Genomic DNA, 55,085 nt, shown 5'->3' with positions numbered 1-55,085 from the left:
CGCCTCGATCTGAAGCCGCGCGGCATCGACGTCACCGGCCTGCATGTCGGCTACGTCGACACCGACATGGCCGCGCACGTGGACGCGCCGAAGTCGTCGCCCGAGAGCGTCGCGGCCCAGGCCCTCGACGGCATCCAGTCCGGTGCCTTCGAGGTGCTGGCCGACGACCTCTCCCGGCACGTCAAGGCCCAGCTGTCCGAGGACCTGGGCGCGATGTACCCGCAGTTGGTCGCGTAGGGGAGAAGGGGGAGGCGCGGAGACGGGGCGATGGGGCGATGGGGAGATCGCTCCCGTCACCCGGTGGTCAGACCGGCAGCAGGCGGCCGATCAGCTCGCTGAGCTGTCGTACGTTGCGGCACTCGTGCATCTCGACGAGCCCGGCGTACTCGGGCGCCGCCGAGTCGCCCGTGCCCCACTGGGAGAGCGGCTCGGGGTTCAGCCAGTAGACGCGGCGGGCCCGTTCGGACAACCGCCGGACGGCCGGCAGATTCGGGTCCCCCATGTTCGTACGGGCGTCGCCGAGGACGAACACGGTCGAGCGCGGCCCCACCGCGTCGACATACCGCTCGGCGAACTCGCCGAACGCGGCGCCGTAGTCGCTGCTGTCGTGCCAGCCCGTCAGCGTCGCCTCCGAGCGGATCCGGGCACCCAGCCCCTCCGGATCGGCCGCACCGTGCACGAGCAGCCCGGTCACCTCGTCGATCCGGTTGACGAAGGCGAACACCCGTACCTTGCTGAACTGGTCGTGCAGCGCCTGCACCAACAACATCGTGAAGTCGGAGAAGCCCGCCACCGAGCCCGACACATCGCACAGCAGCACCAGTTCGGGCCGGACAGGGCGGCGCCTGCGCAGCACCGGCCGCATCGGCACCCCGCCCGTGGACAGCGAACCGCGCAGGGTCCGCCGCAGGTCGATGGTGCCGCGCGCGGCCCGGCGACGGCGTGCGGCGATCCGGGTGGCCAGCTTGCGCGCGAGCGGTTGAGCCGTCCTGCGCAGCTCGGCGAGCCGGTCCCGCCCGGCGAACAGGAAGTCGACCCGGTCGGCGGTCGGGGCCACCGCCCGCCGCGCCAACTCGTCCCGGCCGCGCCGCTCGGCGACCCGGCGCCGCGCCTCCGTGGCGACCAGCGCGCGGAACATCTCGATGCGCCGCCGGATCTCGTCCTCCAGCAACCGGTCGGCGAACCCCGCCGCTCCGTCCTGCCGCGCCCGGACGCTGTCACGGACGCGCGCCATCAGCGTCTGCGGGCGGAGCCGGTCGAGTGTCTGGTAGGACGACCAGCCGTCCGACGCCGGCGAGGAGCCGTAGCCCCCGAAGCCGTCCACCGCCTCGATCGCCAGCCGCTCCAGCATCTCCCGGTCGCCCGCGGCGAGCGCGGCCGCGAGCCGGTCGCGCAGCTCCTCCCGGTCGGCGGCGGGAGCGTCGCTCTCCCGCCCGTCGGACCTCGGCGACCCGACGAGACGCGGGAAGTACAGGTCGAAGACGGGGTCGAACACCCGGCGCTGCCCCGTGCTGTGCAGCAGCGTGGCGGCGAGGCCCTCGCGCAGCCGTTCCCGGTCGGCCAGGCCGAGCGTCTCCACCGCCTGCGCGGCGTCCACCGTCTCACCGGTGCCGATCCGCACGCCGTGCGCCCGCAACGCGCCGACCAGTCCCGTCAGCCGCTCGGCGACGCCCGTCGGCGCGTTCACATGGCGTCCAGGTCGAGCTTGGCGGCCGCCTTGAGGATGTCGTCCTGGTGCTTGAGGAGCACACCGAGGCTGTCGCGCACGACGGCCGCGTCGAGGGTGTCGGCCCCGAGCGCGAGCAGGGTGCGGGCCCAGTCGATCGTCTCGGCGACGGAGGGGACCTTCCGCAGGTCCATCTCGCGCAGCGCGCCGACCACCCGCACCACCGACGCCGTCAGCGCCGCGTCCAGACCCGGCACCTTCAGCCGTACGATGCGACGCTCCAACTCCTCCTCCGGGAAACCGATGTGGAGGAAGAGGCAGCGGCGGCGCAGCGCCTCGGACAGCTCACGGCTCGCGTTGGAGGTGAGGACCACGAACGGGCGGCTGGTCGCGGTGATCGTGCCGAGCTCCGGGACGGTGACCTGGAAGTCGCTCAGCACTCCCAGCAACAGCCCCTCCACCTCGACGTCGGCCTTGTCGGTCTCGTCGATCAGCAGCACCTTGGGATCGTCGCCGCGGATGGCGGTCAACAGGGGGCGCGGCAGCAGGAACTCCTCGCTGAAGATGTCCGTGCGCGCCTCGTCCCACGTCTCGTCGCGGCCCGCGCTGATGCGCAGCAGCTGCTTGGCGTGGTTCCACTCGTAGAGCGCCCGGGACTCGTCCACGCCCTCGTAGCACTGCAGGCGGACCAGTCGCGCCCCGGCCACCTGGGCGACGGCCTTGGCGAGTTCGGTCTTGCCGACCCCGGCGGGGCCCTCCACCAGCAGCGGCTTGCCCAGGCGGTCGGCCAGGAAGACCGTGGTCGCGACCGCGGGCGAGGCCAGATAGCCGGTCTCGGCGAGACGCGCGGAGACATCGTCGACGGATGTGAACAGCAACGGGGCCTCCAACGCGGCACGGCGGGGTGGGACACACGGTCCGAACGTCACTTTCCAAGCGCTTGTTCAGTCGCTGTGTCACGTGTGATTGCGCCCACGCGGCCTGGGGAGACCGATCGGTTTCCTTGTTTCGTCCCGCGCGGTAACCTGCCCTCATGGCCACTACAGACAAGGCGTCCACGAGGGACCGGCTGCTGGACGCGGCGGCCGACCTCGTCTACCACGAGGGCGTATCCGTCGGCATCGAGGCGCTGTGCCGGTCGGCCGGTGTCTCGAAGCGGTCGATGTACCAGCTCTTCGAGAGCAAGGACGAGGTCATCGCGGCGAGCCTGGAACGGCGGATTCCGCTGTACGAGAAGCAGCTCGCGCCGGATCCGGAGGATGCCGGGACGCCGCGCGAGCGCATCCTGGGCATCTTCGAGCGGATGGAGGCGGCCTCGGTCCGGCCCGAGTACCGCGGCTGTCTGTTCCTCGCCGCGCTCGTCGAACTCAAGGACCCCGGGCACCCGGCGTCGGTGGTCGCGGGCGGCGCGAAGGACCGTATGAAAGAGGTGTTCCGTGTGCAGGCCGAGCTGGGTGGTGCACGTGATCCCGAGTTTCTCGCCCGGCAGTTGATGCTGGTCTTCGACGGCGCGAGCGCCCGGGCCGGTGCCGGGATCGAGACGCTGGAAGGGCTGACCACGACGACGGTGACGGCGCTGCTGGATGCGGGCGGGGTGAAGTAGGGCCTGTCCGGCGGATCAAGTCGCAGGAAACAGGCGGCGCCTCAACGCCGCAGATGGGCGTGCCAAGCCCCGCGTCTGCGGCATGATCCGCCGGACAGGCCCTAGGCGGGACCCTCCGGGCGTCGGCTTCAGGCGCTGGGCGCGGTACCGGGGAACGGCTGGCGGAGCCTGTGGACGACGTGGCCCATGAAGGCGGCGTTCGCGAGGGCGGCGAGGGCGATCCCCACGAGGTAGAGCGCGGTGAACAGGCCGGTGCTCGTGCCGGAGAGGGCGCCGTCGGGCAGGAGGGTGTACAGCAGGCTCAGCGGGGAGGCCAGCAGCCAGGGCACCACGGCGGCCATGGAGGCGTCGGGGTGGTCGACGAAGAGCGCGTCGAAGAGGAAGTAGCCGGTCGCGCCGGTGACGGCGGCCAGGTAGACACGGGAGAGCCAGTTGTCCGTGGCCCGGATGAGCGCGGTACGTATGCGGCGAGAGATGTTCATGATGTCCTCCGTCGGATGAAGCCGGTGGTGCGGTCCCCCTCTCCGCGAGGCTGCCGGAGGGGCGTTGACATCACGATGGCGGCTGTGTCCGCGCGCGGGCATGAGTACGACTACTCATTCGATACGACTGATCCACTCAGGCGGCATACGGGGTCACGGCTGCCGCCGGTTCTGACAGGGTACCGGCGAGGGAGCCGGGACCGCGGTCGGCCGGCGTGCGGCGGGGACCGGAAGGGGTCGGTGGACCGGCACCGCGGCCGGCCAGGACAGGGCGATGGAACCCCAGGTCAGGCCACCGCCGAAGGCGGTGAGCAGGCTGCGCTCGCCAGGTCGTACGAGGTCACGTGCGGCGGTGTCCGCGAGGGCGAGGGGGATGGAGGCGGCGGCGGTGTTGCCGACCTCCGCGATGTTCCCGAAGCGGTGCGGGGTGCCGATGCCCAGCCGGTCACCCACGGCGTCGAGGATCCGCTGGTTGGCCTGGTGACCGACGAAGGCACGCACCGACTGGGGCGACCAGCCGGCCCGCTCCAGCACGAGCCGCGAGGAGGCGGTCATCCGGTGCACCGCGTGCCGGTACACCGTACGGCCCTGCATCCGGAAGTACCGTTGCGAGCGCGGGAGTTCGCCGTCGGCACGAGGGTGACGGGAGCCGCCCGCGGCCACCGTGATCAACTCGCCGCCCGAGCCGTCACTGCCGAGGTCGACGGCGCGCAGTGCTCCCGGCTCCGTGGCCCCGCCCTCGCGCAGCACGACCGCCCCGGCCCCGTCGCCGAAGATCACGGCGGTGTCCCGGTCCAGCGGGTCGATGATCGACGTGTACACCTCGGCACCGATCACGAGCGGGCGGGCGCAGGTCCCGGACGCCATCAGGGATCTCGCCACCGCGACCGCGTACACGAATCCCGAGCACACCGCCGAGACGTCCATCGCCGGTACCTCGCCGAGCCCCAGGCGGTGTGCCACCTCGGGCGCGGTCGCCGGACAGGGGCGGTCCGGGGTCGTCGTCGCCAGCAGCACGAAGTCGGCGCCGTGCCCCGCGGAGTCCAGCGCGGCCCGGCCGGCGGCCACCGCGAGATCGCCTGTGCTGGTGCCCGGCTCCACGATCCGTCGCCGCGCGACGCCGGTTCGGGAACGGATCCAGAGGTCCGAGGTGTCCAGCCGGGCCGCCAGGTCGTCATTGCCGACGACACGCTCCGGCAGACACGTGCCGATCCCACAGACCACAGCAGCTGACATCACAACCACCTCTCCACGCGTCAACTGCCGGTCAGCAGCATGGTGTTCACCTAACCGGTTGTGGATCAACAAGGACAAGTGCGCTCAGGGGGCGTGCGCTTCAGTGAAGAAGCACTCCGTCGTCGTGCCGCGCATCCGATGGACGAAGTGCGGAACGCCTCCCTCCGGGCGCCCTTCGCACACCACACGTGCCCACCGGACGAGGTGTTTGCCGGGGGTGCACGGCGACCGCCGGGCGATGTCAGTGCCTCGGTCCATACTCGGTCCCGCGGAGCACCTGGGCTGCGCGCCGACGGAGGAGGCCGACATGGCTGAAGTACTGCTGTTCCATCACGCGCAGGGACTGACGTCCGGCGTGCACGCGTTCGCCGAGTCACTCAGGGAAGCGGGGCACGCCGTCCATGTCCCGGATCTGTACGAAGGGCGGGTCTTCGAGAACCTGGAAGAGGGCGCCGCGCACGCACAGGGCGTCGGGTTCGGCACCCTCGTCGAGCGCGGACGGGCCGCCGCGGCCGAGCTGCCCGCCGAACTCGTGTACGCCGGGTTCTCGCTGGGCGTCCTGCCGGCGCAGCACCTCGCCCAGACCCGGGCCGGCGCGAAGGGCGCGCTGTTCTTCCACTCATGCGTCCCGACCTCGGAGTTTGGCGGCGGCTGGCCGCAGGAGGTGCCGGTCCAGATCCACGGCATGGACGCGGACGAGTACTTCGTCGACGAGGGCGACCTCGAGGCGGCCCGCGCCCTCGTCGAGTCGGCCCCCGACACCGCCGAACTGTTCCTCTACCCCGGCAAGCAGCACCTGTTCGCCGACAACAGCCTGCCGTCGTACGACGAACACGCCGCCACCCTGCTCACCCGGCGCGTGCTCGGCTTCCTCGACGGCATCGAGTAGGGGCCGCCCGGCCCGCCCATGGCGGCGGCACAGCTCGGTCCACGGCTCGGCGTCCCCCGGACCGCGTCTGCGCGCGCGGACGCGGTGGCCCTCGGGGACGGCGAGCCCGAAGATCCCGAGCTTCTTCATCCGCTCGGTCAGCAGGGGAGGCGTGGGGCCGGGGATTCAGACGACGCCGTCGGCCCGGAGGGCGTCGATGTCGGCCGCGCTGTGTCCCAGTGCGGCCAGGATCGCGTCGGTGTGCTCGCCCACGGCGGGAACGGCGTCCATACGGGGAGTGACCCCGGCCAGGTCGACGGGCGGCAGCAGCGCGGGCACGGGCCCCGCGCCGCCGGGCAGCCGTACGTCCTGCCAGCGGTCGCGCTGCTCGAGCACGGGGTGGGTGAGGAACTCCTCGACGGTGTTGACGCCGGAGTTGGCGATGCCCGCCGCGTCCAGCAGTTTCATCGCCTCCTGGCTGTCCAGCACGCGAAACCGCTCGGCCACGATCGCGTTCAGCTCCTCCCGGTGGGCCACGCGGTCCGAGCCGATGGCGAAACGCGGGTCGTCGACGAGGTCCGGGCGCTCCAGGAACCGCTCGCACAGTGCGGCCCATTCGCGCTCGTTCTGGATGGAGAAGAGCACGTCCTTGCCGTCGGCCGCGGGGTAGGCACCGTAGGGGGCGATGGTGGCGTGCTGGGTGCCGAGCCGCGGCGGCTGGGTGCCGCCGTGGCGCGTGTAGTACGCGGGCTGGCCCATCCACTCCGCCAGCGCCTCGAACAGCGACACCTCCACCGCGCGGGCGACTCCCGTGGTGGCGCGCGTGAACAGGGCGGTGAGGACGCCCGAGTAGGCGTACATCCCGGCCGCGATGTCGGCGACCGACACCCCGGCCCGGGCGGACCCGTGCTCGTTCCCCGTCAGGGAGACCAGTCCCGTCTGGCACTGCACGAGCAGGTCGTACGCCTTGCGGTCGGCCCAGGGCCCGCTGGTCCCGTATCCGGAGACGGTGCAGGGGATCAGGGTCGGATACCGCCCCTGCAGCGCCGGGGCGTCCAGCCCGAGCCGGGTGGCCGCTCCCGGCGCCAGGTTCTGTACGAAGACGTCGGCACCGGCGAGCAGTTGCTCCAGGATGTTCCGGCCCCGGGCCGACTTCAGGTCCAGGGTCAGGGACTCCTTGGAGCGGTTGAGCCACACGAAGTAGCTGGACTCGCCGTGCACGGTGGTGTCGTAGCGACGGGCGAAGTCGCCGCCTCCCGGGCGTTCCACCTTGATCACCCGGGCGCCGAGGTCGGCCAGCTGACGGGTGGCGTAGGGCGCCGCCACCGCCTGCTCGACACTGACGACGGTGATGCCGGAGAGCGGAAGCACTTCGGAGAGCTCGGTCATGGGGCGACCTCCAGAGGCTGGCCGGGAGGCCGCGGCGACGCGGCCGTGATGCCATCATGGTCGCTCATGGAGACCTCGGCGGGCCTCCTGGAGAGCGCGACCCGACCTGCTCGGAGCCTGCTGTCCGCCCTCGCCCGCGACCGGCCCGGCATCGAACCGCGCCTGATGACCGCGTACTCCGGACATCCGCGACAGTGGCTCCACGACGGCGACCTGGACCTGAGCCTGCGCTACAACCCGGCCGCCACCCCGTCGCCGAACGCCCGTCTCCTCGTCCGCGAGCGTGGTGCACGGCGCCTCTTCGTCGCCGGGTATCCCGATCAGGGTGTGGTTGGCCCTCGCGGGGGAGCCCAATACTCGGCGCATGGACGGAAAACGACAGCTGGGTGAGTTTCTGCGGGCGCGCCGCTCGCAGGTGCGGCCCGAAGACCTCGGCGTGGTGACGTACGGGGAACGCCGTCGCGTGCCGGGGCTGCGGCGCGAGGAACTGGCCCGGCTCGCCGGGGTCAGCGAGTCGTACTACGCGCGGCTGGAGCAGGGGTAGTCCCAGGCCTCCCCGGACGTCCTGGACGCGATCGCCCAAGCACTGCGGCTGAGCGAGGCCGAAGGGCGCCACCTGCGGGAGCTGTCCGCCGGCGCCCGGCGCCGGACCCGCTCGCGCCGCCCGGCGCCGGAACGCCTCTCACCGGCGATCGCCCAACTCCTGGGCATGCTCACGGAGGTGCCCGTGGTGGTGACGGGCCGGTACGGCGACGTACTGGCGTGGAACCGCGCCGGCCACGCGCTGTACGCCGGACACTTCGACCCGGACGCCCCGGACCGGCCGGGCGAACGACCCAACATGACCCGGCTGGTGTTCCTCGACGCCCACACACGCGATCTGTACGCGGACTGGCCGGCCAAGGCCAGAGCCGTCGTGGGCACGTTGCGCCTGGCGTCCGGCCAGTACCCCGACGATCCGGGACTCGCCTCGCTCGTCGGTGAACTGACCGTCAACAGCGCGGAGTTCGCGGCGATGTGGGCCGACCACCGGGTCAAGACCAGCGACGTCGCGGTCCACAAGATGCGGCATCCGCTGGTGGGCGCCATGCACGTCACCCAGCAGACGCTGCACACCGAACAGGGGCAGAACGTCGTCGTCGCGACCACCGAGGCCGACTCACCGTCGCGGGCCGCCATGACCCTCCTCACCCACAGCACGGCGGCGCCCGGACTGTCCGCCGGGCGCCCGAAAACCATCGCGAAGCAAACAGTGAAGGAAACGGCGAAGGAAACATGAGAGAGAAACTGACCGCACTTGCCTACACAGTCACGGCCGCCGCAATGACGGCCGTGACCGCGCTCACCGCGTCCCCCGTGGTGGCGGCCACCGGGCCGCTCGCGAAGCCCCGTATCGCCGCTCACTTCGACCTGGCCCGGGGGCAGATGCCGGAGAACATCGCGCTGGAGCCCGACGGGACGGCCGACGTCACCTTCGCGGCCGCCCGACAGGTGGCCTCCGTCAGCACGGCGGGCGTGACCCGCGTCCTGGCGACCCTGCTGGCGCCCGCCGACGGCGGGGTGCACACCCCGGTCCTCGGCTTCGCCCTGACCACCGGCATAGCCCGGGCCCACGACGGCACGCTGTACTTCCTCTACGCCACCGGCACTTCGGACCTGACCGGCCTGTGGCGGCTGCGCCCGGGCGGCACCCCGCAGCGCGTCGCCGCCCTGCCCGCGGACGGCCTGCCCAACGGACTGGTGCTGGACGAACACCGCGGCAGGCTCTACATCGCCGACTCCGTACTGGGAAAGATCTACACCGTCTCCACGAAGGCTTCCACCGGCAGCGAACCGGCCACCTGGTCCGCCGCCCCCGACCTCTCCTCGACCGGCTTCCTCGGCGTCAACGGTCTGAAGATCCACGACAACGCGCTGTGGGCGACCAACCTCGACCGGGGCACCGTGCTGCGCATCCCGTTCGGCCCCGACGGCGGGCCCGTGCCCGTCCGGATCCGGGCGACGGGTCTCACCGGCATAGACGACTTCGCCTTCACCGGCCGCGGCGACGAGATCCTGGCCGCGCTCAACGGCCCCGACACGGTCGTACGCATCCGGCGAGACGGTACCTCGACGACGGTACTCACCGCCGCCGACGGCCTGCAGAACCCGACCTCCCTCGCGTTGCGCCGAGGCACGCTCTACGTCCTTAGCGCCGCCTACACCACGGCCACCGACCCCAACCTCCTGCTGGCCCCCGCGTCGATCGGAAGGAGTCGGAGGTAGCCCGTCCGGTTCACCGGTCAACGCGCCCGCGCCCCGGGATCTCTGAGGGGCGCGGGCGCGTTGACCAGCCCCCACGCACCCGCACCCGACAGACCGACTACCGCTCGTCGTCGAAGGTCACGACGACCTTCTCCGCCGCACCCGGCGTCAACGCGAGCTCGAACGCGTGCTTGGCGTCACCGAAGGGAACACGGTGGCTGATGAGCTTGGCGAAGCGCTCGTGGTGCTCGATGAGTTCGGGGGTGACCTCGAAGATCTCGGTGGGGTAGCCCTGCGAGGCGATGAGGGTCAGCTCACTGCGGAGCATCCCGCCGAGATCGATCGCGTCGGACTTCTTCTGTACGGCCACCATGACCAGCCTGGCCCCCCACTTCGCCGACTCGACCGCGGTGTTGATGACGGCGGCGACACCGGCCGCGTCGATGTAGATGTCGGTGTCGGGACGGGGCTGGCCGAGTGCGTTCGCGGCCTGCCCGTGCAACTCGGTCAGCCGCTCGGTCACATTCTCCTCGGCGGAGTCGATGACGGCGTCGGCACCGATGGCGAGGGCGGTCTCCAAGCGCTCGGGGATGACGTCGGCGACCGTGACGTGCCGCACGCCCCGCAGCTTCAGCCAGATCGCCGCGCCGAGCCCGATCGGCCCGGCGCCGAAGATCACGACCTTGTCGGTGGGCTTGGCCTCGGACCGGTTGACGCAGTGGCGGGCGACGGCCATGGGCTCGTTGAGGGCGGCGACGTCGAAGGGAACGGACCCGGGGAAGACGGCGACGCTCTTGCCGGCCTCGGCGTTCTCGATGAGGAGGTACTCGCTGAGCCCGCCGAACCTGCCGCCGCAGCCGATGATGCCGGAGGGGGCGTCCTGGGGGTTGACCACCACACGGTCACCCACCTTCAGGCCCTCGACCTCGGCGCCGACCTCGACGATCTCACCCGCGGGCTCGTGCCCGAGGGGGATGGAGACCATGGAGCCGTCGGGGCCGAAAGGAGCGCCGCCGAGGTGGAGGAAGAAGGTGTCGGTTCCACAGATGCCGCAGGCACGGATGCGCATGAGGACGTCCTTGGGACCGGGGACGGGGCGCTCGACCTCGACGACGTCGATGGCGTCGACGGGGCCGGTCTGTACGGACTTCATGGTGGCCATGGAGGGATTCACTTTCTCAAGACGCTGCGGCGGTTGCTTGCTTCTGGCTCGGACGAGCCGTGGATGACGCCGCGCCCTTCAGGGCCGGTGCCGCTCAAGCCGTGCTCCTTCGCTCGGTACGCGCGGTGGACGCCGACCTCGGTGGACAGGGGAGAGATGACGCGGGTCGGTGCCCTCGGGCCCGGCGGCGGACGGGGGAGTGAACCGGCCGCCGGGCCCGGGACCGCGCCGTCCCCCGTCCCCACGGGTTCGGCGTGGCGAGGCCGCCTCCGCTCGAGGAGGCCCCGGTCTGCGTGCCGGCTACTGGCTTACTTGAGTCAGGCAAGCATATGTGAAGTACTTGAGTCAAGCAAGTGGTTGCTAAGTTACTTGACTCAGGCAATTAGATGCTAGACTTGGGCCATGCCCACACCGCCGCCCGCAGAGGTTCCCGTCTCGGCCGCCATGCAGGAGATCGAGCGCGCCCTGAGCCGCGTCACCTACCTGGCCAGAGGGATCCGCCAGCACGATCGGCTGATGGCGCTGGCCGGGGTGGCGCTGGACCGTGCCGCCACGGCGCTGCTGCGGCAGATCGCCGACTCCGAGCCCATGCGCCCCGGTGAGCTCGCGGCCCGGCTGGCCGTGGAGGCTTCTCATGTCACCCGCCAGGTGCAGCAGTTGCAGAAGGCCGGTCTCGTGACCCGGGTGCCGGACCCCGACGACCGCCGTGCGCAGCGCATCCAGATCACCCCGGCGGGCGAGGAGGCGGTCAACCGCATTCGCGAGGCGAGCACGCGGGGTATGCAGATGGCTCTGGCGGACTGGTCGCCGCAGGAACTGCAGCAGCTCGCCACCCTGTTCCACCGGATGGTGGACGACTTCCTCTCCTACGCCATCGAGGACGAGGAGGCCCCCCGCCAGCCGGCCGGGGCTGCCCACTCGGCCTGATCCAGCGGTGGGTCCGGTGTGGAACGGAGGGCTCCCCGGTCCGGGCGAAGGGGAGTCGCCTGCGCGGCTCGGCCAGGCTGACGCCCGCCGGGCCGGAGGTGAGGAGGGGTGCGGCCGGTCTGACCGAACGAACGGAAGGTCGCACCGGGGGCACCCCGAGCCGACCGCCGTGGGCTGCGACGCCGGAGGGGAGGAGGCGGCGGCCGAGCGCAAGGCCTCGAAGAAGGCCGGCGCCGTCGAGGTGGTGGCGCCCGCGGACGTCGAGGTGCTCGCGAACCTCACCGGATGCAAGGTCACGATCCGCATCGAGGCGAGGGAACTCCGCGAGGGTGCCTGCCACACGGAGACCGGCGACTACCTCATCACGACGTTCCCCGAAGAGCGGTACAAACTGACCTGGCTGGACAGCGCCGCCTACGGCGGGACGTTTCTCGTCGGCCCGCGCTGGGCGATCAGCGCACAGCCGGAGGTCCTGGAACCGTTGCGTGCGAAGGTCGGCGGAACCGTCCGGCGCCTGCGGGACCCGAACGCCACGACCGGATCCTGACGAGGACTCGCCCCGTGACGTCCCGCGGGATCAGGCGGGCTGAGGGGTGAAGCGGTGCAGTCCCTTGCGGTCGTAGTAGCGGGTCATGGCGTGGCCGAAGAGGAGGGCGAGGGCGGAGCCGACGGCGATCATGATCCAGGCGCGGGTGAGACCGGCGTCGCCGCGGGCGTCGAAGAAGAGGATGGCCCGGACACCGACGCTGAGTTGGCGCATCGGTTCGAAGACGCTCAGGAAACGGTAGAAGCCGGGTACGGCTTCGAGGGGGACGGTGGATCCGGAGGACGGCAGGCCCAGGACGATGAACACGAACATCGAGACGAGCTGGCCGATGCCCCCGAAGGCGGCGTTGATGGCCTGTACGCCGAGGCCGATGGCGAGTGACGCGCAGTAGGAGTAGACCCACAACAGCGGCAGGTGCGAGGCGTCCATGCCGAGGATGCCGACGGTCGCGATCATGACCAGCGTGGTGGTGAGGACGGTGATGCCCGCGGTCATGGCCATCTTCAGCAGCAGTGTCTGGGTACGGCTGATGGGCACGGTGGGACGGCGGGTGTGCCAGGGGCCGATCTCGTTGTCGGCGTAGCCGAGGGCGGTGTCGACGCCGTTGTTGATGACGTTGCCGCCGAGGAATCCGGCGAGGACGAGGAGCAGGGTGTAGTAGAAGGCGCTCAGACCCAGGCCGCTGTGGTCACCGATGGGGTGGCCGACCTGGGTGGTGACGGCGACGGGGTCGGCCAGCACGAGTCGGGTGGTGGCGTCGGCCTGTGCGGTGGCGGGGGAATCCATCAGCTGCTTGCCGACGGCCAGGGAGGCCTGCTCGGCGGCCTGTTGGGTGATCCGGCCGGCGAGCGAGGAGCCGAGGCTGCCCATGCCGGGGTTGGTGAGCACCATCAGGGTGGGCCGGGTGGTGGCGTTCGCGGTGGTGAGGGCGGCGGTGGTGGTGGTGAAGTCGGCGGGGACGACCAGGGCGCCGTAGATCTTGCCGGAGGCCAGTTTCTCCTGGGTCTGGGCGCGGGTGAGGGGTTGCCAGTCGGCCTTGCCGGAGGTGTCGGCGATGACGGAGCGGGTGATCTGTGTGCCGAGGTTCGTGGTCTGCCCGGGCAGGGGTCTGCCCTGGTCGGCGTTGACGATGCCGATGGGCAGGTGGTGCAGCTCCCCGTTCGGGTTGACGATGCCGCCCATGTAGAGCAGCGACAGCAGGAACGCCAGCAGCGCGCACAGCACGGTCGGCACCAGCCACAGCCTGGGGCGACGCAGGAGCGCGGCGGCGCGTGCCCGGACGGGGGTGTCGTCGGCGGTGGACGTGCTGTCGGCGGCCATGGTTCTCCGTGGGTGGGGTGGCGGCGCGGGACCTGCGTGGGCGGGTACGGGCGCCCGCACCAGGCCAGGATGCGGGCTGCGACGATACGACGGTCAGCGACGCGCCGCGCGTGGAGCGCCACGGAGCGCCGCGCCCACGAGGACGCCCACGACGCCGACCCGCACCGCCGGGTGTGCGGCGAGCGGCACCGCGCCGCCCGGGAACGCCGGGAGAACGAGTCGGCACGGGGCGGTCGCCGCTGACCGCCTGCCCGAAGGCGAACTCGGCCCCGAAGGGGCTACTTCCCCGGTTGCTCGGAGGTCGTGTCGTCCCCCTGGGTCGGCCCGGAGTCCGCACTGGGATGGGGTGCGGGCGGCAACAGGTCGTGCAGTGCCTCGTACCGCTGCGCGCAGGCCGTCTGCGCGATGGCCTGCGAGACGGCTTCGGCCAGCGGCCCCGTGGACTCGCGCAGCAGCCGCCGCGCCTTGTCCGTGAGGGCCACCTCGATACCGCGCCGGTCGCCGCACGCCGAGCGCCGTGTGATCAGTCCCGCGTGCTGCAGACAGGCCACCTGATAGGTCAGCCGTGTCTTGGGGCGGCCCAGCAGTTCCGCGATCTGGGTCATCCGCAGGCTGGACCCGGGCTGGTCGGCCAGCAGGCACAGCACCAGGAACTCGTCGTGCGAGACGTCGAGGGTGTCCTTGACGCGGGCACGCAGCTGCTGCTCGATCGCCCCGGCCGCCGCCAGCAGACGCATCCAGGCCCGCAGTGGGGTGGGCAGCAGCTCACCGTCGCCCGACGGCTCATGTTCGGGCAGGTCAGTGGGGGCGGAAGGGTCGGCCATAGTGTCCAAGTCTACCGGTTGTCCAAATTTGAAGAACCGGCTAGCGTGGAGTCATCCAAATTTGGATAACCACGTTGTCCCCACAGTCCCCGTGCGCCGCGCGCCCCTGTGCGTCGCGCACCCCTGCGCACTGCCCGTAACCGTCTGGAGAACTCACATGACCGTCGCCGTCGAAACCGGCCTCTGGCAGCTCGACCCCGCCCGTACCGTCGTCGCCATCCAGCACAAGACGATGTGGGGCATGGTCAACGTGAAGGGCACCTTCACCGGAGTCACCGGAGAGGGTGAGGTACAGCCCGACGGGACCGCCCGCGGCACCATCACCCTGGACGTCGCGTCCCTGGACACCAAGAACGCCAAGCGGGACAAGCACCTCCGCTCCGCCGACCTCTTCGACGCCGACCGCCACCCCGCGATCACCTTCGCCGTCCGCGACGCCACCCTCGGTCAGGACGACACGGTGGAGATCAATGGGCAGCTGACCGTGCGCGGCATCAGCCGGCCGCAGCCCGTCACCGGCCGGGTGACCGGGGCGAGCGCCGACACCGTCACGCTCACCGCGGAGTTCACCGTGGACCGCGACCAGTTCGACATGGGCTGGAACCAGATGGGCATGATCCGCGGTCTGACGACGGTCACCAGCACGCTCGTCTTCACCCGCGCCAAGGCCTGAGCCGACGCGGCGCCGGGGCCCTGCGGCCCTACCGGCCCCGGCGGCCTTGGCGTACGCGCTCAGCGCACCTTGCCGTGAAAGGCCGGGTGGGCGTCGAGCCGATGTACGTAATCCCGGAGTCGACCGTACCCAGAGAGGGATTCCGTCGGGCCGAGCTGGGTCAGGGCCACCCAGAGGTCGACGTCCGCGGCCGTCAGCTCGTCGCCCAACGCGTAGGCGCTCGCCGCGAGTTGGCGGTCCAGCGCCTCGAGTGCCGTCGTGCGCGCCTGCGGTGGTGCGGTGGGGGTGACGTCCCGGTCGAGGAGTTCGCGCAAGACGTCGATGTCCGCGACGAGGGCCGGTGGGTGCAGCCGGGGGAGGCGGGCGTCGTCCCGGCAGGTCGGCAGCCCGGCGAGGTCGCGCAGGATGTCGGGCGTGTGGTTGCTCACGATCCTTCCGCTCCAACGGTCACACAGTGCGGGCGCGATGAGCGGACCGTCGTAGTGGTGCCAGGTGGCCTCGTACGCGCCGCGCAGTGCGGCGAACGCACCGGGTGTCTCGGCGGGAAGAGTCAGCAGCGTGATGGCGACCGAGTCGTGGAGACCGAGCAGCTCCAGGGTGATCGAGATGCGCAGCGAACGCGGACAGCCCTCGCAGAGGTACAGCTGATAGCGGTGCGGCGCCGGGTAGAAACCGCCGGCCAGGCCCACGCCGATGCGGCTGTTGATGCGGTGGGGGCGAGGGGCCCCGAGCGAAACTGTCTTGGGCATGACTCTCCAGGGAACGTCGAAGCCCCGCAGCCGACAGGGCGGCGGTGGCGGAACGGAGTGACTGCGCTGACGTACGGACCGGTCCGGATCGTGGGACATGCCGGACTCGACGGACGGACCGTGTGACTAGTAGGCGCTGGAGACCCGCTGCAGATCGATGTGCAGGCGCCTGGTCAGACCGCTGGTGCTCCTCCTGGCCATTCCCATCGCTCCCGTGTCCGGGGCTCGCGAGAGGCGAGACCACGCTTGTCCCGCCGCTCCGGCGGGACCCGGTCGTCACCCGGGGCACCCCGTCGCGGTGGAAGGGTTGCCTGTCAGCGGGCCGGGGCCGATAACCGCGTCGAACGGGAGAACCCCGCACGACGGGCGCTGACAATCGTGACCGTCCCTGTCAGTCTCGGTGTGGTCCGCGGAGCCGTCAAGAAGGCATATGCGCGGTCTCACGACGTGGTCATTCCGGCCGGTGCGCGTTGACATTCGTTTGGGGCCGTGTCTAACTTACGCCGCATCGGGCCGGATCGATTCCGGTACGTGTGAGGCCCAACGAGGCGGAATGGTGACGGTGAACGCGATGTACGCAGCTGACGGGACGACCGCTCCGCGGCGCCACGGCTGCTCCGCCGCCGCACTGTGTTGTACCGCCCGTGGCGCCCGCTGTCTCTGTCAGGGCTGACCGCTTCCGCCTTTTGCGGCGTTGAACGTCCGCACGGCTCAACCTCCCTCGCCCGCCGCCCTGTCGGCGCTCCGTCGGTGAGCCTCCCCCTCCGTCCCCCCTGACATCCGTCTGTCCCCGCGCGCACCGCCGTCGTACGGGCCGCGGCGGCGGTGTGTCCGCATTCGTTGGAGCCCTCCATGAGTGAATCCCTGGGCTCCGCCGTGCCGTTGAGCACGACGGAGCCCCGCCTCACCACGACCCAGCGCGTACTGCCCCTGCGCCACCCCGGCCGCTGGATCGCCTCGGCGATCGTGCTCGTCGTGGTCGCCCAGATCGTCCACGGGCTGGCGACCAACCCGTTCTTCCAGTGGGACCGGTTCCAGTACTGGTTCCTGCGTCCCACGATCCTCGACGGTCTGCTCATCACCCTCGAAGTGACCCTCTACAGCGCCGCGTTGGGCCTGCTCGGCGGCATCCTGCTCGCACTGGCCAGACTCTCCAGGAGCCCCGTACTGCGCGCGGTGAGCTGGGTCTACATCTGGCTGTTCCGCTCGGTGCCGCTCATCGTCGTCCTGCTCTTCCTCTACAACTTCAGCGCGCTCTACAAGACGCTGAGCCTCGGCGTCCCCTTCGGCCCCGCCTTCCTCACCTTCGACGAGTCCCGGCTCGCCACCGACATGGTCGTCGCGGTTGTCGGACTGAGCCTCAACGAGGCGGCGTACGCGGCGGAAGTGGTCCGCGGCGGCATCCTCTCCGTCGACCAGGGCCAGCACGAAGCGGCCTCCGCACTCGGTCTGCCCAAGGGCTACCAGTTCACGAGGATCGTGTTCCCGCAGGCACTGCGCTCCATCACCCCCAACTACGTCAACCAGCTGATCGGCCTGATCAAGGGAACCTCGCTGGTCTTCTACGTCTCGCTGCTCGACCTCTTCGGCTCGGTGCAGAGCATGGGCTCCACCTACCCCGGCGACATCGTGCCGCTGCTGCTTGTCGCCACCGCCTGGTATCTGATCCTCACGAGCGTCGTGTCCGTCATCCAGTTCTATGTCGAGCGGTACTACTCGCGGGGCGCGCTGCGCTCCCTCCCGCCTACCCCGTTGCAGAAGGTCCGCACCGGTCTGCGTGACCTGCGGGCGCGGGTCCGCAAGGAGGCGGCGATATGACCGACGAGACGCTCGCGATCCGGCCGGCCGCCGTCGAGGTGCGTGATGTGCACAAGTGGTACGGCACCCAACGCGTTCTGAACGGGGTGGAGTTGACCGTACCGCCGGGTGAGGTCACCGTGATCCTCGGCCCGTCCGGCTCCGGCAAGTCCACCCTCCTCAGGGTGATCAACCACCTGGAGAAGCCCGAGATCGGCCATGTCAGCCTGAACGGCGAGCTCATCGGCGTACGCAGGCACGGCGAGCGAAGCGAGATGGGGGTCCCCCCGGCCGAAGGCTGGGGGAGGCTCAAGGAGCTGACCGAGCGGGCGATCCTGGCCCAGCGCGGCCGGATCGGGTTCGTCTTCCAGAACTTCAACCTGTTCCCGCATCTGACGGTGCTGGACAACGTGGCGGCCGCTCCGGTGGCGACCCGACGGCTGAAGAGGCCCGAGGCCCGGGAACTCGCGCGCACCCTCCTCCACCGAGTGGGTCTGGCCGACAAGGCCGACGCCTATCCACGGCAGTTGTCGGGCGGCCAGCAGCAGCGGGTCGCCATCGCCCGTGCCCTCGCGCTGCGGCCCGGCGTCATCCTCTTCGACGAACCCACCTCAGCCCTCGACCCCGAGCTGGTCGGCGAGGTGCTGGCCGTCATCAAGGACCTGGCGACCAGCGGCACCACCCTGGTCATCGTGACCCACGAGATCGGCTTCGCCCGTGAGGTGGCCGACCGGATCGTCTTCCTCGACGAGGGCCGGGTGGTGGAACAGGGTTCGCCCACCGAGGTGCTGGACCACCCCGTACACGAGCGGACCAGGGACTTCCTGAGCAAGGTCCTCTGAACCTCCTTCATCCTCCGCGCCTTCGTCCCGCGCGCCTTCACCCACCTCACCTTCACCCACCTCACCTTCACCCACCTCACCTTCACCCACCTCACCTTCACTCACGAACATCGGACAAGGACAGCCATGCGCACCCTCACCCTCCGCAGCAGACTCCTCCGTGGCCTCACCGCCTCCACCGCCGTCGCCACCCTCGCCGCCGGTCTCGCCGCGTGCGGGGGAGAGAGCGACGCGGCCACCACCTCCGGCAGCGCGGCCTCCGGCACCGTCACCGTCGGCGCGCTCTCCAACGGCGCCGCACGGCAGACCGACCTCAAGGTGTCCGAGGTCAAGTCCATCAGCGCCGAACTGCCCAAGTCGGTCGCCAAGAGGGGCAAGCTGGTCATCGGCGTCGGCGCGCTGCCCGCCGGGTTCCCGCCGCTGGCGTACGTGGGCCAGGACCAGAAGACCCTCACCGGTGCCGAACCCGACCTCGGCCGACTGGTCGCCGCCGTCCTCGGACTGAAGCCGGAGGTGAAGAACTCGACCTGGGAGAACCTGTTCGTCGGTATCGACAGCGGCAAGGTCGACGTCGCCTTCACGAACGTCACGGACACCGAGGAACGCAAGAAGAAGTACGAGTTCGCCTCCTACCGGCAGGACAACCTCGCCTTCGAGGTGCCGACGAAGAGCACCTGGAACTTCGCCGGCGACTACGAGAACCTGGCCGGCCGGACCGTCTCCGTGGGCGCCGGAACCAACCAGGAGAAGCTCCTGCTGGAGTGGAAGGCGAAGCTCGCGAAGGAGGGCAAGAAGCTCACCGTCAAGTACTTCCAGGACAACAACAGCGTCTATCTGGCGCTGTCCAGCGGGAAGATCGACGCCTACTTCGGACCCAACCCCGGTATCTCGTACCACATCACCCAGACGGCGAAGACGCCCAACCCGACCCGCAACGCGGGCAAGTTCTCCGGCGCGGGCGCGACGCTCCAGGGGCTGATCGCGGCCACCGCGAAGAAGGACAGCGGGCTGGCCAAGCCGGTCGCCGACGCGATCAACCACCTCATCAAGAACGGTCAGTACGCCAAGTGGCTCGCCGCCTGGAACCTCTCCAACGAGGCCGTCAGCACCTCGCAGATCAACCCGCCCGGCCTGCCGCTCGACAACTCCTGACCGCGCCCAGGAGGTCCGACACCACCATGTCCACCGTTGCCCGACCTGCCCCGCCGCAGAGCCCTGCGGCGCCCCACATCCTGGACAACGCCGCCTGGGCCGCGCTGACCGGCCCGCACGCCCACCTCGCCGAGCGCGTCGGCCGCGCCGCCCGCTACCCCCTGGACGTCTCCCCGTTCACCGCCCTCGCCGACCCGGCCGACCCACGCGCCTGGGACGACCTCGCCGCACTCGTCGGCCCCGGCACCGTCACCCCCGTGACCGGGGCGAAGTCGGTGCCCGAGGGCTGGGAGACGGTGCAGCACGGCCAGGGCGTACAACTGGTCGACACCGCGCTGCGCGCCGAGCCCGCCCCCGAAGCGGTGCGGCTCGGGCCGGACGACGTGCCCGAGATCCTGGACCTGATCGCCCTGACCGAGCCGGGGCCCTTCCTGCCCCGCACGGTCGAACTCGGCACCTACCTCGGCATCCGGCACCGCGGCCGGCTCATCGCCCTGGCCGGCGAGCGAAGCGAGATGGGGGTCCCCCGGCCGGAGGCTGGGGGAGGCTGCGCCCGCCCGGCTGGACCGAGATCAGCGCGGTCTGCACCGCCCCGGACCACCGCGGCAAGGGCCTGGCCACGCGACTGGTCCGCGCCGTCGCCGCAGGCATCAGGGAGCGCGGAGACACGCCCTTCCTGCACGCCTCCGCGACCAACACCGGCGCGATCCGGCTCTACGAGTCGATCGGCTTCACCCTGCGCCGCCGCTCGGAGTTCCTCCTCGTCCGAACTCCGGGCGCCCAGCAGGAACAGACGGCGTAGGCGGGCCGTTGTGTTGAAGGGATGCACGATGTCGGCGCGGCCACGAGCCCGCCGGGACGCAAGGGCGGAGGTGAGCGACGTGCGAGTCGGGTCCGGTCTCCGCGTCATGGTGCTCACCCCGCGCCGCCGTGTACGTCTTTACTCCCGGCCGCACATCGATCTGCAGCGCGTGGCCGGCGCGCTCTGTCGTCCCTGACCTGTCACCCCGCCGCCCCGCCCTCCGCGTAGAGGGCCGCGCTCTCGTACGGTCGACCAGGAAGGCAACCCCTCCGTGTCCGCATCATCTTCGCTGCCCGATTCCTCCCCCTCGTCCCCCCTTCTTCACCTCGCCGTCGCGCTCGACGGCGCCGGCTGGCACCCGGCCGCCTGGCGCGAGCCGGTGGCCCGCCCTCATGAGCTGCTCACCGCCGGGTACTGGACGGACCTGGTCACCGAGGCCGAGCGCGGTCTCCTCGACTTCGTGACCATCGAGGACGCCCTCGGGCTCCAGTCCTCGCACCTCACCGAGCCCGACGACCGCACCGACCAGGTCCGCGGGCGTCTGGACGCCGTCCTGATCGCCGCCCGCGTCGCCCCGCTCACCAGCCACATAGGACTGGTCCCGACAGCCGTGGTCACCCACACCGAGCCCTTCCACCTCTCCAAGGCGATCGCCACGCTCGACTACGTGAGCACGGGCCGTGCGGGCGTACGGGTGCAGGTGTCGGCCCGCACCCACGAGGCCGCGCACTTCGGCCGCCGTACGTTCCCGCCGCTGCGCATCGAGGACTTCGACAGCCCGGCCGTGCGGGAGCTGACGACCGACCTCTTCGACGAGGCCGCGGACTACGTGGAAGCGGTGCGCCGGCTCTGGGACAGCTGGGAGGACGACGCGGAGATCCGTGACGTCGCCACCGGCCGTTTCCTCGACCGCGACAAACTGCACTACATCGACTTCGAGGGCAAGCACTTCAGCGTCAAGGGCCCCTCGATCACCCCCCGCCCACCGCAGGGCCAGCCGATCGTCAGCGCCCTGGCCCACGCGACCGTCCCCTACCGGCTGGTGGCCCAGGCCGCCGACCTCGGTTACGTGACCCCGCATGACACCGACCAGGCCCGTGCCATAGTCGAGGAGATCCGTGCCGAGCGGACGGCGGCCGGCCGCACCGACGAACCCCTGCACCTCTTCGGCGACCTCGTGGTGTTCCTGGACGACGACCCGGCCGCCGCCGCGGCCCGCCGCGAGCGCCTCGACGCCCTCGCCGGCCACGCCTACACCAGCGACGCGCGGATCTTCACCGGCACACCCGCACAACTGGCCGATCTGCTCCAGGAGTTGGGGGATGCAGGGCTGTCCGGTTTCCGGCTGCGTCCCGCCGTCGTCGGCCACGACCTGCCCGCGATCACCCGGGGCCTCGTGCCCGAACTCCAGCGCCGGGGCGTCTTCCGGCAGTCCTACGAGGCCGACACCCTGCGCGGGCTGCTCGGGCTCTCCCGCCCCGCCAACCGCTACGCCGCCACCGCCTGAGCCGGAGGGACCCACGCATGAGCAGCACGTCACAGGACAAGCCCCGCAAGCAGATCCACCTCGCGGCGCACTTCCCCGGCGTCAACAACACCACCGTGTGGAGCGACCCCGAGGCCGGCAGCCACATCGAGTTCAGCTCCTTCGCCCACTTCGCGCGCACCGCCGAGCGCGCCAAGTTCGACTTCCTGTTCCTCGCCGAGGGACTGCGACTTCGCGAACAGGGCGGCAAGATCTACGACTTGGACGTCGTCGGCCGCCCCGACACCTTCACGATCCTCACCGCGCTCGCTGCCGTCACCGAACACCTCGGCCTGACCGGCACCATCAACTCCACCTTCAACGAGCCCTACGAAGTGGCCCGTCAGTTCGCCAGCCTCGACCACCTCTCCGACGGCCGCGCCGCCTGGAACGTGGTCACCTCCTGGGACGCCTTCACCGGCGAGAACTTCCGCCGCGGCGGCTTCCTCCCGCAGGAGGAGCGCTACACCCGGGCCAAGGAGTTCCTGACCACGGCGAACGAGCTCTTCGACTCCTGGCACGGGGACGAGATCGTCGCCGATCAGCGGACCGGCACCTTCCTGCGCGACGCGAAGGCCGGAGCCTTCGTGCACCAGGGCCAACACTTCGACATCCAGGGGCAGTTCAACGTCCCGCGCAGCCCGCAGGGACGCCCGGTCGTCTTCCAGGCCGGAGACTCCGAGGAGGGGCGCGAGTTCGCCGCCTCCGGCGCCGACGCGATCTTCAGCCGGTACGCCACCCTCAAGGAGGGCCAGGCGTTCTACAAGGACGTCAAGGGACGCCTCGCCCGCTACGGCCGTACGCGCGACCAACTGCTGATCCTGCCCGCCGCGACCTTCGTCCTCGGCGACACGGACGCCGAGGCGGAGGAGATCTCCCGCGAGGTGCGCCGCCAGCAGGTCAGCGGCGCCACCGCGATCAAGCACCTGGAGTTCGTCTGGAACCGCGACCTGTCCGCGTACGACCCGGACGGCCCGCTGCCCGACATCGACCCGGACCTCGGCGAGCACACCATCGCCCGGGGCCGCGCCCAGGTACGGATGTACCGTGACCCGCTGGCCACCGCCCGGGAGTGGCGCGAGCTCGCGGCCGCCAACAAGTGGTCCATCCGCGATCTGGTCATCGAGACCGGCAACCGGCAGACCTTCGTCGGCTCCCCGGCCACCGTCGCCGACACCATCGACTCCTTCGTGCAGGCCGACGCCAGTGACGGCTTCATCCTCGTCCCGCACATCACCCCCGGCGGCCTCGACACCTTCGCCGACACGGTGGTCCCGCTGCTCCAGGAGCGCGGGGTGTACCGCACGGAGTACGAGGGCACGACCCTGCGCGACCACCTCGGCCTCGCCCACCCGGACACCGTGCGCGACGAACGAGCGGCGTCATGAAATTCCTGGCCATCACCCTGATCGTGCACCGGCCCGACCCGATCACCGGCGTACGGAAGCCCACGCACGACCGCTTCCGCGAGGTCCTCGACAACGCGCTGCTCGCCGAGGAACTGGGCTTCGACGGCTTCGGCGTGGGGGAGCGGCACGAGCGGCCGTTCATCTCCTCCTCACCGCCCGTCGTGCTCAGCCACGTCGCCGCGCTCACCAAGCGCATCCGCCTGTTCACGGCCGTGACGACGCTCAGCCTTCTCGACCCGGTACGCGCGTACGAGGACTACGCGACCCTCGACCACCTCTCCGACGGTCGCCTGGACCTGATCATCGGCAAGGGCAACGGGGTAGCCCAGCGCGACCTCTTCGACGTCACCCCCGAGGACCAGTGGGACCGCAACGCCGAGAGCTACGAGGTGTTCCGGACGATCTGGCGCCAGGACAAGGTGACCGCCGAGACCCGCTTCCGCCCGGGACTCAAGGACGCGGAGGTGTGGCCCCGGCCGTACCAGCAGCCGATCCGGGTCTGGCACGGCAGCGCGACCAGCAAGGAGTCGGTCGACCTGGCCGCCCGCTACGGCGACCCCCTCTTCTCCGCCAACGTCACCAACCCCATAGAGCCCTACGCCGAGTTGATCCGCTACTACCGCGAGCGCTGGGAGCACTACGGCCACGACCCGGCCGACATCGCGGTGGGCGCGGGCACGGCGGGCCTCTACGTGGCCCGTACGTCGCAGGAGGCACTGACCGCGTACCGCCCGGTGTTCGAGGGGAACCTGGCCTTCCAGAAGAGCCTCGGCCTGGAGCCCGTCTTCCCCACCCTGGAGGACTTCGTCGAGCGCAGCTCGGCCCTCATCGGCAGCCCCCAGCAGATCATCGACAAGGTGCACCGCTACCACGAGCGGTTCGGGCACACGGTGCTGCATCTGCACGCGGACGCGAGCGGTCTCGGCGACGCCCAGCACCGCGACTCCCTTGAGCGTTTCCAGTCGGAGGTCGCACCGGTGCTGCGCCGCGAGATCCCCGATCCACCGTTTTCGTGGGGCCCGGTCCGCGCGGAGCCCGCGTCCGTCCCCGCCGACCGCTGAGGAGCCCCGCCCCATGTCCGACATCCCCCTGGGTGTCCTCGACCTCGTCCCGATCTCCTCCGGCTCCACCGCGACCGAGGCCCTGCGCAACTCCGTCGACCTGGCCCGGCAGGCGGAGCGGTTCGGGTACGCCCGCTACTGGTTCGCCGAGCACCACCTCAACCCGGGAGTCGCCGGCACCTCTCCCGCGGTGGTCCTCGCCCTGACCGCCTCCGCCACCTCCACCATCAGGCTCGGTTCGGGCGCCGTACAGCTCGGGCACCGCACCGCGCTGTCCACGGTCGAGGAGTTCGGTCTGCTCGACGCCCTGCACCCCGGCCGCCTCGACCTGGGCCTCGGCCGCTCCGGCGGGCGCCCGCCGGGAGGGCCCACCGCCTCGCTGCCGACCGCGACCCCCGTGGTCGACGGCCGCGCCCCGGGCGGTCTGCGCATCCCGCCCCGGTTCTCCTTCGAGTATCTGCTCGGCTCACCCCGCGTCGCCCTCCAGCGCACGCTGCTCCAACAGCCGCACGCCCGGTCGCAGGACTACGGCGAGCAGATCGACGACATCCTCGCGCTGCTCGCGGGGACGTACCGGTCGGCGGACGGTGTCGAGGCGCATGTCGTCCCGGGTGAGGGCGCGGACGTACAGGTGTGGATCCTGGGCAGCAGCGGCGGTCAGAGCGCCACGGTCGCCGGCCGCAACGGGCTGCGGTTCGCGGCGAACTACCACGTCAGTCCGGCCACGGTGCTGGAGGCGGCGGAGGGCTACCGCGCCGCCTTCCAGCCGTCCGACGTCCTCGACAAGCCGTACCTCAGCGTGTCCGCGGACGTGGTCGTCGCCGAGGACGACGACACCGCGCGCGAACTCGCCACCGGCTACGGCCTCTGGGTCCGCAGCATCCGCACCGCCGAGGGCGCCATCGAGTTCCCGACCCCGAAGGAGGCCCGCGCCCACGTGTGGAGCGACGAGGACCGGGCGCTGGTCGCGGATCGCGTCGAGACCCAGTTCGTGGGCTCCCCGGGACACGTCGCCGACCAGTTGGAACAGCTCCAGGAGGCCACCGGGGCCGACGAGTTGTTGATCACGACCATCACCCACAGGCATGCGGACCGGGTGCGCTCGTACGAACTGCTGGCCGAGGAGTGGCGACGCAGGTGACCGCATCCGGGTGACGGGGGTGTCGCAGCCGCCCGAGCCCACCGGCGGCTGCGTGGGCTCGACATGGCCGATGCGTGGGCAATGCGTGGGCAGTGCCCGGATTCAGTTCACGGTGAAGTAGTAGTAATAGGGCGACAGTTGGATGCCGGAGCTGGTCGTCGCGTAGACCTGGAGCTCGTTGGAGCCGTCCGAGGTCGGGGTCCAGTCGACGCTCGCGGTGTCGTGGGCTCCCGCGGCGACCGTGACCTCCGGGTCCCCGTTGAAGGAGTAGGTGTAGCTCGCGATGCCCTTCACCTTCGGCGTGAACGTGAAGGTGCCCGGGACGCCCACGCCGCCGCCGGAATCGTTCTCGGGGTAGACGTCGGAAGCGACGGTGGGGGTGGTGTCGTAGTAGATGTCCCACGACGCCGCGTCACTGAGCCAGCCGTTCGCGCTCTTGCTGGTCACCTGGAGATGCTCGCCGTCGATGCCGTCCATCGTGAGCTCTGTCGTCGCCGTGCCGTCCGCCGCCGCCGCGACGTCGACGGTCTTGTCGCCGTGCGGACCGCCGAAGGTATGCACGGAGTAGCTGACGACCGGGCTCTTCGACTGGAGCGTGGCGTCGGGCCGGAACGTGAACGTGGTCGTGTCGCCGAACTCGGGTGCCGGGTCCGCCGGGGTGACGGTGGGCGGCGTGGGACTGACGTGGAACTGGTAGCTGGTGGTTTCCGACGGGTGGAAGGCCCGGTCGAGGCTGCGCACCCACAGGGTCATGAAACCGCCGCCGTACGGCGGAATCAGGTTGACCGTGGCCGAACCGCCGGGGGCGTCGGCGCGCGTGAAGTGTCCCGGGTCCGCGTACGGGTCGTTGGGCTGCGGGATGCCGTGGTCGCCGATGTGCGCGAGAACGATGGTCTCGAGGGACCCTGTCCAGGAATACTGGAACCCGGCGACATCGTCGGCGCCGTTGGCGTTCAACGTGATCGTGACCGGGTCGCCGCCCTGGTTCCACCGGTCCGGCGGGTAGTTCGGCGACGAGATGGTGGGCACGCTCGCCGGGAAGGTGTCGTCGATCGTGACGTAACAGGGGACGGACCAGTCCGAGGCCGCGTCCCCGGCCACCGTCTGGGCCCGCCAGGCGTAGGTCTGCCCGTCGACGAGCATGTCGTTGGGCAGGAGGCTGGTGGCCTCGAACCCGGGGGTGGCGCGGTCGTGGGTGACCGTCGTGGTCTGCGACGGGTCGGTGACCGGCCAGACCTGATACCGCGCGGTGAGCGGGGAGTTGTCGGTCGTGTCGGTGGTCCCGGGGATGCCCTCGACGACAACGTTGCTACGGGACGGCAGATACGTGGGCCGGTCCGCGTCGGTCGAGCAGTTCCGGTAGCCGTTGAAGAGCTGGGTGGGCGTGATGGGCGTTCCCCCGGCCGCACTCGCGGGCGACACGGCGGCGGCCAGTAACAGGCCGAGGGTTCCCAGAGAAGCGAGGACGGCACGCGGGCGCGCGCCGAAGGACATGGTCAAGTGGTCCCTCCCGGTTGGATGCCCGCACACGGTGCCCGGATACGCACTGGTGTACGAGCGGCGAGGGGATCGTATGGGGTGACGCAGGCCGAACGCATGAGAATTAAGGAGAGTTGAGCGAACCGTGCGCTTTGCCGGCCGGACAGGGGATCGCCAGTGTCGGCGTCGGCGCTACCGGTCGTCGTTCGAGCCGGCGGGGGGCCGTGAGCGGAAAGTTCGGCGATAGGTGTCCGGAGGCACGCCGACCGTGCGGTTGAAGTGTCGGCGCAGCGTCGTGGCGGTGCCCATGCCGGTGGCTGTCGCGATGACTTCGACAACGTCGTCGGTGGTCTCCAGCAACTCCTGGGCGCGGCGGATCCGTTGTGTCAGCAGCCACTGCAGTGGAGTGGTACCGGTTACCGCCCTGAAGTGGCGGCCCAGATTGCGCGAGCTCATGCGTGCCTGGTGTGCCAGGTCCTCCACGGTGAGCGGGTGGTCGAGGCGTTCGATCACCCAGGGGAGCAGCGCGGCGAGCGGGTGGTCGTCCCGGGTGGGCACCGGGGCGGCGACGAACTGGGCCTGGCCACCGGCTCGGTGCGGCGGCACCACCAGGCGGCGGGCGACGGCGTTGGCGACGGACGAGCCGTGGTCGAGACGGACGAGGTGCAGGCACAGGTCCATCGCGGCGGCCTTGCCCGCGGAGGTGAGCACGCTGCCGTTGTCCACGTAGAGCACATCCGGATCGACCTCCACGCGCGGGTAGCGGGTGGTCAGCACCTCGGTGTGCGCCCAGTGCGTGGTCGCGCGCTTGCCGTCCAGCAGGCCGGCGGCGGCCAGCACGAACGCGCCCGTGCACAGGGAGGCCACGCGCGCCCCCGCCTCGTGGGCCGCGCGCACCGCGCCGACGAGATCGGCGGGCGGGTCCACGTCGATGTCCGCCCAGCCGGGGACGATCACGGTGTCGGCATGCCGGAGGCGGTCGAGCCCATGGTCGGGCTCCAGCCGGAACCGCCCGACCCGCACGGCGTCCGACCCGCAGACCTCGACGTCGTACCAGGGGACGGCCACGTCGACCGGAGCGGCGCCGAACACCTCGTACGCCATGGACAGTTCGAAGTGCAGCATCCCGTCGGTGACGGCCAGCGCGACAGTACCCATGTCCGAAACTGTACGGGGTACGTCGTTCCGGACACTCACGGCAGAGCGCCCACCCTCGCCAGGATGTTCTCAGCGGATCATTCGGGCACAGGGGAGAACTCATGGGATCAGTAGAGACGGTGACGGTGTTCGGCGCTTACGGGCACACCGGACGCTTTGTGGTGGCAGAGCTGCGAGATCGCGGGTTCGTCCCGGTGCTCTCCGGCCGCGACGCAGGCAAGCTGCGCGCGCTGGCGGCATCCGCCCCCGGACTCGAGGTCCGGCCGGCGTCGGTCGACGACCCTGCCTCGCTCGACCGCGCCCTGGACGGTGCGAACGCGGTGATCAACTGCGCCGGGCCCTTCGCCATGACCGCGGCTCCTGTGATCGAGGCGGCACTGCGCGCCGGGATCCCGTACATCGATGTGGCGGCCGAGATCGAGGCCAACCTCGACACGTTCACGCACTTCGCGGACCGCGCCCGCGCGGCGGGAGCCGTGATCGTCCCCGCGATGGCCTTCTACGGAGGCCTCGGCGACCTGCTGGCCACCGCCGCGATGGGGGACTGGACGGTCGCCGACGAAGTGAACATCGCCTACGGACTGAGCAGTTGGCGCCCCACCTCCGGGACACGCACTGCGGGCACGGTCTCCCAGGAGCGGCGAGGCGGCCGGCGCGTCCGCTACACGAACGGGCGGTTGGAGTACCACGACGACAAGCCGACGCTCCTGAAGTGGCCCTTCCCCGACCCGATGGGCACCAGGGAGGTCGTCGGGGAGTTCACGATGACCGACGTGGTCACCCTTCCCAGCCACCTCTCCATCCCCGAGGTACGCACCCATATGACGATCGAAGCGGCCAGGGACCTCTCGGCCCCGGACACACCGGCCCCGACCGCGGCCGACGAGAACGGGCGGTCGGACCAGACCTTCGTCGTCGACGCCGTCGTACGCTCCGGCGGCACCGAACGGCGTGCTGTGGCAAGCGGCCGGGACATCTACGCCGTCAGCGCGCCGCTCGCGGTGGAAGCGGTCCACCGCGTCCTCACCGGCCGGACCCGCATGGTCGGAGTCGCCTCCGCCGGTGAAATCTTCGACGCGCCCGACTTCCTCCGCGCGCTGTCCCCGCACATCTCCTTCGAACTGCTCCGGCAGCGGACGGCCTCCTGACCGTCGGAGTGGGCGTTGCGGCCAACGCCCACGCACGCGCTGTCCTCGCTCCAAGGGTGAGGCCCGTGACACGGGCCGCCGCCCAGCTCATCGGGGAGCCGAGTCGTGGCCGTGCGGGCTTCCGGGTCTCCCCCCATGCTGGAAGTGAGGGGGTGAGGCCACGGAGGAGGTGGTGAGGATGCAGACCGTTGTGGATCTCACGCGCTGCCAGGGTTATGCGCAGTGCGTGTTCCTCGCGCCGGAGGTGTTCGAGCTGCACGGCGAGGAGGGGCTGCTGTACGCCACCGCCGTCCCGGACGACCAGGTCGAGCGCGTGCGTCAGGCCGCGGCGGCATGCCCGGTCCAGGCCATCCTCCTCGGCGCGGAGGTGAGCGCCGGTGCCCGGTGATCTGCGCGACGGCCGCATCGTGATCGTCGGCGCGTCGCTGGCCGGGCTGAGGGCCGCGGAGACGCTGCGCGAGCAGGGCTTCACCGGCTCACTCACCGTAGTGGGGGACGAGCCTCATCCGCCCTACGACCGCCCACCCCTGTCCAAGCAGGTACTGCTCGGCAAGACCCCGGCGGATACCACGGCGCTGCCGATGCGCCGGGACCCGGACGCCGACTGGCGGCTGGGTGTGGCCGCCACCGGTCTGGACCCCCTGGAGAAACGGGTGACGCTGGCCGACGGTGAGTCGCTGCCGTTCGACCGGCTGCTGATCGCCACCGGGACCCGGGCGCGCCCCTGGCCCAACCCGGACGAGGCCTCCCTGGACGGGGTGTTCACCCTGCGCACCAGTGACGAGGCCGGGGAGTTGGCCGAGCGGCTGGGCGCCGGGCCGGGGCGGGTGCTGGTGATCGGTGCCGGTTTCACCGGTTCGGAGATCGCCTCGGCCTGCCGGGAGCGCGGAATCGAGGTCACGGTCGCGGAACGCGGCCCCGCACCCCTGGTGGGCGCGCTGGGCGGCACCCTGTCGCAACTGGCGGCCGCCATGCACCGCAATCACGGCGTGGACCTGCGCTGCGGGGTGACGGTCACCGCTCTGCGCGGGGACGGGAACGGCCGGTTCATTGGTGCGGACCTGTCCGACGGCAGTCGTGTCGACGCGGATGTGTGCGTCGTGGCGTTGGGGGCGGTCCGCAACGTCGAGTGGTTGGCGGAGTCCGGGCTGGCGGCGGGTCCGCGCGGAATCGCGTGCGACGCCGGGTGCCGGGCCTTCGACATGTACGGGATCGTCACCGACGACGTCTTCGTGGCCGGTGACGTCTCCCGGTTCCCGCACCCGCTGTTCGGGTACCAGATGCTCTCGCTGGAGCACTGGGGCAACGCGGTCGCGCAGGCCGAGGTGGCGGCCCACAACATGGTCAGTCCGGGGCCGCTGCGGCGTCCGCACCTCGCCGTCCCGTCGTTCTGGTCGACCCAGTTCGGGCTCAACATCAAGTCGGTGGGCGTGCCCACCTACTCCGACCATGTGGTCATCGCCCAAGGTTCTCTGGAGGCCCGCCGTCTGGCCGTGGTCTACGGCTACCAGGGACGGGTCACCGCCGCGGTCACCGTCGACATGGCCAAGTCGCTCGACTACTACAAGCACTTGATCGAGACGGCTGCTCCGTTCCCGCCCCCGCCCGGCGCGGCGGACCGTGCGGTCGCGGCCGACCTCACGATTCCGTCCGACGTGCCGGACCCGAGCGGGCTGTCGCACGGCCCCACCGTGGCGCTCACCGGTTATATGCCCGATCGACGACTGACGCTGGTGCAGCCCACCGGCTGACTCACGTTCCGCCCAACCACGAGGAGCCACCATGGACTCCGAGACCTTGCTGGCACGGATCTCCGACTACGCGAACCGTCCCGACCCCTACCCGCTGTACGCGGAACTCCGCGAGGCCGGTCCCGTGGTGTGGCAGGCGGACGGCAGTTGTCTGATCGGCACCTACCACGAAATCGCCGCTCTGCTCCATGACCCGCGGATGAGCGCCGATCCGCGCAGCCGCACCGGCTCGGCGCCGTCCGAGGAGCCGGGGCGGCTGCCGTTCCTGCGGCTCGACGACCCCGAGCACCACAGACTGCGCACCCTGACCATGCGGCCGTTCGGGCCGCCGCACAGCCCGGGCCGGGTCGACGCCATGCGCGGCGAGATCACCCGCATCACCGACGACCTGATCGAGGCGCTCCGGGACCGCGAGCAGATCGACGTCGTCGACGACTTCGCCTACCCCCTGCCCATCACCGTCATCTGCCGGTTGATGGGCGTCCCGCGCGAGGACGAGTCGCTGTTCCAGGGATGGACCGACGCGATCGTCGCGTCCGCCGACATCGGGCCCGAGGAAGACACCACCGAACGGGACAAGGCGGGCCTGCAGGGCCAGCAGGAAATGGGCCGGTACCTGATCAACCTCGCCGAACAGCGTCGCGGCCGTCCCACCGGCGACATGCTCTCCGACCTCATCAACGAACCGGACCCCGCCCTGCGGCTCTCCGTCGAGGAACTGGCGCAAACCACCATCCTGTTGTTCATCGCCGGACACGAGACCACGGTCAACCTGATCACCAACGGCGTCCTCACCCTGCTGCGCCGGCCCGACGAGCTGGACCGGCTGCGCCGCGACCCCGGCCTGCTGCCGCGCGCGGTGGAGGAACTGCTGCGCTACGAACCCCCGGTCCACATGCGCGAGAGGTTCCCTCTCGCCGACATCGACGTCGCCGGCACCACGATCCCCCAGGGCACGTCCGTCGTACTGGCGCTGGCCTCGGGCAGCCGCGACCCCAAGCGGTTCCACGAGCCCGACCGCTTCGACCCCACCCGCCCCGACAACGAACACTTCGGCTTCGGCAGCGGTATCCACCTCTGCTACGGCGCGCCACTCGCCCGCATCGAAGCGGAGACCGCGCTCGGCGCGCTGCTCCCCCGCCTCGCCACGGCCCGCCTGGTCCAGGACCCGCCCCCCTATCGGCAGAACGCCATGCTCCGCGGACCCCGCCATCTGTCCGTCCAACTGCCGACGGGGTAGATGAGGTCAGCTGACGTCGAGGTAGTCCCGTAGGGCCTGGGAGCGGGAGGGGTGGCGCAGCTTGGACATCGTCTTGGACTCGATCTGGCGGATGCGCTCGCGTGTCACCCCGTACACCTGCCCGATCTCCTCCAGGGTCCTGGTCTGCCCGTCGATCAGGCCGTAGCGCAGCGAGATGATCCCGGCCTCGCGTGCGGTCATGTTCGCGAGGACGGCCTGGATGGCGTCCTTGAGGAGGAGGAAGGTGACCATGTCCGAGGGGGAGATGGTCTCGCTGTCTTCCAGGATGTCACCGAGTTCCGTGCCACCGTCCTCGCCCAGCGGGGTGTGGAGCGAGACGGGCTGTTTGCTGTAGCCCTCGATCTCGGTGATCTTCTCCACGGGGACGTCCAGCTTGTTCGCGAGTTGTTCCGGTGTGGGCTCGGCGCCGGTGTCCTGGAGTATTTCCCGGCGGACCTTGGCCATACGGTTGATGATCTCGACCATGTGGACGGGGATGCGTATGGTGCGGCTCTGGTCGGCCAGAGCCCGTGAGATCGCCTGCCGGATCCACCAGGTCGCATAGGTCGAGAACTTGAACCCTTTGGTGTAGTCGAATTTCTCCACCGCGCGGATCAGTCCCGTGTTTCCCTCCTGGATCAGGTCCAGGAACAACATTCCGCGCCTGCTGTACCGCTTGGCGATGGAGACGACCAGCCGCAGGTTCGCCTCGACGAGATGGGATTTCGCCACGTGCCCGTCCGCGGCGAGGATCTCCAGTTCCCGCCGGAACTCCGGGCCGAGGTGCGGCTCCTCCGTGAGCCGCCGCTCAGCGAACAGACCCGCTTCTATCCGCTTCGCCAGCTCCACCTCCTTCTCGGCGTCGAGGAGGGAGACCCGGGCGATCTGCTTGAGGTAGTCACGTACTTGGTCGACCGAGGCGCCGCCGGAGGTGAGCCGGGGGCTGGGCGCGTCGTCGTCCTCTTCCATGGCGGCAACGGGCGGCTCCGCATCCCACGCCTGGGCATCCGTCTCCATGGCGCTCAACTCCTCTCCAGAAGCGGTCGGAGGAACTGCCCGGTGTGGGAAGGGTTCTACCTTTGGTGCGTTTCTGCAGTTCGGAGGCGAGCTTGACGCGTTGTGCCTCGCCGCCGGAGAGCGTCGTGGCGGGCCGGCCGAGTTTCACATGGCCCAGAACGCCGACGATGGACCTGTCCTTGAAGTGTACGTCCAGGGTCTCCCGGTTGTACTGCGCTCCGTGACAGACCTCACACGGCACGTAGACGTCAGGGCCGCCCGGCGTCGTGCGCGGTGAAGTGCTCGGCGCCGCTGGTGTCCGTCCACGGCGCGACGGCGCCCTCGGACAGCGACTTCTCCTCGTCCGGCACGCCGAGTTCGGCGTCGACCTCCATCCGCGAGCCCAGGCCGGTGCACTCGGGGCAGGTCATCCGCTCCGGGGGCCGCACCTCACGTTCCGGGCCAAAGGCGTCGAGAACCACGGAGTCGACGCAGACGGAATGCGATTCGGCGTAACACCGCCGGCCTGTGCGGTTGCCGAGTCGGCATCAACTGTTCCTCGTCGGGCGCACCTGGGTCGAGCGGTATGCGGGGACCTCGTGCCGGGCGGGACCACCGGCGGGAACCCGCATGGGCGACGGGCACGGGCGACGGGCACGGGCGACGGGCACGGGCGACGGGCTGACGTGTCGGCGTCGCCGCCGCGGCATCACGCTTCGACGAGCTCGCGGACGCTGTCCTGCGCGCACGCCTGCGCCGGCTCCGGGGCCTGCTCCTGCACGGGGTGGCGGTGGCGGTACAGCCAGGTGATGTCACGGCCGAACGACCAGACCAGCGAGGCGAGCGCGAGGAGCACCGCGGCGGCGTTGCCCTCCAGGGGCATGATCCCGGCGCCCGCGACGAGCAGCACGATTCCCTGCAGGGCCGCCACGGTCTTGCGCGCCATGCTGTGCGGCAGCGCGGCGTTCAGCCAGGGCAGCACCCGGGCCGCCGCCACGAACGCGTACCGCATGGTGCCGATCAGCAGTACCCACGGGCCGAGCGACATCGAGACGTACACGCTCAGCACCAGGATCAGGAACGCGTCGACCTCCATGTCGAAGCGGGCGCCCAGCGCGGTCGAGGTGCCGGTGCGGCGGGCGACCTTGCCGTCCACCCCGTCGAGGATCAGGGCGACCGCCGTGAGACCGACGAGCAGGCTGACCGGGGGCGAGCTCTCGAAGGAGTCCGCGACGAGGGCGGTGACCCCGCCGACCAGGATGGCCCGGCCGAGCGTCACCCGATTGGCCGGTCCGAAGGAACGGGGCCGTGAGCGGCGCAGGGCACGGGTCAGAACCGCCCAGGTGACGATCGCGAAGGCCAGACCGGTCAGCCAGCCCGCGGGCCCCAAACCGATCGCCGTGCCCAGCAGAGCCAGCACCAGGAGCTGCAGACCAGCTCCCACCGTGGTCTCCTGCGCCAAGAGCCTCGCGTCGTACGTGTTGTTCAGGGCCACCGCACATCCTCCGGCCGTATGACAGAGTCGATCAACGCCGCGTACAGTGCGCGGCTTGTCACCGGTCCGTACGTGAAGATCTGCTGAATCGTTCAGGGGGATGCTCATGGAACTCACAGCTCGCGCCTTTTGGCTGAGCTCGCCCGGCCACGCCGAGATACGCGAGGTGGCCCTCCCTGCGCCGGCCGAGGGGGAGGTGCTGGTGCGCACGCTCTACTCGGGGGTGAGCCGGGGCACCGAGACCCTCGTCTTCCGTGGCGGCGTACCGGAAAGCCAGCATGCCTCGATGCGTGCACCGTTCCAGGACGGGGATTTCCCCGCGCCGGTGAAATACGGCTATTTGAGCGTCGGCCAGGTAGAGGAAGGCCCAGCGGGTCTGCGCGGCCGGACCGTCTTCTGCCTGTATCCGCACCAGACGCGGTACGTCGTCCCGGTGAGCGCCGTGACCGTCGTACCGGACTCCGTCCCCGCCCCGCGCGCCGTGCTCGCCGGGACCGTGGAGACCGCGGTGAACGCACTGTGGGACGCGGCCCCGCTGGTCGGTGACCGGATCGCCGTGGTGGGCGGCGGCATGGTCGGCTGCTCCGTCGCCGCGCTCCTCGCCCGCTTCCCGGGCGTACGCGTCCAGCTCGTCGACGCCGACCCCGCGCGCGCCGACATCGCCCGCGCCCTGGGCGTCGATTTCGCACTTCCCGCGGACGCCGCCGACGAGTGCGACCTCGTCGTGCACGCCAGCGCCACCGAGGCCGGGCTCACCCGGTCGCTGGAGCTGCTCGCCCACGAGGGCACCGTCCTGGAGATGAGCTGGTACGGCGACCGGCGGGTCAGCCTGCCGCTGGGCGAGGCCTTCCACTCCCGGCGCCTGGTCGTGCGCAGCAGCCAGGTCGGTTCCGTTTCTCCGGCGCGGCGCGCCAGTCGGACGTACGCCGATCGGCTGGCGCTCGCCCTGGAACTGCTCGCCGAGCCCGCCTTCGACGCGCTCGTGACCGGTGAGTGCGGCTTCGACGAACTGCCCGACGTGATGCCGAAGTTGGCCTCCGGATCGATACCCGGCATGTGCCATCGCGTTGTCTACGAAGGCGTTTGAGCACTGAACAACCTGTCTGACCTCCAAAGACTGCAAAGAAAGGGGAACGGGCGGCTGAACAAGGAGAACGGGGCAGCCGTACTACACGGCATGGTCCCGGCAGGGGACCAGACGTGCCGCACCTGGAGGGTCGTCCGTTGTTCAGCATCACCGTCCGCGATCACCTGATGATCGCCCACAGCTTCCGTGGCGAGGTCTTCGGGCCCGCGCAACGTCTGCACGGGGCGACGTTCCTGGTGGACGCCACGTTTCGCCGGGCCGAGCTGGACGACGACAACATCGTCGTCGACATCGGTCTGGCCACGCAGGAACTCGGCGCCGTCGTGAGCGCGCTGAACTACCGCAACCTCGACAACGAGCCGGACTTCAAGAACACCAACACCTCGACGGAGTTCCTGGCCAAGGTCATCGCCGACCGCCTCGCCGAGCGCGTGCACGCCGGGGGTCTGGGCGAGGGCGCCCACGGCCTCGCGGGCATCACGGTCACCCTGCACGAGTCGCACATCGCCTGGGCGAGTTACGAGCGTGCGCTGTGACCGACACGACCATGGACCAGACGTCCCCGAACAGCGACCAGGCTTCCCTGAACTACGTGCCCGTACAGCACACGGCTCTCAAGAACGCCGAGATCATCCCCATGTCCCTGCGCTCCGTGCACTTCGTGATGCCGGGCGGTGTCGACGACCCGTCCGCGCCCAGCGGCGGTAACGCCTACGACCGGCGGCTCTGCCTGGACCTGCCCGGCTTCGGCTGGCAGGTCCACAAGCACGCCGTCGCGGGCAGCTGGCCCCGGCCGTCGGCCTCCGCCCGTACGGAGCTGGCCCGCACGCTCAGTGAGTTCCCGGACGACACGGTCGTCCTTCTCGACGGACTCGTCGCCTGCGGCGTCCCCGAGATCATCGTCCCCGAGGCCGAACGGCTGCGTCTCGCCGTCCTGGTGCACCTGCCGCTCGGTGACGAGACGGGGCTCGCGCCCGCCGTGGCCGCCGAACTGGACGCCAAGGAACGGGAGACGCTGCGGGCCGTGTCCGCCGTCGTCGCCACCAGCGACTGGGCCGTCCGCCGGCTGGTCGCTCACCACGGGCTCGCCCCCGAACGGGTGCACGTGGCCGCCCCCGGCGCCGACATCTCGCCCCTTGCCTCCGGCACGGACGGCGTCTCCCGGCTGCTGTGCGTCGCCGCGGTCACCCCGCGCAAGGGCCAGCACCGGCTGATCGAGGCCCTCGCCACCGTCACCGACCTGCCCTGGAGCTGTGTCTGCGTCGGCGGACTCACCCAGGACCCGGCGTACGTCGCCCAGCTGCGCGGCCTGATCGAGAAGTACGGGCTCGGCGACCGGCTGCACCTCGCCGGACCGCAGGCGGGCGCGGAACTCGACGCGAGCTACGCGGCGGCCGACCTCATGGTCCTCACCTCGTACGCCGAGACGTACGGCATGGCCGTCACGGAGGCGCTCGCGCGCGGGATTCCGGTGCTGGCGACCGATGTCGGCGGTCTGCCCGAAGCGGTCGGACGCGCGCCCGACGGAGGCGTCCCCGGCATTCTCGTACCCCCGGAGAACCCGGCGGCGCTCGCCGCGGAACTGCGCGGCTGGTTCGGCGAGGCCGATGTGCGCCGTCGGCTGAAGGCGGCCGCGCGCGGCCGCCGGGCCGCGCTGGACGGCTGGGCGACCACCGCCCGCAGCCTGGCCGGTGTGCTGGGACGTCTTCCGCAGCGGCCTCGGAGGGCGGCATGAGCATGACTACGACTCCGTCGGGAGTTCCGGAACAGGGTGTGTCGGAGGTGGGCGTGCAGGGTGGTGTGTCCGGGGTTCCGGGGCAGCGTGTGAGCGCGCCCGACGACGACGTGCCCCGCTACGCCCCCCAGTGGCTTCAGCTGCGGGAGCCGGCGGACGCCGCCGCACGGGCGCCCGAACTGCTCGACCCGCTGCGCATCCGGCTGGCGAACCGGCCGGGCCGCGGCGGCGACCTGGTGATCCACGACCTCGGCTGCGGCACCGGCTCCATGGGCCGCTGGCTCGCTCCCCGGCTCGACGGTGCCCAGCACTGGGTCCTGCACGACCGGGACCCGTATCTGCTGCACTTCGCGACCGTGGGCGCACCGAGCGCGGCCGCCGACGGCAGCCGGGTCGCAGCCACCACCCAGCGCGGTGACATCGGCCGGCTGACCGCGGACGCGCTCACCGGGGCCTCACTGGTGACGGCCTCCGCCCTGCTCGACGTACTGACCCGCGAGGAGATCGACCGGCTCGCGGCGGCCTGCGCGGGCGCCGGAGTGCCGGCCCTGCTGACGCTCTCCGTCGTGGGGCGCGTCGAGTTCACGCCGGCGGATCCGCTGGACGCCGAGATCGCCGAGGCGTTCAACGCCCACCAGCGGCGCGGCGACCTGCTCGGACCCGACGCGATCACGGTGGCCTGCGAGGCCTTCGACCGGCACGGCGCGACGGTACGGGTGCATCCGAGCCCCTGGCGGCTCGGCGCCGACGAGGCCGAACTCACGGCGGAGTGGCTGCGCGGCTGGGTCGGCGCGGCCGTCGAGGAGCGGCCCGCGCTGGCGGCCCGTGCGGAGTCGTATCTGGAGTCCCGCCTCGCGGCCTGCGCCGCGGGTGAGCTGCGTGTACGGGTCCACCACAGCGACGTACTGGCGCTCCCGCACCCGACAGGTGGTGTGGTGTGAGTACCGGGGTGGAGACGGCGGAGCCGGTCGCCGTGGACGCGCCGGAGGCGGTGTCCGACCCCGACGTGCCGGAGCTCCACCGCTCGGGCCCCGCCGTGGAAGCCGACCCGACCACCACCCGACGCAAGGGGGGCTCCCTCCGCAAGCACATCGGTTCCGTCGCCGGTGTCCTCATCCTCGGCGTGCTGCTCTGGCGGCTCGGTACCGGTGTCTTCCTCGACGGGCTGCGGCGGGTCGACGGACCGACCCTGCTGGCGGGGCTGGGGCTGGGCCTGCTGACCACCGTGTTCAGCGCCTGGCGCTGGTGCCTGGTGGCGCGCGGGCTGCGCATCCGGCTGCCGCTGGGCGACGCCGTCGCGGACTACTACCGCGCGCTGTTCCTGAACGCGGCGCTGCCCGGCGGTGTCCTCGGCGACGTGCACCGCGCCGTACGGCACGGCCAGAGTGCCGGTGACGTCGGCCGCGGCGTACGCGCCGTGGTCCTCGAACGGACCGCGGGTCAGGCGGTCCTGGTGGCCGTCGGCGCGGTGGTCCTGCTCACTCTGCCGTCACCGGTCCTCGGGGACGCCCGCCAACTCGCACTCGTCCTGGCGATCGTCTTGGTGTGCGGAGTCGTCACGGCGGCCGCGGTCCGCAAGGGCAGGGCGTCGTCCGGTCCGTCGCGGCGCTCCGGAGCCGCCCGTGCCGCGCTCACCGAGGCGCGCGGCGCGCTGCTCGCCCGCGGCAACTGGCCGGGCGTGCTCATCTCGTCGGTCGTGGTGCTGGCGGGACATCTGGCGATGTTCCTGCTCGCCGCCCGCGTCGCCGGATCCCACGCCTCCGCCACCGTACTGCTGCCGCTCGCCCTGCTGGCCCTGCTCGCCATGGGCCTGCCGCTGAACATCGGCGGCTGGGGCCCCAGGGAAGGCGTCATGGCCTGGGCCTTCGGTGCCGCCGGGCTGGGCGCCGGCATGGGCCTGAGCGTCGCGGTGATCTACGGAGTGCTCAGCTTCGCCGCCGCCTTGCCCGGCGTCGCGGTCCTGGTCGTCCGGTGGGTCGCCGCGCTGCGGCGCCCCCGGGAGGAGAACGCAGGAGGGCACGATCTATGCCGAGCGTCAGAGACCGCCGAAGTTCACGCGTCGGAAGTCCCCTTGGCCGGGGTCGCGTCCGAGGCGGTGGGCAGCGTCTTCGCCGTCACCAAGGAGAAGTACGCCCCGAAGGCCTCGGTCAGCCCCGCCAGGAGCTCCTTCCCCTTTTCGGCGGACGCCTTCGAGGGACGGCCGATGACGCCGGACTCGGTATAGCCGGCCATTCCGAGGGTGAGCAGATGACGCCGGTCGTCCGCGACGAAGTCGGAGGTCTCGTAACCGGGCCGGACCAATTCAGGATGCGTGTGCAGAAGAATGGAGGTCTCGATTTCACCGGCGTGCATATCGGTGAGCAACGAGGTCTCCACACCTGCCCGTTCCAGCGCCGCCTCCCAGTCCTCCATGGCCGGGAAAAGCGCCATACGCGTACCGGTGCCGACGGATTCCTGAACCACATTGCCCAGCACGTAATTTCCGCCGTGCCCGTTGACCAGCACCAGGGTGTCGACGCCGGAATGCCGCAGCGACGCGGCTATGTCCCGCACCACCGCGTGCAGCGTGACGGCGGAAATGCTGACGGTACCCGGCCAGGCCGCGTGCTCGTGCGAGCAGGAGATCGTCACCGGAGGGAGGAGATGGACCGGATGAGCGGCGGCGATCCGTTCCGCGACGGCGCACGCGACCAGGGTGTCCGTCGCCAACGGAAGATAGGCACCGTGCTGTTCGAAACTCCCGACGGGAAGCACGGCGACCTCACGGGCGACACCGGCCCCCCGCTCGCGCACATCCTCCGTGGTGTCCGCCGGCAACAGACCGGATACCGCCGAGCGCGTTCCCGAACCACTCATGTTTCACGGCCTTTCGACTCTGCTTTCGACTCTGCTTAGGAACCAGATCATGACAGATAACTTTGGAGTACTCGCCGGGACCGCACGCCTCACAGGTGTCGAACGAGTCGTCAATGCCCCTTTGCCCACCGTGTACGGCGACTTCCAGGCGGTCGGCTTCCTGGACCACGATCGCGGAGAGGAGCAAGTGGCCCTGGTTTACGGCGAGGTCGGCAACCTCAGCAAGAGCGGGGAAGGCGCCACGAAGGAAGGTGTCCTCACCCGGCTCCATTCGGAGTGCCTCACCGGGGACGCCTTCGGCTCCACCCACTGCGAGTGCGGCGATCAGCTCGCCGCCGCGCTGCGCGCCATCGTCGCGGAGGGCCGGGGCGTCCTCGTCTACCTCCGCGGCCACGAGGGCCGGGGCATCGGTCTGCTCGCCAAGCTGCAGGCGATGAAGCTCCAGTCGGAGGGCCTCGACACCGTCGAGGCGAACGTCGCCCTCGGCCTCCCGGTCGACGCCCGTGACTACGGGGTCGCGGCGGACATCCTGCACGACCTCGGCGTCCGGTCCGTACGCCTCCTCTCGAACAACCCGCGCAAGCGGGAGTCGCTCCAGCGCAACGGCATCAAGGTCGCCGAGCAGGTCCCGCTGCTCATACCGCCGTGCCCGCAGAACATCACCTATCTGCGCACCAAGCGGGAGCGTCTCGACCACTTCCTGCCGCACCTGGACGTGGTGGTCTCCCACTCCTCCTGAGCGCGTGCGCCCGAGGACGTCACCCGGAGGCGTCGGCTGTGGTGAGAGAGGCGCGTGCGGGGAAAGGTACAAGGAATGACCGACGACGTCCTGTACCTCTCCCGGGAGCGGGTGACGGAGCTGTTGGACACCGATGCGGCGATCGCCTCGCAGCGCGCGGCGTTCACCGCGCTCGGTGACGGCACCGCCGAGCTCCCCGGCAAGATCATGCACGCCGGCCGATTCGACGACAGCGTCGTCTTCGCCTACCTCGCCCGGCTGTCCGCGGGCACCGGGGCCGTCGCCAAGTTCGGCAGCGTCAACCCGGCCAACGCGGCGGCCGGGCTGCCGACGGTGCACGCCGTGATCAACGCGCTCGATCCGGTGACCGGGCAACTCGCCGCCGTCATGGACGGCACGGCGGTCACGACCCTGCGTACCGCCGCGGCGAGCGCCGTCGCCCTCGACGCGCTGGCCACCGCCGACAGCGCGGAGCTGGGCCTTCTGGGCTCCGGCACCCAGGCCCTCGCCCATGCGCGGGCCGTCGCCCGGGTACGGGACCTCAGGTCCGTACGGGTGTGGAGCCCGAACCCAGCCCGACGGGCGCGGGCGGCGCGGCGCCTCGCGACGGAACTCGGCGTCGCGACCAAGGCCGTCGAGACGGCCGAGGAAGCCGTCACGGGCCTGCCCATGGTCGCCGCCTGCACGCTCAGCAGCACACCCGTCGTACGGGGCGCATGGCTGACGCCCGGGTGCACGGTCGTCAGCGTCGGCTCCTTCGAGCCCACCCGGAGCGAGGTCGACAGAGAGGTCCTACGGCGGGCCGCGGCGGTCGTGGTCGACGACCCGGAGACGGCGGCGGAGCACGCCGGACCGATCGTGGACGCACTGCGGGACGGAGCACTCACCCGCTCCGACCTGATCCCGCTCGGTGGCGTCCTCACCGGCAGCCACCAGGCCCGCACCCACCCCGACGACATCGTCTTCTACAACAGCGTCGGGCTCGGCATCCAGGACGCCGCCGCGGCCTGGGCCGTGATCGAGGCCGCTCGCGCCCGGGAGGCGGGCCGATGACCGGGCGCGCACGGGTCGTCGTCATCGGCGGCGGGGTGATGGGCGCGAGCATCGCCTACCACCTGGCCCGGGCGGGCGTACCGGACGTGGTGCTCGTCGAGCGCGACGAACTCGCCTCCGGGTCCACCTCGCGGGCCGCGGGCGGAATCCGGGCCCAGTTCTCCGACGAGCTGAACATCCAGCTGGGCGCCCGGAGTCTGGAGGCGTTCGCCCGTTTCGGTGAGGAACTCGGCCAGGACATCGGGCTGCACCGGGTCGGCTATCTGTTCCTCCTCTCCACGCCCGAGGAGGTCGCCGCCTTCGAGGACGGCGTACGGCTGCAGAACGCGCTCGGGGTGCCCAGCCGCCTGATCGACCCGGCCGAGGCACGGCGGCTGTCCCCGCTGATCACCACCGACGGGCTGCTGGCTGCGGCCTTCTCCCCGGACGACGGGCACTGCACGCCCGAGTCGGTCGTCCAGGGCTACGCGGCCGGGGCCCGCCGGCACGGCGCGACGGTGCTGCGGCACCGCGAGGTCACCGGCATCGAGACCCGCGGTGACGAGATCACCGCGGTCGTCACCAACCAGGGACGGATCGCCACCGACACGGTCGTCTGCGCGGCCGGTGCCTGGTCGCGGGCGGTGGGCGCGATGGTGGGCGTGGACCTGCCGGTGCAGCCGCTGCGCCGTCAGATCGCCGTCACCGAAGCCGTCCCGGGACTGCCGCCCGACCTCCCCATGACCATCGACTTCACCACCAGTCTTTACTTCCACACCGAGGGCCCCGGCCTCCTCCTCGGCATGTCCGACCCCGACGAGATCCCCGGCTTCGCCACCAGTACCCACGACCGCTGGATCCCCCGCCTGTCCGAGGCGATGGAGCGCCGCGCCCCCGCCCTGCTCGACCTGCGCCGGACGGGCGGCTGGGCGGGCCTGTACGAGATCACCCCGGATCACAATGCGCTGATCGGCGAGGCGCGTTCGTGCTCACGCTTCCTGTACGCGACCGGTTTCTCCGGCCACGGCTTCCTCCAGGGACCGGCGGTCGGCGAGGTGGTCCGTGATCTGTATCTGGGCCGCGTACCCTTCGTCGACATCAGCCCCCTGAGCGTCGAGCGCTTCGCCGCAGACGCCCCGCGCCCGGAGGTCAACCTCGTATGACCGAACTCCACTTGTGGCTGCGCCACGAGACCCGTACGACCGAACGGCGCACCCCGATCGTGCCCGCGGACGCCCGACGGCTCGTCGAGAGCGGTGTGACGCTCACGGTCGAGGAGTCGCCGCAGCGGGTCTTCCCGATCGAGGCGTACGAGGAGGCCGGGTGCCGGGTCGCGAAGGCCGGCTCCTGGGTGTCGGCGCCGCCGGACGCGGTCGTCGTAGGACTGAAGGAACTCCCGGACGCGCCAGCCAAACTGACACACCGCCATGTCTTCTTCGGGCATGCCTACAAGCGGCAGCCGGGGGCCGCCGCCCTGCTCCGCAGGTTCCTCGCCGGGGGCGGGGCCCTGCTCGACCTCGAGTACCTGGTGGACGAGGACGGGCGCAGGCTCGCCGCGTTCGGCTACTGGGCCGGATACCTGGGCGCGACCCTGGCGGTGCTGCACCATCGGGGCAGCCTCAAGGCCCCGTTGCGGCCCACGTCGAAAGAGGAGTTGGACGCCGAACTCGCGTCAGAGAAGGGGGAGCTGCGAGCCCTCGTCATCGGCGCACTCGGCCGCAGTGGCCGGGGTGCCCGCGTGGCGCTGGGGGTGGCCGGGGTCGAGCCCACCTGCTGGGACCTCGCCGAGACCCGTGAGCTGGACCGACCGGCGCTGCTGGCACACGAGTTGATGATCAACACCGTGCTCACCACCCGGCCGATCCCGCCCTTCCTCACGGACCAGGACCTCGACGAGCCCGGCCGCCGGCTGCGCACCTTGTGCGACGTCACCTGCGACGTCGGCTCCCCTCTGAACGTGCTGCCGATCTACGACACCACGACGGACTGGACGCACCCCGCCCGCCGCATCCGCGAGCGGCCCGCCCTGGACCTGATCGCCATCGACAATCTGCCGTCGCTGCTGCCGCGGGAGGCGAGCGTCGACTTCTCGGCGGCGCTGGTGCCCCAGCTGCTGGAGTTCGAGGTCGGCGGACCGTGGGGGCGCTGCCTGGACCGCTTCCACGAGGCGTGCCACGCCCTCGAAGCCGAGGAAGCCGGGGAAGTAGTAGAGGAAGCCGAGAAAGCAGAGGAAGGGGAGTCGCGTGATGCCTGAGGTGACGGCCGTGAGCGGCACCGTCCACTGGATCGGCGCGGGCCTGTCCACCGGCAGCGGTCTCGCCGCGACCTGCGACGCCGTCGACCGCGTACGCCTGTGGCACCGCACCGAGGAGCGTGCCGCGCGCAGCCTTGAGGCGCTGGGCCTGACCGGGCGGGCCGAGCCCCGTGCGTACACACGGGAGGCCCTCGCCGCCGAGCTCGCCCCCGGAGACGTCGTCGTCTCCATGTTGCCCGCACCCGAACACGCCCCGCTGCTCGCCGTCTGTGTCGAGCGCGGCGCCCACTTCGCCTGCTCCAGCTATGTGTCGGACGCGGTCCTCGACCAGGTGCCCGCGGCCGAGGCGGCGGGAGTGGTGGTGCTGACCGAGTGCGGGCTCGACCCGGGCATCGACCACCTCTTCGCGCACAGTCTGATCGGCAGGGCCGAGGCCGCGATCGGCGCCGGGTCGGCCGCCTCGTACCGCCTCACCTCGTACTGCGGCGGCATCCCCGCCGTGCCCAACGACTTCAGGTACCGCTTCAGCTGGGCACCCGCGGGCGTGCTCAACGCCCTCCGCTCGCCCGCCCGTTACGTCGAGGACGGCGCCGAGACCACCGCCGACCGCCCCTGGGAGGCCACCCGCCCCCACGTCATCGACGGCGAGGCCTTCGAGGTCTACCCCAACCGCGACAGCGTGCCCTTCATCGAGCAGTACGGGCTTCCCGGCACCTGGAAGCCCGAGACCTTCGTACGCGGCACCCTGCGCCTCGACGGCTGGCTGCGGGCCTGGGACGCCGTCTTCGAAGAGCTGAAGGCGGGCGACGACCGCCGGATCGCCGCCCTCGCCCAGGAGCTGGCGAAGACGTATCCAACCACCGACGCGGACCGTGACCGGGTCGTTCTCGCCGTCTCGCTGGATGTGCGCGGCGGGTCCGGCGCGACCTGGTCGGGCCGTTACCTCCTCGACCTCGTGGGCACCGCCCAGGAGAGCGCCATGGCCCGCTGTGTCTCCCGCACGCTCGCCCTCGGCGTCCGGCACATCCTGGACGGTTCGCTCCCGCCCGGCCTCGGGCGCGCCGCGGAGACGGCGGAGCGCTCCGAGGCGTGGCTGGCCGAACTCGCCCGGGAGGGAGTGCCTTTCAGCCTGCGGGCGGGGTAGCCGGGCTCAGTCGAGCACCGCCTCGTGCACGAGCCGCTTGAGCTCGGGATAGATCGAGTGGGACGACGTCGGGCGGACCTGGGTGTAGAACTGCACGGTCAGGTCATGGCGCGGGTCGACCCAGAAGGTCGTACTGGCCACCCCGCTCCAGCCGAACGCGCCCTCACTGGACGGCGACCGGGTGATCTCGGGGTCCACCACGACGGAGACCCCGAGCCCGAAGCCGAGCCCCGCGTTGCCGGGTTCCCGGTGCAGCGCGCTGCCGAAGGTGCGGCGGTCGGCACCGCCCGGGAGGTGGTTGGCGGCCATGGTGTCCACGGTCTCGGGCTTCAGCAGCCGGGCGCCGTCGAGTTCGCCGCGGCGGCGGAGCATCTCCATGAAGCGGTGGTAGTCGTGCGCGGAGGCCACCATGCCGCCGCTCCCGGAGAGGAAGCGGGGGCGGCCATGCAGCGGGAGCCCGGCGATCGGGGTGATCCGACCCTCGGCGTCCTCCCCGTAGAGCTCGGCGAGCCGCCCGGCCTGCTCGTCGGTGACACAGAACCCGGCGTCCGTCATCCCCAGCGGCCCGAAGATTCGCTCGGCGAGGAACACGTCGAGGTCCTGTCCCGACACCACTTCGATCAGGCGGCCGAGCACATTGGTGGAGACCGAGTAGTTCCACTCGGTGCCCGGCTCGAACTGCAGGGGCAGTCCGGCGTACACGTCGCAGGTCCCGGCCAGGTCCGTGCCCGGCGCCACCGAAGACTCCAGACCTGCGTCGCGGTAGAGCGCGTCGACGGGGTGGGAGTGGTAGAAGCCGAAGGTCAGACCCGAGGTGTGGGTCAACAGGTGCCGGATCAGGAGGCGTTGCTCGGCCGGGCGGGTCTTCATCTCGGCGCCGGACCCGCTGACGTACACCTGGGGATCGGCGAAGGCGGGAAGGAAGCGGGCGACGGGGTCGTCGAGCCGGAAGCGTCCCTCCTCCAGGAGCATCAGCGCGGCGACCGAGGTGACCGGCTTCGTCATCGAGTAGATCCGCCACAAGGTGTCGGTCTCGACGGGGAGCCGGGCCTCGCGGTCGCGGTGGCCGTACGTGGTGAGGTGCGCGACCTTGCCGTGCCGGGACACGGACACGAGGTAGCCGGGCAGCCGGAGGTCGTCGACCAGGTGGGAGAAGTGCTGGTCCAGGCGGGCCAGCGCCTTCGGATCAAGACCGGCCTCGCTCGGCTCGATCTCTTGTCGCAGATGTCCCATGGCTCTCCTCCGGACTGCGGCTCTCGGACTCGCTCGCCCTCATCGTCCCGCTCACCCTCATCGTCTCGTACGGACTTCACAGGGGGCGTCGGTGGGTGGGGGACCGGCGGTCGGGGCTCGGTGCCCAGGGCATCGCCGCGACCCGGGAGCCGTAGTGCCGACAGCGCGCCGATCGCCGTGACAGCCGCGAGGACGGTCAGCGCGGGGCCCATGTCGTCGCCGGCCAGGCCGACCAGCGTGGTCGCGACGGCCACCCCCACCGTCGGTCCGATGTTCATCGCCGTCCGCTGGAGGCCGCCCGCCACCCCGGCCGACCCGGCGGACGCGCAGCGCACCACGACGGCCGTCGCGCTCACCATCACCGCGACGAACCCCGCGCCCAGGAGCAGGAAACCGGCGCCGATGGCCAGGTCCGTCGAGGACCGGTCGAGCCGGGACAGCAGCAGGACACCGAGGAGGAGCAGCGTCATCGCGGCTCCGACGACGCTGTTGGTCAGCGTGAGACGGCGACGTACCGACGGGTTCACCGTTCCTCCGGCCCGAGGTGCGCGTCCAGCGCGGTGTTCAACAGGGGTACGAAGTCGATGGCTCCCGTGGCGAGTTGGAGGCTGCCCCAGCCCCACAGCTGGGCGATCCCGTGCAGGTTCGCCCACAGGGCGCTCGCAACGAGGGTGGCGTCGGCCTCCGGGCGCGCCCGGCCGACCAGGTCCACGAGGAGGCCGAACAGCGGAAGACTTGTCTCCCGCAGTCCCAGTCGCCCACTCTCCAGCAGATCATGACGGAACATCAGCTCGTACATTCCGGGCTGGGTGAAGGCGAAGTCGAGGTAGACCCTCCCCAGGGTCGTGAGCTGGGCGCGGGGACTCGCCCCGCCGTCGCCCAGTGCCGCCGCCGCCCGGGCCCCCAGGTCGGCGAAGCCCCGGTGCGCGATGGCGGACAGCAGCTCCAGGTGGGTCGAGAAGTAGCGGCGCGGGGCGCCGTGGGAGACGCCCGCGCGACGGGCGATCTCCCGCAGGGTCAGAACCTGCGCGCCCTGCGTGGTCACCAGGTCCACGCCCACCTCGATCAACCGGGCTCGCAGCCCGGTTTCGCTTTCACTCATAGACGCTGTCTACCAGTCTGCGTAGACACTGTCTACGTGACGGGAATGGTCATGTGTCCCCCGGGGTTGAGCGATACATGACCCAGGACGCGACGCAGGACGCACTCCTCAAGCTGCTCTCCGAGTACGACGGCGGGGTGCTGGTCACCCTCAAGAAGGACGGCCGGCCCCAGCTGTCCAACGTGAACCACGCCTACGATCCCGACGAGCGGATCGTCCGGGTCTCGATCACGGACGACCGGGCCAAGACCCGCAATCTGCGCCGGGACCCGCGGGCCTCCTACCATGTGACGGCCGAGGACCGCTGGGCGTACACGGTCGCCGAGGGCACCGCCGAACTGACCCCCGTCGCCCAGGACCCCCATGACGAGACCGTCGAGGAGCTCGTCCGGCTCTACCGGGACGTCCTGGGCGAGCACCCCGACTGGGACGACTTCCGGGCCGCGATGGTCCGCGACGGCCGGCTCGTCCTACGGCTCCATGTGGAGCGCGCGTACGGCATCCCTCGCGAGCGCTGAGCCCGCTCGAGCGACAGGATCTCCGCGCACACCGGCCGCCCCTGAACCCGGCCGGGGTGCGCGGAGTGGCTCTGTGTAATCGCGCAGTTTCTTTCCGCTTGTTCCGGCTGATCTTCTTGCCGAAAGCGTCAGCTGTCAACCGTGTGCCGACCGCGCCGGCCCGAGAACCGCCAAGTCCCCGACAGCCTGGGGCTGCCGGGGACTTGAGTGACCGGAGTGAGGAGCGCGGTCAGCGGTCAGGCGGTCACGGCCTCGCGCCTCGCGGCGTCCTGGGGCACCCGCTCGCCCAGATCCTCCGTCGGCACCTTGTGCGTCTCCCGGGCGGTGAGCGCGGCGAGCACCGGCGGGATGCACAGGGCCGCGGTGAACAGCGCCACGGACGACCAGTCGTTGCCGCCCGGACCCGCGATCTGCGCGGCGAAGGTGACCGCGAACCCGGCGACGGCGAAGCCGATCTGCGTGCCGATCGCCATACCGGAGAGCCGGACGCGGGTGGAGAACATCTCGCCGTAGAAGGACGGCCAGACACCGTTCGCCGCGCTGTACACGACGCCGAAGGCGAGGATGCCGAAGAGGAGGACGAGGGGGTACGAGCCGGTGGAGATGGCCCACAGGTAGGCGAACATCAGCACGGCGCTGCCCGTGGCGCCGATCAGAAAGACCGGACGGCGGCCGATGCGGTCGGAGAGCGTGGCCCAGGCGGGGATCGCGCCGAGGGCGACGACGTTGGCGAGCGCGCCCACCCACAGCATCTGCGTGCGCGACAGCCCGACCGAGTCGCTCGTCCCGTAGGCCAGCGCCCACACCGTGAAGATCGTGCTGACCGAGGCGATCAGGGCGCCCGCGACGACCCTCAGGACGTCCGCCCAGTGCTCGCGCAGGAGCACGACGAGGGGCAGCTTGGGGACGCCCTCACTCGCGGCCTGCTGGGTGAAGGCCGGGGTCTCCTGCAGGGTGCGGCGGATGACGTAGCCGACCGCGGTGACCGCGACGCTCGCCCAGAACGGTACGCGCCAGCCCCAGGAGAGCAGCTGGTCCTCGGGCAGCGCGGCGATCGGCAGGAACACCAGGGTCGCCAGGAGCTGGCCGCCCTGGGTGCCACTGAGGGTGAAACTGGTGAAGAAGCCCCGGCGGTTCGGCGGCGCGTGCTCCAGTGTCATGGAGTTGGCGCTCGCCTGCTCACCGGCCGCGGAGATGCCTTGCAGGACGCGGCAGAGCACGAGCAGGACCGGGGCGATACCGCCGACCTGGGCGCGGGTGGGCAGACAGCCGATGAGGAACGTCGACAGGCCCATCAGCATCAGCGTGAAGACCATGATCTTCTTGCGGCCGACCCGGTCGCCGAAGTGGCCGAGGAAGAGCGCGCCGATCGGGCGGGCCGCGTAGGCGACACCGAACGTGGCCAGGGAGAGGAGGGTCGCGGTGGCCGGGTCCGAATCGTCGAAGAAGACCTTCGGGAAGATCAGGGCGGCGGCGCTGCCGTAGATGAAGAAGTCGTAGTACTCCAGGGCGCTGCCGATCCAGGCGGCCATGGCTGCCTTCCGGGGCTGGCCGGATGGCGCGTCGAGCGGGGCGGCGGGGACGGACACGGCGTGCTCCTTCGAAGGAACTCCGGGGGAGGGAGTGACGGAGTGGCGGAGGGGAGAGGTGCCGGGGCCCTGGGGTGTACGGGTCGGCCGTGCCGGATGCGACGAGTCTGCTTGACGGTGATAGGTCTGCTCAACGTTACGCGCCCGGCTAATTAACCCACTGGATAGTTAGTAGCGGATGGCTACGGATGTTGCGCCCACGTTTCCCAGGTGTCAAGAGGTTGCGCTGAAGGTGCTTTCCCCGCCGTGCCTCACGCCTGCCCCGGGAGCGGGGCGCGGAGCGCGGTCCCGGTCCTCCGGTTCTCAGTCCTCCGTGCGGTCCGCCGTCAGATAGGCGATGACCATGTCACCGAGCATGGTCCGGTAGTGCTCGCGCTGGTCGGGGGCGACCAGGTCACGGCCGAAGAGGGCGCCGAAGGTGTGCCGGTTGGAGACCCGGAAGAAGCAGAACGAGCTGATCATCGCGTGCAGGTCCACGGCGTCGACGTCGGCCGTGAACAGCCCCGACCTCCGGCCGGTCTCCAGGATCCGGCGGATCACCTCCAGCGCGGGGGAACCGATCGTCCCGAGCTCCTCGGAAGCGGCGATGTGCTCCGCCTCGTGGATGTTCTCGATGCTGACCAGCCGGATGAAGTCCGGGTGGGCCTCGTGGTGGTCGAAGGTCAGCTCGGCGAGCCTGCGGATGGCCGCGACCGGGTCCAAGTGCTCGACGTCCAGCTCCTGTTCGGCCATCCGGATCTCGGAGTACGCACGCTCCAGAACGGCTGTGAACAGCTGCTCCTTGCCGCCGAAGTAGTAATAGATCATCCGCTTGGTGGTGCGGGTGCGAGCCGCGATCTCGTCGACGCGGGCACCGGCGAAGCCGGCGCGCGAGAACTCCTGGGTCGCCACGTCGAGAATCTCGGCCTTGGTCCGGGCGGCGTCGCGGGTGCGCCCGATGGGCCGGGCAGGTTCTTCGACGCTGGTCATCGGCTTCCTTCGGGCGAGGGGGTCGGTGCCCGCGATTCTAGAAGCAGGGTCTGTCGCGGTGGTCCCGGGTTCCTGGGCGGGCCTTCCCGTGGGCTCGGGATGCTGATATAGCTAACGTACTAGTTCGTACATTAGTAAGTCGCTCAGGAGGTCCGCCGTGACCATGGATACCTATCTCGTCGGCCTCATCGGTTCCGGCATCGGCCCCTCGCTCAGCCCCGCGCTGCACGAGCGGGAGGCCGACCGGCAGGGACTGCGCTATCTGTACCGGCTGATCGACATCGACATGCTCGGCGTCGGACCGGAGGCGGTGGGCGACCTCGTACGTGCCGCGCGGGACCTCGGCTTCGACGGGCTGAACATCACGCACCCCTGCAAGCAGCTGGTCATCGACCACCTCGACGAGCTCGCTCCGCAGGCAGCGGCCCTCGGCGCGGTCAACACCGTCGTCTTCGAGGGCGGCCGTGCGATCGGGCACAACACCGATGTCACCGGGTTCGCGGCGTCCTTCGCGCGCGGGCTGCCCGATGTCTCGCTCGAGCGGGTCGTGCAGCTGGGCGCGGGCGGGGCGGGGGCGGCCGTCGCCCATGCCGTACTGACGCTGGGCGCGGGGCACGTCACCGTCGTGGACGCGATGCCGGACCGGGCGGCGGATCTCGCCGCCGGGCTGAACCTGCACTTCGGCGCGGGGCGGGCACAGGCCGCCACGCCGGATGCGCTGGGGGAGCTTCTCGGTCGTGCCGACGGTGTGGTGCACGCGACGCCCACCGGGATGGCGGCCCATCCCGGGCTCCCCTTCCCGGCCGAGCTGCTGCATCCCGGTCTGTGGGTTGCCGAGGTGGTGTACCGGCCGCTCGAGACCGAGTTGCTGCGTACGGCCCGGGCGCTGGGGTGCGCGACGTTGGACGGTGGGGGCATGGCCGTGTTCCAGGCCGCGGACGCGTTTCGGCTGTTCACGGGGCGGGAGCCGGACGCGGTTCGGATGCTGGCGGACATCTCTGAGCTGGCGAGTGCGGCGGGTGTTCGTGGCTGAGGGCGCCTCATGGGTGGGGTGGCTCCGGTTGTGGAGCGATTGCTAAGGAGTATCGACGTGCGTACGTCCATTGCCACTGTCTCGCTCAGTGGGTCCCTGACCGAGAAGCTCACGGCCGCGGCGCGGGCGGGGTTCGACGGGGTGGAGATCTTCGAGAACGATCTGCTCGCGAGCCCCCTCACGCCCGAGGAGATCCGGGCCCGCACCGCCGACCTCGGTCTGAGCATCGATCTGTACCAGCCGATGCGGGACATCGAAGCGGTGCCCGAGGAGGAGTTCGCCCGCAATCTGCGCCGCGCCCGGCACAAGTTCGAACTCATGCGGCGCCTCGGGGCCGACACGGTCCTGGTGTGCTCCAGCGTCTCCCCGCGCGCCGTGGACGACGACGCGCTCGCGGCCGACCAACTGCGCCGGCTCGCCGACCTCGCACAGGACTTCGGCATGCGCGTCGCCTACGAGGCGCTCGCGTGGGGCCGCCATGTGAGTACGTACGACCACGCCTGGAGCATCGTCGAAGCCGCGGACCACCCCGCCCTCGGCACATGCCTGGACAGCTTCCACATCCTCGCCCGGGGCGGCGACCCCAAGGGCATCGAGGACATCCCCGGCGAGAAGATCTTCTTCCTGCAGTTGGCCGACGCCCCGCTGATGGCGATGGACGTCCTGCAGTGGAGCCGCCACTACCGTTGCTTCCCGGGCCAGGGCGGCTTCGACATCGCGGGGTTCCTCGGACACGTCCTGCGTGCCGGATACCGCGGACCACTCTCCCTCGAGGTCTTCAACGACGTCTTCCGGCAGGCCGAGGCAGGCCCGACCGCCGTGGACGCGCGCCGTTCCCTTCTCGTCCTCCAGGAGGCGACGGGACTCGCGACCCCGCCCGTGCCCGTGGTGCCGACCGGTGTCGCCTTCGCCGAACTCGTCACCCCCGACGCCGAACCCGTCACCGGGCTCCTCGGCGCCCTCGGTTTCACCCGCAGGGCCAGGCACCGCAGCAAGCCGGTGGACCTCTGGCAGCAGGGCGAGGCCCGCGTCCTGGTCAACACCGGTCCGGCCGCCCGGCGCGACGGCACCTCCCTTGCCGCCGTAGGCCTGGAGTCCCCGGACCCGGCCGCCGCGGCCCGGCGCGCCGAATCCCTCCTGGCCCCGGCCCTGCCCCGCCGCCGTGCCCCCGAGGACGCCCTGTTGGACGCGGTGGCCGCCCCCGACGGCACCGAACTCTTCTTCTGCGTCACGGATCACCCCGGGCGCCCCGAACTCACGAGCTGGACGGGCGACTTCGTGGCGGTCGTACACGAACGACTTCCGCAGCACGTGGCCCGCATCGACCACCTGGCCCTCACCCAGCCCTGGCACCAGTTCGACGAGGCGGCCCTCTTCCATCGCAGCGTGCTCGGCCTGAGCGCGCAGGACAGCGTCGATGTCGCCGACCCGTACGGACTGCACCGCAGCCGCGCGGTCACCAACGCCGACGGCAGCGTCCGGATCGCCCTCGGTGTGGGCCCCGCCCCCACCGACGAGGGTGCTCGCGCCCAGCACATCGCCCTCGCCACGGACGACGTGGTCGCCGCGGCCCGCCGCTTCCGCGAGGCCGGCGGCCGGCTGCTGCCGATACCCGCGAACTACTACGACGACCTGGCCGCCCGCTATGAGTTCGCCGACGGCGAGCTGGCGGCGTACCGGGAACTCGGCATCCTCTACGACCGCGACGCGGAGGGCGAGTTCCGCCACTGCTACACGGAGACGGTCGGCCGTGTCTTCTTCGAACTCGTCCAGCGGGACGGCGGTTACCGGGGCTACGGAGCCCAGAACGCCCCGGTGCGGCTGGCCGCGCAGCACAGGGTGCGCCGACCAGGGCGCTGACAGACAGCACAGTCATGTCATGAGGCCGCTCATCTGAGCCCCGCGCGGCGCATATTACCCGTCAGTTGACATTGAAACATCAATGACCACCGCTATCATCGCACCACCCGCGGAACACCTCTGCGGAGCGACCGTCGGCCGATCACAGCGGCAGCGCGGCATCGCCCCCAGTCTGCCGCCCAGGACGTGGAGCAATCGGCCTCCGGCTCCGAGGCCGGTTTCAGTGCTTCACGTTCTGAGAGGGAGTCCATGCCGGGAGACCGCTTCACCCCCGACTTCGACCCCGACTACGGGGATGCGCGCCTCACCACCGCACGCAAGGACATCGCCAACGGCCGCTGGCAGGGCCTGCGTGATCTGCTGCGGGTGACCGGTCCCGCGTGGTCCGTGCGCGGCCACCGGATCCGGCTGCTCGCGCCGGCGTGCGCGGGCAACTCGCTGGTCGAGTCCTGGCTCGCCGCGGAGCCCCGCAGCGCCGACGCGCTGGTCCTGCGGGCCGCGACCGAGGTGGCCAGGGCCTTCACCCTCGCCGCCGCGGGCGGGCACGTACCCGTCGAACAGCGCCGCGTCGACCAGGCGGTGATGGCCTGTCTCCAGGGCGCCGAGGCCTGCCCCGAGGACCCCACACCCTGGATCTGTCTCATCTCCGTCGCCCGGCTCTACACCGCCGGGGTGCGCCGCCAGGAACTCGGCCGCTGGTGGGACGAGTTGCATGCCCGCGACCCCTACACGATGGAGGGCCACCTCCATGTGCTGCGCTACTACTCGGCGCGCTGGCACGGCACCCACGGCTTGATGTACGACTTCGCCCGTGACGCCGCGGCCGTCGCCCCGCCGGGCTGCGCGCTGCCGGTTCTGGTGCAGTTCGCCCGCGTCGAGGAGTACCGCTCTCTTCAGGACGGGGCGAACGGCAGGGGGGAGGCGCCCGGCGATCTCGACCGGCACTGGAACAACGACGGAGCCGTCGACGACGTACGGCGCACCTGGCAGCGCTGGATCACCGCGCGCCCGGACGGCCAGCCCGCACCGGAGGAGGTGCGTGACCTCAACTACCTGGCGCACGCCGCCGGCTACGCGGGCCTGCCCGACCTCGCGGCCCCGCTCTTCCGGATCCTCGGGGTGCGCGCCAGCCGGATGCCCTGGTCGTGCACCGGCGACCCGGAGGCGGAGTTCGTGAAGTGGCGCAGGCGCTCCTCGCGCGGCGCCTGAGCCACCTCACGTGTCCCGGCCGCAGAGGTGGCACGGCCG

At 71.0% G+C, this 55,085-nt stretch carries 55 protein-coding genes, 5 pseudogenes and 1 riboswitch (1 of these 61 running past the window's edge); of the genes and pseudogenes, 38 read left to right on the top strand and 22 right to left on the bottom strand.

Annotated elements, in window-relative coordinates; genetic code table 11:
• Positions 1-237: the 3' portion of an SDR family oxidoreductase gene (locus OG819_RS43685; RefSeq protein WP_266588053.1), read on the top strand. 465 nt of this gene lie to the left of the window's left edge; 237 of the gene's 702 nt are visible here — the last part of the coding sequence; the start codon falls outside the window, past its left edge; the stop codon is at positions 235-237.
• 67 nt (positions 238-304) lie between these two features.
• Here OG819_RS43685 and OG819_RS43680 read toward each other — a convergent pair whose 3' ends face one another.
• Complete coding sequence (locus OG819_RS43680) at positions 305-1,687, bottom strand: VWA domain-containing protein (protein WP_266654924.1); 1,383 nt, start codon at positions 1,685-1,687, stop codon at positions 305-307.
• Positions 1,684-2,541: a MoxR family ATPase gene (locus OG819_RS43675; RefSeq protein ID WP_266655566.1), complete on the bottom strand. Its 858-nt coding sequence runs from the start codon at positions 2,539-2,541 to the stop codon at positions 1,684-1,686. Before OG819_RS43675 ends, OG819_RS43680 begins: the two co-directional genes overlap by 4 nt.
• Positions 2,542-2,699: 158 nt before the next feature.
• On the opposite strand from OG819_RS43675, the gene OG819_RS43670 reads away from it, so the two are divergent.
• Positions 2,700-3,269, top strand: a complete 570-nt coding sequence (locus tag OG819_RS43670) for a TetR/AcrR family transcriptional regulator (protein WP_266631134.1) — start codon at positions 2,700-2,702, stop codon at positions 3,267-3,269.
• A gap of 128 nt (positions 3,270-3,397) precedes the next feature.
• On the opposite strand, the gene OG819_RS43665 is transcribed toward OG819_RS43670, so the two are convergent.
• Positions 3,398-3,751: an SCO4225 family membrane protein gene (locus OG819_RS43665; protein WP_266654922.1), complete on the bottom strand. Its 354-nt coding sequence runs from the start codon at positions 3,749-3,751 to the stop codon at positions 3,398-3,400.
• 153 nt (positions 3,752-3,904) lie between these two features.
• Complete coding sequence (locus OG819_RS43660; RefSeq protein ID WP_266654920.1) at positions 3,905-4,987, bottom strand: beta-ketoacyl-ACP synthase III; 1,083 nt, start codon at positions 4,985-4,987, stop codon at positions 3,905-3,907.
• 307 nt (positions 4,988-5,294) lie between these two features.
• Between OG819_RS43660 and OG819_RS43655 the strand changes: the two genes are divergently transcribed.
• Positions 5,295-5,876 (top strand): dienelactone hydrolase family protein, encoded by a 582-nt coding sequence (locus OG819_RS43655; RefSeq protein WP_266654918.1) that lies wholly within the window; start codon positions 5,295-5,297, stop codon positions 5,874-5,876.
• A 165-nt stretch (positions 5,877-6,041) separates the two neighbouring features.
• On the opposite strand, the gene OG819_RS43650 is transcribed toward OG819_RS43655, so the two are convergent.
• Positions 6,042-7,244 carry a CaiB/BaiF CoA-transferase family protein gene (locus OG819_RS43650; RefSeq protein ID WP_266654916.1) on the bottom strand — a complete coding sequence of 401 codons (1,203 nt, stop codon included), beginning with the start codon at positions 7,242-7,244 and terminating at the stop codon, positions 6,042-6,044.
• A 66-nt stretch (positions 7,245-7,310) separates the two neighbouring features.
• Between OG819_RS43650 and OG819_RS43645 the strand changes: the two genes are divergently transcribed.
• The 4 genes from OG819_RS43645 to OG819_RS43635 all read left to right on the top strand — a co-directional run bounded on the left by OG819_RS43645 (position 7,311) and on the right by OG819_RS43635 (position 9,509).
• Entirely contained in the window at positions 7,311-7,634 is a 324-nt protein-coding gene (locus OG819_RS43645; RefSeq protein WP_266631144.1) for a LysR substrate-binding domain-containing protein, read from the top strand.
• Positions 7,609-7,788, top strand: coding sequence for a helix-turn-helix domain-containing protein (locus tag OG819_RS58825; RefSeq protein ID WP_323139429.1), 180 nt, complete (start codon positions 7,609-7,611; stop codon positions 7,786-7,788). Before OG819_RS43645 ends, OG819_RS58825 begins: the two co-directional genes overlap by 26 nt.
• A 165-nt stretch (positions 7,789-7,953) precedes the next feature.
• Positions 7,954-8,523, top strand: a complete 570-nt coding sequence (locus OG819_RS58820; RefSeq protein WP_323139428.1) for a hypothetical protein — start codon at positions 7,954-7,956, stop codon at positions 8,521-8,523.
• Positions 8,520-9,509: a hypothetical protein gene (locus tag OG819_RS43635; protein WP_266654915.1), complete on the top strand. Its 990-nt coding sequence runs from the start codon at positions 8,520-8,522 to the stop codon at positions 9,507-9,509. The genes OG819_RS58820 and OG819_RS43635 overlap by 4 nt, the downstream gene beginning before the upstream one ends.
• Positions 9,510-9,606: 97 nt before the next feature.
• Here OG819_RS43635 and OG819_RS43630 read toward each other — a convergent pair whose 3' ends face one another.
• Positions 9,607-10,650: a zinc-binding dehydrogenase gene (locus OG819_RS43630; protein ID WP_266654914.1), complete on the bottom strand. Its 1,044-nt coding sequence runs from the start codon at positions 10,648-10,650 to the stop codon at positions 9,607-9,609.
• A 402-nt stretch (positions 10,651-11,052) separates the two neighbouring features.
• Between OG819_RS43630 and OG819_RS43625 the strand changes: the two genes are divergently transcribed.
• Positions 11,053-11,577 carry a MarR family transcriptional regulator gene (locus OG819_RS43625; protein ID WP_266654912.1) on the top strand — a complete coding sequence of 175 codons (525 nt, stop codon included), beginning with the start codon at positions 11,053-11,055 and terminating at the stop codon, positions 11,575-11,577.
• Between the two features lie 169 nt (positions 11,578-11,746).
• Positions 11,747-12,124, top strand: coding sequence for a hypothetical protein (locus OG819_RS43620; protein WP_266654910.1), 378 nt, complete (start codon positions 11,747-11,749; stop codon positions 12,122-12,124).
• A gap of 30 nt (positions 12,125-12,154) precedes the next feature.
• On the opposite strand, the gene OG819_RS43615 is transcribed toward OG819_RS43620, so the two are convergent.
• Complete coding sequence (locus OG819_RS43615; protein WP_266654908.1) at positions 12,155-13,444, bottom strand: DUF3533 domain-containing protein; 1,290 nt, start codon at positions 13,442-13,444, stop codon at positions 12,155-12,157.
• Positions 13,445-13,513: 69 nt separating this feature from the next.
• On the opposite strand from OG819_RS43615, the gene OG819_RS43610 reads away from it, so the two are divergent.
• Complete coding sequence (locus OG819_RS43610; protein WP_266631157.1) at positions 13,514-13,687, top strand: hypothetical protein; 174 nt, start codon at positions 13,514-13,516, stop codon at positions 13,685-13,687.
• A 35-nt stretch (positions 13,688-13,722) separates the two neighbouring features.
• Here OG819_RS43610 and OG819_RS43605 read toward each other — a convergent pair whose 3' ends face one another.
• Entirely contained in the window at positions 13,723-14,268 is a 546-nt protein-coding gene (locus tag OG819_RS43605) for a MarR family winged helix-turn-helix transcriptional regulator (protein ID WP_266631159.1), read from the bottom strand.
• Between the two features lie 157 nt (positions 14,269-14,425).
• Here OG819_RS43605 and OG819_RS43600 point away from each other — a divergent pair, with 157 nt between their 5' ends.
• Positions 14,426-14,941, top strand: coding sequence for a YceI family protein (locus tag OG819_RS43600; protein ID WP_266428054.1), 516 nt, complete (start codon positions 14,426-14,428; stop codon positions 14,939-14,941).
• A gap of 59 nt (positions 14,942-15,000) precedes the next feature.
• On the opposite strand, the gene OG819_RS43595 is transcribed toward OG819_RS43600, so the two are convergent.
• Positions 15,001-15,690 (bottom strand): glutathione S-transferase C-terminal domain-containing protein, encoded by a 690-nt coding sequence (locus OG819_RS43595; protein ID WP_266654906.1) that lies wholly within the window; start codon positions 15,688-15,690, stop codon positions 15,001-15,003.
• Positions 15,691-15,816: 126 nt separating this feature from the next.
• Positions 15,817-15,891: a putative leader peptide gene (locus OG819_RS59240; RefSeq protein WP_353963268.1), complete on the bottom strand. Its 75-nt coding sequence runs from the start codon at positions 15,889-15,891 to the stop codon at positions 15,817-15,819.
• A 36-nt stretch (positions 15,892-15,927) separates the two neighbouring features.
• Positions 15,928-16,074, bottom strand: a riboswitch (SAM riboswitch).
• A 468-nt stretch (positions 16,075-16,542) separates the two neighbouring features.
• On the opposite strand from OG819_RS59240, the gene OG819_RS43590 reads away from it, so the two are divergent.
• The 9 genes and pseudogenes from OG819_RS43590 to OG819_RS43555 all read left to right on the top strand — a co-directional run bounded on the left by OG819_RS43590 (position 16,543) and on the right by OG819_RS43555 (position 25,419).
• Positions 16,543-17,508 (top strand): amino acid ABC transporter permease, encoded by a 966-nt coding sequence (locus OG819_RS43590; RefSeq protein ID WP_266654901.1) that lies wholly within the window; start codon positions 16,543-16,545, stop codon positions 17,506-17,508.
• Positions 17,505-18,329 carry an amino acid ABC transporter ATP-binding protein gene (locus OG819_RS43585; protein WP_266588085.1) on the top strand — a complete coding sequence of 275 codons (825 nt, stop codon included), beginning with the start codon at positions 17,505-17,507 and terminating at the stop codon, positions 18,327-18,329. Before OG819_RS43590 ends, OG819_RS43585 begins: the two co-directional genes overlap by 4 nt.
• A 126-nt stretch (positions 18,330-18,455) precedes the next feature.
• Complete coding sequence (locus OG819_RS43580; protein WP_266654899.1) at positions 18,456-19,481, top strand: ABC transporter substrate-binding protein; 1,026 nt, start codon at positions 18,456-18,458, stop codon at positions 19,479-19,481.
• 26 nt (positions 19,482-19,507) lie between these two features.
• Positions 19,508-20,283, top strand: a pseudogene (locus OG819_RS43575) (GNAT family N-acetyltransferase).
• A 28-nt stretch (positions 20,284-20,311) separates the two neighbouring features.
• On the top strand, positions 20,312-20,479 hold the full coding sequence (locus tag OG819_RS59235) for a putative leader peptide (protein WP_353963263.1): 168 nt from the start codon (positions 20,312-20,314) through the stop codon (positions 20,477-20,479).
• A 75-nt stretch (positions 20,480-20,554) separates the two neighbouring features.
• The gene (locus tag OG819_RS43570) at positions 20,555-21,790 is read left to right on the top strand and encodes an LLM class flavin-dependent oxidoreductase (RefSeq protein ID WP_266654897.1); all 1,236 of its coding nucleotides are present in this window, start codon (positions 20,555-20,557) and stop codon (positions 21,788-21,790) included.
• A gap of 17 nt (positions 21,791-21,807) precedes the next feature.
• Complete coding sequence (locus OG819_RS43565; RefSeq protein WP_266654895.1) at positions 21,808-23,196, top strand: NtaA/DmoA family FMN-dependent monooxygenase; 1,389 nt, start codon at positions 21,808-21,810, stop codon at positions 23,194-23,196.
• On the top strand, positions 23,193-24,278 hold the full coding sequence (locus OG819_RS43560; RefSeq protein ID WP_266654893.1) for an LLM class flavin-dependent oxidoreductase: 1,086 nt from the start codon (positions 23,193-23,195) through the stop codon (positions 24,276-24,278). The genes OG819_RS43565 and OG819_RS43560 overlap by 4 nt, the downstream gene beginning before the upstream one ends.
• A gap of 13 nt (positions 24,279-24,291) precedes the next feature.
• Positions 24,292-25,419 carry an LLM class flavin-dependent oxidoreductase gene (locus OG819_RS43555; protein ID WP_266654891.1) on the top strand — a complete coding sequence of 376 codons (1,128 nt, stop codon included), beginning with the start codon at positions 24,292-24,294 and terminating at the stop codon, positions 25,417-25,419.
• A gap of 102 nt (positions 25,420-25,521) precedes the next feature.
• On the opposite strand, the gene OG819_RS43550 is transcribed toward OG819_RS43555, so the two are convergent.
• Entirely contained in the window at positions 25,522-26,913 is a 1,392-nt protein-coding gene (locus OG819_RS43550) for a hypothetical protein (RefSeq protein ID WP_266634870.1), read from the bottom strand.
• A gap of 177 nt (positions 26,914-27,090) precedes the next feature.
• A complete protein-coding gene (locus OG819_RS43545) occupies positions 27,091-28,056 on the bottom strand; it encodes a helix-turn-helix domain-containing protein (protein ID WP_266631182.1) in 966 nt (321 codons plus the stop codon).
• Between the two features lie 101 nt (positions 28,057-28,157).
• On the opposite strand from OG819_RS43545, the gene OG819_RS43540 reads away from it, so the two are divergent.
• From OG819_RS43540 to OG819_RS43525, 4 genes are all read left to right on the top strand, one after another.
• Positions 28,158-29,204: a trans-acting enoyl reductase family protein gene (locus tag OG819_RS43540; protein WP_266631184.1), complete on the top strand. Its 1,047-nt coding sequence runs from the start codon at positions 28,158-28,160 to the stop codon at positions 29,202-29,204.
• Between the two features lie 178 nt (positions 29,205-29,382).
• The gene (locus OG819_RS43535) at positions 29,383-29,592 is read left to right on the top strand and encodes a ferredoxin (RefSeq protein WP_266428032.1); all 210 of its coding nucleotides are present in this window, start codon (positions 29,383-29,385) and stop codon (positions 29,590-29,592) included.
• Entirely contained in the window at positions 29,582-30,955 is a 1,374-nt protein-coding gene (locus tag OG819_RS43530) for an FAD-dependent oxidoreductase (RefSeq protein WP_266654889.1), read from the top strand. The genes OG819_RS43535 and OG819_RS43530 overlap by 11 nt, the downstream gene beginning before the upstream one ends.
• 31 nt (positions 30,956-30,986) lie before the next feature.
• Entirely contained in the window at positions 30,987-32,195 is a 1,209-nt protein-coding gene (locus OG819_RS43525) for a cytochrome P450 (protein ID WP_266631188.1), read from the top strand.
• 6 nt (positions 32,196-32,201) lie between these two features.
• On the opposite strand, the pseudogene OG819_RS43520 reads toward OG819_RS43525, so the two are convergent.
• From OG819_RS43520 to OG819_RS43505, 4 genes and pseudogenes are all read right to left on the bottom strand, one after another.
• Positions 32,202-33,227, bottom strand: a pseudogene (locus tag OG819_RS43520) (RNA polymerase sigma factor); the annotation flags it as partial.
• A 34-nt stretch (positions 33,228-33,261) separates the two neighbouring features.
• Positions 33,262-33,465 (bottom strand): annotated as a pseudogene (locus OG819_RS43515) (hypothetical protein); the annotation flags it as partial.
• Positions 33,461-33,673 (bottom strand): hypothetical protein, encoded by a 213-nt coding sequence (locus tag OG819_RS43510; protein ID WP_266631190.1) that lies wholly within the window; start codon positions 33,671-33,673, stop codon positions 33,461-33,463. The gene OG819_RS43510 and the pseudogene OG819_RS43515, both read right to left, overlap by 5 nt.
• A 227-nt stretch (positions 33,674-33,900) precedes the next feature.
• Positions 33,901-34,686, bottom strand: coding sequence for a CDP-alcohol phosphatidyltransferase family protein (locus OG819_RS43505; RefSeq protein WP_266631196.1), 786 nt, complete (start codon positions 34,684-34,686; stop codon positions 33,901-33,903).
• A 106-nt stretch (positions 34,687-34,792) separates the two neighbouring features.
• On the opposite strand from OG819_RS43505, the gene OG819_RS43500 reads away from it, so the two are divergent.
• From OG819_RS43500 to OG819_RS43480, 5 genes and pseudogenes are all read left to right on the top strand, one after another.
• Positions 34,793-35,773, top strand: coding sequence for a zinc-binding alcohol dehydrogenase (locus tag OG819_RS43500; RefSeq protein ID WP_266631198.1), 981 nt, complete (start codon positions 34,793-34,795; stop codon positions 35,771-35,773).
• 137 nt (positions 35,774-35,910) lie between these two features.
• The gene (locus OG819_RS43495; RefSeq protein ID WP_266428011.1) at positions 35,911-36,309 is read left to right on the top strand and encodes a 6-carboxytetrahydropterin synthase; all 399 of its coding nucleotides are present in this window, start codon (positions 35,911-35,913) and stop codon (positions 36,307-36,309) included.
• Positions 36,310-36,320: 11 nt separating this feature from the next.
• Complete coding sequence (locus OG819_RS43490) at positions 36,321-37,508, top strand: glycosyltransferase family 4 protein (RefSeq protein ID WP_266655564.1); 1,188 nt, start codon at positions 36,321-36,323, stop codon at positions 37,506-37,508.
• Positions 37,505-38,449: a class I SAM-dependent methyltransferase gene (locus OG819_RS43485; RefSeq protein ID WP_266654887.1), complete on the top strand. Its 945-nt coding sequence runs from the start codon at positions 37,505-37,507 to the stop codon at positions 38,447-38,449. Before OG819_RS43490 ends, OG819_RS43485 begins: the two co-directional genes overlap by 4 nt.
• Positions 38,446-39,393 (top strand): annotated as a pseudogene (locus OG819_RS43480) (lysylphosphatidylglycerol synthase transmembrane domain-containing protein); the annotation flags it as partial. The gene OG819_RS43485 and the pseudogene OG819_RS43480, both read left to right, overlap by 4 nt.
• A gap of 167 nt (positions 39,394-39,560) precedes the next feature.
• Here OG819_RS43480 and OG819_RS43475 read toward each other — a convergent pair.
• Positions 39,561-40,364 (bottom strand): creatininase family protein, encoded by an 804-nt coding sequence (locus OG819_RS43475; protein WP_323139427.1) that lies wholly within the window; start codon positions 40,362-40,364, stop codon positions 39,561-39,563.
• 49 nt (positions 40,365-40,413) lie between these two features.
• Between OG819_RS43475 and ribA the strand changes: the two genes are divergently transcribed.
• The 5 genes from ribA (at position 40,414) to OG819_RS43450 (ending at position 45,533) form a co-directional block, all read left to right on the top strand.
• Positions 40,414-41,103, top strand: a complete 690-nt coding sequence (gene ribA, locus OG819_RS43470; RefSeq protein WP_266631202.1) for a GTP cyclohydrolase II — start codon at positions 40,414-40,416, stop codon at positions 41,101-41,103.
• A gap of 75 nt (positions 41,104-41,178) precedes the next feature.
• The gene (locus OG819_RS43465) at positions 41,179-42,156 is read left to right on the top strand and encodes an ornithine cyclodeaminase family protein (protein ID WP_266654885.1); all 978 of its coding nucleotides are present in this window, start codon (positions 41,179-41,181) and stop codon (positions 42,154-42,156) included.
• Positions 42,153-43,298, top strand: coding sequence for an FAD-binding oxidoreductase (locus OG819_RS43460; protein WP_266654883.1), 1,146 nt, complete (start codon positions 42,153-42,155; stop codon positions 43,296-43,298). Before OG819_RS43465 ends, OG819_RS43460 begins: the two co-directional genes overlap by 4 nt.
• Complete coding sequence (locus OG819_RS43455; protein ID WP_266654881.1) at positions 43,295-44,389, top strand: saccharopine dehydrogenase; 1,095 nt, start codon at positions 43,295-43,297, stop codon at positions 44,387-44,389. The genes OG819_RS43460 and OG819_RS43455 overlap by 4 nt, the downstream gene beginning before the upstream one ends.
• Positions 44,382-45,533: a saccharopine dehydrogenase family protein gene (locus OG819_RS43450; protein WP_266654879.1), complete on the top strand. Its 1,152-nt coding sequence runs from the start codon at positions 44,382-44,384 to the stop codon at positions 45,531-45,533. Before OG819_RS43455 ends, OG819_RS43450 begins: the two co-directional genes overlap by 8 nt.
• A gap of 6 nt (positions 45,534-45,539) precedes the next feature.
• On the opposite strand, the gene OG819_RS43445 is transcribed toward OG819_RS43450, so the two are convergent.
• The 3 genes and pseudogenes from OG819_RS43445 to OG819_RS43435 form a co-directional block, all read right to left on the bottom strand.
• Positions 45,540-46,766, bottom strand: a complete 1,227-nt coding sequence (locus tag OG819_RS43445; protein WP_266654877.1) for a serine hydrolase domain-containing protein — start codon at positions 46,764-46,766, stop codon at positions 45,540-45,542.
• 83 nt (positions 46,767-46,849) lie between these two features.
• A pseudogene (locus OG819_RS43440) lies at positions 46,850-47,239 on the bottom strand (MFS transporter); the annotation flags it as partial.
• 50 nt (positions 47,240-47,289) lie between these two features.
• Positions 47,290-47,868, bottom strand: a complete 579-nt coding sequence (locus OG819_RS43435; protein ID WP_266631214.1) for a TetR/AcrR family transcriptional regulator — start codon at positions 47,866-47,868, stop codon at positions 47,290-47,292.
• A gap of 77 nt (positions 47,869-47,945) precedes the next feature.
• Between OG819_RS43435 and OG819_RS43430 the strand changes: the two genes are divergently transcribed.
• Positions 47,946-48,386 (top strand): PPOX class F420-dependent oxidoreductase, encoded by a 441-nt coding sequence (locus OG819_RS43430; protein WP_266631216.1) that lies wholly within the window; start codon positions 47,946-47,948, stop codon positions 48,384-48,386.
• 236 nt (positions 48,387-48,622) lie between these two features.
• On the opposite strand, the gene OG819_RS43425 is transcribed toward OG819_RS43430, so the two are convergent.
• Together OG819_RS43425 and OG819_RS43420 are read right to left on the bottom strand one after the other, a co-directional pair.
• Positions 48,623-49,975: an MFS transporter gene (locus OG819_RS43425; RefSeq protein WP_266631218.1), complete on the bottom strand. Its 1,353-nt coding sequence runs from the start codon at positions 49,973-49,975 to the stop codon at positions 48,623-48,625.
• A 303-nt stretch (positions 49,976-50,278) separates the two neighbouring features.
• Complete coding sequence (locus OG819_RS43420) at positions 50,279-50,944, bottom strand: TetR family transcriptional regulator (protein WP_266427976.1); 666 nt, start codon at positions 50,942-50,944, stop codon at positions 50,279-50,281.
• Positions 50,945-51,101: 157 nt separating this feature from the next.
• Between OG819_RS43420 and OG819_RS43415 the strand changes: the two genes are divergently transcribed.
• The 3 genes from OG819_RS43415 (at position 51,102) to OG819_RS43405 (ending at position 55,046) form a co-directional block, all read left to right on the top strand.
• Positions 51,102-51,977, top strand: a complete 876-nt coding sequence (locus tag OG819_RS43415) for a shikimate dehydrogenase (protein WP_266631221.1) — start codon at positions 51,102-51,104, stop codon at positions 51,975-51,977.
• A gap of 57 nt (positions 51,978-52,034) precedes the next feature.
• On the top strand, positions 52,035-53,837 hold the full coding sequence (locus tag OG819_RS43410; protein WP_266654856.1) for a sugar phosphate isomerase/epimerase and 4-hydroxyphenylpyruvate domain-containing protein: 1,803 nt from the start codon (positions 52,035-52,037) through the stop codon (positions 53,835-53,837).
• 249 nt (positions 53,838-54,086) lie between these two features.
• Positions 54,087-55,046 (top strand): hypothetical protein, encoded by a 960-nt coding sequence (locus tag OG819_RS43405; protein WP_266631225.1) that lies wholly within the window; start codon positions 54,087-54,089, stop codon positions 55,044-55,046.
• The last annotated feature ends 39 nt before the right edge of the window (positions 55,047-55,085 follow it).

Origin of the sequence: Streptomyces sp. NBC_01549, from assembly GCF_026339955.1 — a bacterium.
Taxonomy (GTDB): domain Bacteria; phylum Actinomycetota; class Actinomycetes; order Streptomycetales; family Streptomycetaceae; genus Streptomyces.
This window is presented reverse-complemented; position numbering and strand designations above follow the sequence as displayed.

What these genes read in the sequence shown, in the direction of transcription:
- OG819_RS43670 (WP_266631134.1), top strand. Translation starts at nt 2,700, where the DNA reads ATGGCCACTACAGACAAGGCGTCCACGAGGGACCGGCTGCTGGACGCG.
- OG819_RS43665 (WP_266654922.1), bottom strand. Translation starts at nt 3,751, where the DNA reads ATGAACATCTCTCGCCGCATACGTACCGCGCTCATCCGGGCCACGGAC.
- OG819_RS43660 (WP_266654920.1), bottom strand. Translation starts at nt 4,987, where the DNA reads ATGTCAGCTGCTGTGGTCTGTGGGATCGGCACGTGTCTGCCGGAGCGT.
- OG819_RS43655 (WP_266654918.1), top strand. Translation starts at nt 5,295, where the DNA reads ATGGCTGAAGTACTGCTGTTCCATCACGCGCAGGGACTGACGTCCGGC.
- OG819_RS43650 (WP_266654916.1), bottom strand. Translation starts at nt 7,244, where the DNA reads ATGACCGAGCTCTCCGAAGTGCTTCCGCTCTCCGGCATCACCGTCGTC.
- OG819_RS43645 (WP_266631144.1), top strand. Translation starts at nt 7,311, where the DNA reads ATGGAGACCTCGGCGGGCCTCCTGGAGAGCGCGACCCGACCTGCTCGG.
- OG819_RS58825 (WP_323139429.1), top strand. Translation starts at nt 7,609, where the DNA reads ATGGACGGAAAACGACAGCTGGGTGAGTTTCTGCGGGCGCGCCGCTCG.
- OG819_RS58820 (WP_323139428.1), top strand. Translation starts at nt 7,954, where the DNA reads ATGCTCACGGAGGTGCCCGTGGTGGTGACGGGCCGGTACGGCGACGTA.
- OG819_RS43635 (WP_266654915.1), top strand. Translation starts at nt 8,520, where the DNA reads ATGAGAGAGAAACTGACCGCACTTGCCTACACAGTCACGGCCGCCGCA.
- OG819_RS43630 (WP_266654914.1), bottom strand. Translation starts at nt 10,650, where the DNA reads ATGGCCACCATGAAGTCCGTACAGACCGGCCCCGTCGACGCCATCGAC.
- OG819_RS43625 (WP_266654912.1), top strand. Translation starts at nt 11,053, where the DNA reads ATGCCCACACCGCCGCCCGCAGAGGTTCCCGTCTCGGCCGCCATGCAG.
- OG819_RS43615 (WP_266654908.1), bottom strand. Translation starts at nt 13,444, where the DNA reads ATGGCCGCCGACAGCACGTCCACCGCCGACGACACCCCCGTCCGGGCA.
- OG819_RS43610 (WP_266631157.1), top strand. Translation starts at nt 13,514, where the DNA reads ATGCGGGCTGCGACGATACGACGGTCAGCGACGCGCCGCGCGTGGAGC.
- OG819_RS43605 (WP_266631159.1), bottom strand. Translation starts at nt 14,268, where the DNA reads ATGGCCGACCCTTCCGCCCCCACTGACCTGCCCGAACATGAGCCGTCG.
- OG819_RS43600 (WP_266428054.1), top strand. Translation starts at nt 14,426, where the DNA reads ATGACCGTCGCCGTCGAAACCGGCCTCTGGCAGCTCGACCCCGCCCGT.
- OG819_RS43595 (WP_266654906.1), bottom strand. Translation starts at nt 15,690, where the DNA reads ATGCCCAAGACAGTTTCGCTCGGGGCCCCTCGCCCCCACCGCATCAAC.
- OG819_RS43590 (WP_266654901.1), top strand. Translation starts at nt 16,543, where the DNA reads ATGAGTGAATCCCTGGGCTCCGCCGTGCCGTTGAGCACGACGGAGCCC.
- OG819_RS43585 (WP_266588085.1), top strand. Translation starts at nt 17,505, where the DNA reads ATGACCGACGAGACGCTCGCGATCCGGCCGGCCGCCGTCGAGGTGCGT.
- OG819_RS43580 (WP_266654899.1), top strand. Translation starts at nt 18,456, where the DNA reads ATGCGCACCCTCACCCTCCGCAGCAGACTCCTCCGTGGCCTCACCGCC.
- OG819_RS59235 (WP_353963263.1), top strand. Translation starts at nt 20,312, where the DNA reads ATGTCGGCGCGGCCACGAGCCCGCCGGGACGCAAGGGCGGAGGTGAGC.
- OG819_RS43565 (WP_266654895.1), top strand. Translation starts at nt 21,808, where the DNA reads ATGAGCAGCACGTCACAGGACAAGCCCCGCAAGCAGATCCACCTCGCG.
- OG819_RS43560 (WP_266654893.1), top strand. Translation starts at nt 23,193, where the DNA reads ATGAAATTCCTGGCCATCACCCTGATCGTGCACCGGCCCGACCCGATC.
- OG819_RS43555 (WP_266654891.1), top strand. Translation starts at nt 24,292, where the DNA reads ATGTCCGACATCCCCCTGGGTGTCCTCGACCTCGTCCCGATCTCCTCC.
- OG819_RS43550 (WP_266634870.1), bottom strand. Translation starts at nt 26,913, where the DNA reads ATGTCCTTCGGCGCGCGCCCGCGTGCCGTCCTCGCTTCTCTGGGAACC.
- OG819_RS43545 (WP_266631182.1), bottom strand. Translation starts at nt 28,056, where the DNA reads ATGGGTACTGTCGCGCTGGCCGTCACCGACGGGATGCTGCACTTCGAA.
- OG819_RS43540 (WP_266631184.1), top strand. Translation starts at nt 28,158, where the DNA reads ATGGGATCAGTAGAGACGGTGACGGTGTTCGGCGCTTACGGGCACACC.
- OG819_RS43535 (WP_266428032.1), top strand. Translation starts at nt 29,383, where the DNA reads ATGCAGACCGTTGTGGATCTCACGCGCTGCCAGGGTTATGCGCAGTGC.
- OG819_RS43525 (WP_266631188.1), top strand. Translation starts at nt 30,987, where the DNA reads ATGGACTCCGAGACCTTGCTGGCACGGATCTCCGACTACGCGAACCGT.
- OG819_RS43500 (WP_266631198.1), top strand. Translation starts at nt 34,793, where the DNA reads ATGGAACTCACAGCTCGCGCCTTTTGGCTGAGCTCGCCCGGCCACGCC.
- OG819_RS43490 (WP_266655564.1), top strand. Translation starts at nt 36,321, where the DNA reads ATGGACCAGACGTCCCCGAACAGCGACCAGGCTTCCCTGAACTACGTG.
- OG819_RS43485 (WP_266654887.1), top strand. Translation starts at nt 37,505, where the DNA reads ATGAGCATGACTACGACTCCGTCGGGAGTTCCGGAACAGGGTGTGTCG.
- OG819_RS43475 (WP_323139427.1), bottom strand. Translation starts at nt 40,364, where the DNA reads ATGAGTGGTTCGGGAACGCGCTCGGCGGTATCCGGTCTGTTGCCGGCG.
- ribA (WP_266631202.1), top strand. Translation starts at nt 40,414, where the DNA reads ATGACAGATAACTTTGGAGTACTCGCCGGGACCGCACGCCTCACAGGT.
- OG819_RS43465 (WP_266654885.1), top strand. Translation starts at nt 41,179, where the DNA reads ATGACCGACGACGTCCTGTACCTCTCCCGGGAGCGGGTGACGGAGCTG.
- OG819_RS43460 (WP_266654883.1), top strand. Translation starts at nt 42,153, where the DNA reads ATGACCGGGCGCGCACGGGTCGTCGTCATCGGCGGCGGGGTGATGGGC.
- OG819_RS43455 (WP_266654881.1), top strand. Translation starts at nt 43,295, where the DNA reads ATGACCGAACTCCACTTGTGGCTGCGCCACGAGACCCGTACGACCGAA.
- OG819_RS43450 (WP_266654879.1), top strand. Translation starts at nt 44,382, where the DNA reads ATGCCTGAGGTGACGGCCGTGAGCGGCACCGTCCACTGGATCGGCGCG.
- OG819_RS43445 (WP_266654877.1), bottom strand. Translation starts at nt 46,766, where the DNA reads ATGGGACATCTGCGACAAGAGATCGAGCCGAGCGAGGCCGGTCTTGAT.
- OG819_RS43435 (WP_266631214.1), bottom strand. Translation starts at nt 47,868, where the DNA reads ATGAGTGAAAGCGAAACCGGGCTGCGAGCCCGGTTGATCGAGGTGGGC.
- OG819_RS43430 (WP_266631216.1), top strand. Translation starts at nt 47,946, where the DNA reads ATGACCCAGGACGCGACGCAGGACGCACTCCTCAAGCTGCTCTCCGAG.
- OG819_RS43420 (WP_266427976.1), bottom strand. Translation starts at nt 50,944, where the DNA reads ATGACCAGCGTCGAAGAACCTGCCCGGCCCATCGGGCGCACCCGCGAC.
- OG819_RS43405 (WP_266631225.1), top strand. Translation starts at nt 54,087, where the DNA reads ATGCCGGGAGACCGCTTCACCCCCGACTTCGACCCCGACTACGGGGAT.